Annotated in this window: 57 protein-coding genes and 1 pseudogene (2 of these 58 cut by a window edge); 16 read left to right on the forward strand and 42 right to left on the reverse strand. The window is 37.8% G+C overall.

The features are described from left to right. The 5 genes from R2R35_RS11650 to R2R35_RS11670 form a co-directional block, all read right to left on the reverse strand. Positions 1 to 687, reverse strand: the 5' portion of a protein-coding gene (locus R2R35_RS11650; RefSeq protein WP_317734695.1) for a sugar kinase. 348 nt of this gene lie to the left of the window's left edge; 687 of the gene's 1,035 nt are visible here — the first part of the coding sequence; its start codon is at positions 685 to 687; the stop codon falls past the left edge of the window. A 195-nt stretch (positions 688 to 882) separates the two neighbouring features. Beyond that, entirely contained in the window at positions 883 to 1,845 is a 963-nt protein-coding gene (locus R2R35_RS11655) for a bifunctional 4-hydroxy-2-oxoglutarate aldolase/2-dehydro-3-deoxy-phosphogluconate aldolase (protein ID WP_317734696.1), read from the reverse strand. Between the two features lie 282 nt (positions 1,846 to 2,127). Continuing rightward, a complete protein-coding gene (locus R2R35_RS11660; protein ID WP_317734697.1) occupies positions 2,128 to 2,862 on the reverse strand; it encodes a CvpA family protein in 735 nt (244 codons plus the stop codon). Further along, on the reverse strand, positions 2,859 to 4,034 hold the full coding sequence (locus tag R2R35_RS11665) for a DUF5711 family protein (RefSeq protein ID WP_317734698.1): 1,176 nt from the start codon (positions 4,032 to 4,034) through the stop codon (positions 2,859 to 2,861). The genes R2R35_RS11660 and R2R35_RS11665 overlap by 4 nt, the downstream gene beginning before the upstream one ends. A 624-nt stretch (positions 4,035 to 4,658) precedes the next feature. Continuing rightward, positions 4,659 to 6,014 (reverse strand): LysM peptidoglycan-binding domain-containing protein, encoded by a 1,356-nt coding sequence (locus R2R35_RS11670; protein WP_317734699.1) that lies wholly within the window; start codon positions 6,012 to 6,014, stop codon positions 4,659 to 4,661. Positions 6,015 to 6,465: 451 nt separating this feature from the next. On the opposite strand from R2R35_RS11670, the gene yyaC reads away from it, so the two are divergent. Further along, entirely contained in the window at positions 6,466 to 7,038 is a 573-nt protein-coding gene (gene yyaC, locus R2R35_RS11675; RefSeq protein WP_317734700.1) for a spore protease YyaC, read from the forward strand. 150 nt (positions 7,039 to 7,188) lie between these two features. Here yyaC and R2R35_RS11680 read toward each other — a convergent pair whose 3' ends face one another. The 3 genes from R2R35_RS11680 to R2R35_RS11690 form a co-directional block, all read right to left on the reverse strand. Next, on the reverse strand, positions 7,189 to 8,313 hold the full coding sequence (locus tag R2R35_RS11680) for a hypothetical protein (protein WP_317734701.1): 1,125 nt from the start codon (positions 8,311 to 8,313) through the stop codon (positions 7,189 to 7,191). Positions 8,314 to 8,511: 198 nt separating this feature from the next. Further along, a complete protein-coding gene (locus R2R35_RS11685) occupies positions 8,512 to 10,500 on the reverse strand; it encodes a methyl-accepting chemotaxis protein (RefSeq protein WP_317734702.1) in 1,989 nt (662 codons plus the stop codon). A 518-nt stretch (positions 10,501 to 11,018) separates the two neighbouring features. After that, on the reverse strand, positions 11,019 to 11,888 hold the full coding sequence (locus R2R35_RS11690) for an LD-carboxypeptidase (RefSeq protein ID WP_317734703.1): 870 nt from the start codon (positions 11,886 to 11,888) through the stop codon (positions 11,019 to 11,021). A 224-nt stretch (positions 11,889 to 12,112) separates the two neighbouring features. On the opposite strand from R2R35_RS11690, the gene R2R35_RS11695 reads away from it, so the two are divergent. Continuing rightward, complete coding sequence (locus R2R35_RS11695; protein ID WP_317734704.1) at positions 12,113 to 13,429, forward strand: YcxB family protein; 1,317 nt, start codon at positions 12,113 to 12,115, stop codon at positions 13,427 to 13,429. 83 nt (positions 13,430 to 13,512) lie between these two features. Here the strand turns inward: R2R35_RS11695 and R2R35_RS11700 are convergent, their stop codons facing one another. The 8 genes and pseudogenes from R2R35_RS11700 to R2R35_RS24710 all read right to left on the reverse strand — a co-directional run. After that, the gene (locus R2R35_RS11700) at positions 13,513 to 13,950 is read right to left on the reverse strand and encodes a hypothetical protein (RefSeq protein ID WP_317734705.1); all 438 of its coding nucleotides are present in this window, start codon (positions 13,948 to 13,950) and stop codon (positions 13,513 to 13,515) included. Between the two features lie 130 nt (positions 13,951 to 14,080). After that, complete coding sequence (locus R2R35_RS11705; protein WP_317734706.1) at positions 14,081 to 14,473, reverse strand: flagellar protein; 393 nt, start codon at positions 14,471 to 14,473, stop codon at positions 14,081 to 14,083. 383 nt (positions 14,474 to 14,856) lie between these two features. Then, positions 14,857 to 15,390 (reverse strand): hypothetical protein, encoded by a 534-nt coding sequence (locus tag R2R35_RS11710; RefSeq protein WP_317734707.1) that lies wholly within the window; start codon positions 15,388 to 15,390, stop codon positions 14,857 to 14,859. A gap of 322 nt (positions 15,391 to 15,712) precedes the next feature. Continuing rightward, positions 15,713 to 16,705 carry a DUF4179 domain-containing protein gene (locus R2R35_RS11715; protein WP_317734708.1) on the reverse strand — a complete coding sequence of 331 codons (993 nt, stop codon included), beginning with the start codon at positions 16,703 to 16,705 and terminating at the stop codon, positions 15,713 to 15,715. Between the two features lie 34 nt (positions 16,706 to 16,739). Next, the gene (locus tag R2R35_RS11720) at positions 16,740 to 17,207 is read right to left on the reverse strand and encodes an RNA polymerase sigma factor (RefSeq protein WP_317734709.1); all 468 of its coding nucleotides are present in this window, start codon (positions 17,205 to 17,207) and stop codon (positions 16,740 to 16,742) included. A 253-nt stretch (positions 17,208 to 17,460) separates the two neighbouring features. Continuing rightward, on the reverse strand, positions 17,461 to 18,057 hold the full coding sequence (recR, locus tag R2R35_RS11725; RefSeq protein WP_033164266.1) for a recombination mediator RecR: 597 nt from the start codon (positions 18,055 to 18,057) through the stop codon (positions 17,461 to 17,463). A 147-nt stretch (positions 18,058 to 18,204) separates the two neighbouring features. After that, positions 18,205 to 19,485: a B12-binding domain-containing radical SAM protein gene (locus R2R35_RS11730; protein ID WP_317734710.1), complete on the reverse strand. Its 1,281-nt coding sequence runs from the start codon at positions 19,483 to 19,485 to the stop codon at positions 18,205 to 18,207. Positions 19,486 to 19,996: 511 nt separating this feature from the next. Beyond that, positions 19,997 to 20,347 (reverse strand): annotated as a pseudogene (locus R2R35_RS24710) (IS30 family transposase); the annotation flags it as partial. Positions 20,348 to 20,569: 222 nt separating this feature from the next. On the opposite strand from R2R35_RS24710, the gene R2R35_RS11740 reads away from it, so the two are divergent. From R2R35_RS11740 to R2R35_RS11765, 7 genes are all read left to right on the forward strand, one after another. Then, positions 20,570 to 20,854, forward strand: a complete 285-nt coding sequence (locus tag R2R35_RS11740) for an autorepressor SdpR family transcription factor (RefSeq protein WP_317734711.1) — start codon at positions 20,570 to 20,572, stop codon at positions 20,852 to 20,854. Next, entirely contained in the window at positions 20,844 to 21,461 is a 618-nt protein-coding gene (locus R2R35_RS11745) for an SdpI family protein (protein ID WP_317734712.1), read from the forward strand. Before R2R35_RS11740 ends, R2R35_RS11745 begins: the two co-directional genes overlap by 11 nt. Then, entirely contained in the window at positions 21,458 to 21,754 is a 297-nt protein-coding gene (locus R2R35_RS11750; RefSeq protein WP_317734713.1) for a DUF1648 domain-containing protein, read from the forward strand. The genes R2R35_RS11745 and R2R35_RS11750 overlap by 4 nt, the downstream gene beginning before the upstream one ends. Positions 21,755 to 21,870: 116 nt before the next feature. Further along, entirely contained in the window at positions 21,871 to 22,581 is a 711-nt protein-coding gene (locus R2R35_RS11755) for an ABC transporter ATP-binding protein (protein ID WP_317734714.1), read from the forward strand. Next, a complete protein-coding gene (locus R2R35_RS11760; RefSeq protein WP_317734715.1) occupies positions 22,578 to 24,158 on the forward strand; it encodes a hypothetical protein in 1,581 nt (526 codons plus the stop codon). The genes R2R35_RS11755 and R2R35_RS11760 overlap by 4 nt, the downstream gene beginning before the upstream one ends. A gap of 102 nt (positions 24,159 to 24,260) precedes the next feature. Next, a complete protein-coding gene (locus tag R2R35_RS24715; RefSeq protein WP_442872291.1) occupies positions 24,261 to 24,320 on the forward strand; it encodes a hypothetical protein in 60 nt (19 codons plus the stop codon). 327 nt (positions 24,321 to 24,647) lie between these two features. Continuing rightward, positions 24,648 to 25,397 (forward strand): class I SAM-dependent methyltransferase, encoded by a 750-nt coding sequence (locus tag R2R35_RS11765; RefSeq protein ID WP_317734716.1) that lies wholly within the window; start codon positions 24,648 to 24,650, stop codon positions 25,395 to 25,397. A 143-nt stretch (positions 25,398 to 25,540) separates the two neighbouring features. Here R2R35_RS11765 and R2R35_RS11770 read toward each other — a convergent pair whose 3' ends face one another. The 6 genes from R2R35_RS11770 to R2R35_RS11795 all read right to left on the reverse strand — a co-directional run bounded on the left by R2R35_RS11770 (position 25,541) and on the right by R2R35_RS11795 (position 30,203). Further along, complete coding sequence (locus tag R2R35_RS11770; RefSeq protein ID WP_033164263.1) at positions 25,541 to 25,906, reverse strand: YbaB/EbfC family nucleoid-associated protein; 366 nt, start codon at positions 25,904 to 25,906, stop codon at positions 25,541 to 25,543. 22 nt (positions 25,907 to 25,928) lie between these two features. After that, entirely contained in the window at positions 25,929 to 27,506 is a 1,578-nt protein-coding gene (gene dnaX / locus R2R35_RS11775) for a DNA polymerase III subunit gamma/tau (RefSeq protein WP_317734717.1), read from the reverse strand. Between the two features lie 482 nt (positions 27,507 to 27,988). Next, entirely contained in the window at positions 27,989 to 28,522 is a 534-nt protein-coding gene (locus R2R35_RS11780; RefSeq protein ID WP_317730019.1) for a transcription repressor NadR, read from the reverse strand. A gap of 51 nt (positions 28,523 to 28,573) precedes the next feature. Beyond that, positions 28,574 to 29,320 carry a sensor histidine kinase gene (locus R2R35_RS11785; RefSeq protein WP_317730021.1) on the reverse strand — a complete coding sequence of 249 codons (747 nt, stop codon included), beginning with the start codon at positions 29,318 to 29,320 and terminating at the stop codon, positions 28,574 to 28,576. Continuing rightward, positions 29,268 to 29,480, reverse strand: coding sequence for a winged helix-turn-helix domain-containing protein (locus R2R35_RS11790; RefSeq protein ID WP_317730022.1), 213 nt, complete (start codon positions 29,478 to 29,480; stop codon positions 29,268 to 29,270). Before R2R35_RS11790 ends, R2R35_RS11785 begins: the two co-directional genes overlap by 53 nt. Before the next feature lie 510 nt (positions 29,481 to 29,990). Next, positions 29,991 to 30,203, reverse strand: a complete 213-nt coding sequence (locus tag R2R35_RS11795) for a hypothetical protein (RefSeq protein ID WP_317730023.1) — start codon at positions 30,201 to 30,203, stop codon at positions 29,991 to 29,993. 188 nt (positions 30,204 to 30,391) lie between these two features. Here R2R35_RS11795 and R2R35_RS11800 point away from each other — a divergent pair, with 188 nt between their 5' ends. Beyond that, entirely contained in the window at positions 30,392 to 30,661 is a 270-nt protein-coding gene (locus R2R35_RS11800) for a hypothetical protein (RefSeq protein WP_033164255.1), read from the forward strand. Between the two features lie 279 nt (positions 30,662 to 30,940). Next, positions 30,941 to 31,744 carry a M15 family metallopeptidase gene (locus tag R2R35_RS11805; protein WP_317730024.1) on the forward strand — a complete coding sequence of 268 codons (804 nt, stop codon included), beginning with the start codon at positions 30,941 to 30,943 and terminating at the stop codon, positions 31,742 to 31,744. A 94-nt stretch (positions 31,745 to 31,838) separates the two neighbouring features. Here the strand turns inward: R2R35_RS11805 and R2R35_RS11810 are convergent, their stop codons facing one another. The 3 genes from R2R35_RS11810 to R2R35_RS11820 form a co-directional block, all read right to left on the reverse strand. Beyond that, positions 31,839 to 33,188 (reverse strand): glucose-6-phosphate isomerase, encoded by a 1,350-nt coding sequence (locus R2R35_RS11810; protein ID WP_317730025.1) that lies wholly within the window; start codon positions 33,186 to 33,188, stop codon positions 31,839 to 31,841. A 283-nt stretch (positions 33,189 to 33,471) separates the two neighbouring features. Beyond that, a complete protein-coding gene (locus tag R2R35_RS11815; protein ID WP_317730026.1) occupies positions 33,472 to 34,977 on the reverse strand; it encodes a hypothetical protein in 1,506 nt (501 codons plus the stop codon). Positions 34,978 to 35,193: 216 nt separating this feature from the next. Continuing rightward, positions 35,194 to 35,892, reverse strand: coding sequence for a 5'-methylthioadenosine/adenosylhomocysteine nucleosidase (locus R2R35_RS11820; RefSeq protein WP_317730027.1), 699 nt, complete (start codon positions 35,890 to 35,892; stop codon positions 35,194 to 35,196). A 509-nt stretch (positions 35,893 to 36,401) separates the two neighbouring features. Between R2R35_RS11820 and R2R35_RS11825 the strand changes: the two genes are divergently transcribed. Then, complete coding sequence (locus tag R2R35_RS11825) at positions 36,402 to 36,641, forward strand: TIGR03905 family TSCPD domain-containing protein (RefSeq protein WP_033164250.1); 240 nt, start codon at positions 36,402 to 36,404, stop codon at positions 36,639 to 36,641. A gap of 2 nt (positions 36,642 to 36,643) precedes the next feature. Further along, on the forward strand, positions 36,644 to 37,708 hold the full coding sequence (locus R2R35_RS11830) for an undecaprenyldiphospho-muramoylpentapeptide beta-N-acetylglucosaminyltransferase (RefSeq protein ID WP_317730029.1): 1,065 nt from the start codon (positions 36,644 to 36,646) through the stop codon (positions 37,706 to 37,708). Between the two features lie 101 nt (positions 37,709 to 37,809). Here the strand turns inward: R2R35_RS11830 and R2R35_RS11835 are convergent, their stop codons facing one another. Then, positions 37,810 to 38,229: an HIT family protein gene (locus tag R2R35_RS11835; RefSeq protein ID WP_317730030.1), complete on the reverse strand. Its 420-nt coding sequence runs from the start codon at positions 38,227 to 38,229 to the stop codon at positions 37,810 to 37,812. Between the two features lie 163 nt (positions 38,230 to 38,392). Here R2R35_RS11835 and R2R35_RS11840 point away from each other — a divergent pair, with 163 nt between their 5' ends. Beyond that, complete coding sequence (locus tag R2R35_RS11840; protein WP_317730031.1) at positions 38,393 to 39,133, forward strand: sensor histidine kinase; 741 nt, start codon at positions 38,393 to 38,395, stop codon at positions 39,131 to 39,133. Positions 39,134 to 39,203: 70 nt separating this feature from the next. On the opposite strand, the gene R2R35_RS11845 is transcribed toward R2R35_RS11840, so the two are convergent. The 3 genes from R2R35_RS11845 to glpK all read right to left on the reverse strand — a co-directional run bounded on the left by R2R35_RS11845 (position 39,204) and on the right by glpK (position 42,990). Continuing rightward, on the reverse strand, positions 39,204 to 40,202 hold the full coding sequence (locus R2R35_RS11845; RefSeq protein WP_317730032.1) for an SCP2 sterol-binding domain-containing protein: 999 nt from the start codon (positions 40,200 to 40,202) through the stop codon (positions 39,204 to 39,206). 179 nt (positions 40,203 to 40,381) lie between these two features. Continuing rightward, the gene (locus R2R35_RS11850) at positions 40,382 to 41,458 is read right to left on the reverse strand and encodes a rhomboid family intramembrane serine protease (protein ID WP_317730033.1); all 1,077 of its coding nucleotides are present in this window, start codon (positions 41,456 to 41,458) and stop codon (positions 40,382 to 40,384) included. Positions 41,459 to 41,490: 32 nt separating this feature from the next. Then, positions 41,491 to 42,990, reverse strand: a complete 1,500-nt coding sequence (gene glpK, locus R2R35_RS11855) for a glycerol kinase GlpK (protein ID WP_317730034.1) — start codon at positions 42,988 to 42,990, stop codon at positions 41,491 to 41,493. A gap of 146 nt (positions 42,991 to 43,136) precedes the next feature. Here glpK and R2R35_RS11860 point away from each other — a divergent pair, with 146 nt between their 5' ends. Beyond that, on the forward strand, positions 43,137 to 43,286 hold the full coding sequence (locus tag R2R35_RS11860; RefSeq protein ID WP_317730035.1) for a hypothetical protein: 150 nt from the start codon (positions 43,137 to 43,139) through the stop codon (positions 43,284 to 43,286). 75 nt (positions 43,287 to 43,361) lie between these two features. Here the strand turns inward: R2R35_RS11860 and R2R35_RS11865 are convergent, their stop codons facing one another. From R2R35_RS11865 to R2R35_RS11920, 12 genes are all read right to left on the reverse strand, one after another. Beyond that, entirely contained in the window at positions 43,362 to 44,816 is a 1,455-nt protein-coding gene (locus R2R35_RS11865) for a DUF6382 domain-containing protein (RefSeq protein WP_317730036.1), read from the reverse strand. Between the two features lie 264 nt (positions 44,817 to 45,080). Then, complete coding sequence (locus R2R35_RS11870; protein ID WP_317730037.1) at positions 45,081 to 45,659, reverse strand: TadE/TadG family type IV pilus assembly protein; 579 nt, start codon at positions 45,657 to 45,659, stop codon at positions 45,081 to 45,083. Continuing rightward, on the reverse strand, positions 45,656 to 46,081 hold the full coding sequence (locus R2R35_RS11875; protein WP_317730038.1) for a hypothetical protein: 426 nt from the start codon (positions 46,079 to 46,081) through the stop codon (positions 45,656 to 45,658). Before R2R35_RS11875 ends, R2R35_RS11870 begins: the two co-directional genes overlap by 4 nt. Positions 46,082 to 46,156: 75 nt before the next feature. Next, the gene (locus R2R35_RS11880) at positions 46,157 to 47,095 is read right to left on the reverse strand and encodes a hypothetical protein (RefSeq protein WP_317730039.1); all 939 of its coding nucleotides are present in this window, start codon (positions 47,093 to 47,095) and stop codon (positions 46,157 to 46,159) included. 135 nt (positions 47,096 to 47,230) lie between these two features. Then, positions 47,231 to 49,654, reverse strand: coding sequence for a DUF5702 domain-containing protein (locus R2R35_RS11885; protein ID WP_317730040.1), 2,424 nt, complete (start codon positions 49,652 to 49,654; stop codon positions 47,231 to 47,233). A 1-nt stretch (position 49,655) separates the two neighbouring features. Further along, entirely contained in the window at positions 49,656 to 49,832 is a 177-nt protein-coding gene (locus R2R35_RS11890) for a Flp1 family type IVb pilin (RefSeq protein WP_317730041.1), read from the reverse strand. Between the two features lie 47 nt (positions 49,833 to 49,879). Beyond that, positions 49,880 to 51,448, reverse strand: a complete 1,569-nt coding sequence (locus R2R35_RS11895; RefSeq protein ID WP_317730042.1) for a type II secretion system F family protein — start codon at positions 51,446 to 51,448, stop codon at positions 49,880 to 49,882. A gap of 20 nt (positions 51,449 to 51,468) precedes the next feature. After that, entirely contained in the window at positions 51,469 to 52,212 is a 744-nt protein-coding gene (locus tag R2R35_RS11900; RefSeq protein ID WP_317730043.1) for a type II secretion system F family protein, read from the reverse strand. Continuing rightward, a complete protein-coding gene (locus R2R35_RS11905) occupies positions 52,205 to 53,449 on the reverse strand; it encodes a CpaF family protein (RefSeq protein ID WP_317734788.1) in 1,245 nt (414 codons plus the stop codon). The genes R2R35_RS11900 and R2R35_RS11905 overlap by 8 nt, the downstream gene beginning before the upstream one ends. Beyond that, entirely contained in the window at positions 53,428 to 54,366 is a 939-nt protein-coding gene (locus R2R35_RS11910; protein ID WP_317730044.1) for a hypothetical protein, read from the reverse strand. Before R2R35_RS11910 ends, R2R35_RS11905 begins: the two co-directional genes overlap by 22 nt. Positions 54,367 to 54,775: 409 nt before the next feature. Then, positions 54,776 to 55,342 (reverse strand): A24 family peptidase, encoded by a 567-nt coding sequence (locus R2R35_RS11915; protein WP_317734789.1) that lies wholly within the window; start codon positions 55,340 to 55,342, stop codon positions 54,776 to 54,778. Positions 55,343 to 55,591: 249 nt separating this feature from the next. After that, positions 55,592 to 55,870, reverse strand: coding sequence for a pro-sigmaK processing inhibitor BofA family protein (locus R2R35_RS11920; protein WP_051684913.1), 279 nt, complete (start codon positions 55,868 to 55,870; stop codon positions 55,592 to 55,594). A 123-nt stretch (positions 55,871 to 55,993) separates the two neighbouring features. On the opposite strand from R2R35_RS11920, the gene R2R35_RS11925 reads away from it, so the two are divergent. Continuing rightward, positions 55,994 to 56,215 carry a YaaL family protein gene (locus R2R35_RS11925; protein WP_033164236.1) on the forward strand — a complete coding sequence of 74 codons (222 nt, stop codon included), beginning with the start codon at positions 55,994 to 55,996 and terminating at the stop codon, positions 56,213 to 56,215. Positions 56,216 to 56,656: 441 nt separating this feature from the next. Here the strand turns inward: R2R35_RS11925 and R2R35_RS11930 are convergent, their stop codons facing one another. Beyond that, a protein-coding gene (locus tag R2R35_RS11930; RefSeq protein WP_317730045.1) for a glycoside hydrolase family 13 protein crosses the window boundary here: on the reverse strand, positions 56,657 to 57,671 show its 3' portion. It continues 605 nt past the right edge of the window; 1,015 of the gene's 1,620 nt are visible here — the last part of the coding sequence; its start codon lies off the right edge, out of view — the gene reads right to left on this strand; the stop codon is at positions 56,657 to 56,659.

Here is a 57,671-nt window from a genome sequence, read left to right on the forward strand (position 1 = left end):
TCGCTCTGCAAATTCCTTTAAGATATCTTTTAGTTCACCTGTCTTAAGAAAGGTTCTTCTTGCCGTTTCCTCTGAAATAAACAGGATATCGACAGAGGGAAGGATCTCCTCAATGGTCGCCTTTGCCTTTTCTTCATTCCAAAGATTGGCTCTAAAATTAACATCAAAGGATATTGCTGCTCCTGCTGCCTTAAACTTCTTTACTAATGCAATTGAAGTCTCTCTTGCCTGTCCGGATAAAGCAAGTGAAATCCCACTCGTATGAAATAATCTTGTCTTTGAAAATACTTCCTCCTTTATATCATCCAGCCTGATCGTATTTACCGATGCATTTTTTCTGTCATAAACAACAGTAGGTTTTCTTGGATATACGCCATACTCGTAATAATACAATCCAAGCCTTGCTTCTTCACTGTCATCGTAAATCAGCCAATCATCACTCACTCCACAAAAACGTATATTATTCTTAATAAAGGTCCCTAATTCTGTCTTGGGGATTTTAGAGATTATACCGGTTCGAAGTCCCATAAGCGATATACCGGATACTACATTTAGTTCCGCTCCACCTGCTCTTTTCTCAAATATACCTCCAGATATTAATCTTTCATTGATGGGAGAGGATAATCTTAATAAAATTTCTCCAAATGCCAGTGCATCAAACTCTTTCTTCTCCTGCAGCAACTTCATCTTAATCCTCCTATAGTAGTTATAACTCTGCTGAGATTATTATTTTTATTTGGCAGCTTTTCTAAATTCATAGAAACTCTTTTCATGGTTTTCTTAAATATTTCAAAGAAAGCTGCCAGAATTCTTCTTTCTCTGAGAATCACTGACAGCTTACTATTGATCAAGGATAGCGTTTATTAACTTAATCGTCTCTGTTTATTTCTGAAGAAGGTGTACTGCATAACCACCGATTTCTTCTTTTAGATAAACAGCCACTTTCTTATTATTTTTATCGAATTTTTCAGTCTCTGCATCAAAATGGAAGCCACGGCTCTCCAGATGATAAACTGCTCTTTCCAGATAGTTGGTTGCGATTGCAATATGTCCATGTTTTCCCAGGTATGGTGTCTTCATTACCTCTATTCCAAGGCCTGCAAAAATGGATGAATTGCCGGAATTTTTCGTAAAGCCAAACAGATTGTCAAAGGAGTCTGCTATTCCGTTTGCTTCTGTTTCATTGGTAGCGTTGATTCCGATATGTCTTAATTCAAAACCAAGCATCTTTGTGATTGCTTCTTTTGTCAGATCCCTGATTTTGTCAAACTCACCATTTTTAACAAAAGCATCATTTACCATCCAGCTTCCGCCGCAGGCAATGATTTTGGGGAAATCGAGATAGGATAGCAGATTCTTCTCAGTAATACCACCGGTAGGCATAAACTTCATGTTTACATAAGGTGCTGACATAGCCTTTATCATATTTAGTCCTCCTGCTGCTTCTGCAGGGAAGAACTTAACTACATCAAGGCCCAGTTCTATGGCCTGTTCTATGTCACTGGGATTTGCACAGCCGGGAGTAATGGGTATTCCTTTATCCACACAATATTTTACTACCTTGGGATTAAGCCCGGGACTTACTATGAATTTCGCACCGGCATTAACTGCTCTGTCAACCTGCTCGGTTGTAAGTACTGTTCCTGCTCCTACAAGCATCTCGGGAAACTCGGAGGCCATTATACGAATGGATTCCTCTGCAGCCTCTGTTCGGAAAGTAACCTCCGCACAAGGAAGTCCTCCATCAATCAATGCCTGCGCCAAAGGCTTGGCATCTTCTACAGAATCCAGCTTAACTACCGGTACAATACCAAGTTTCTGAATTTGTTTTAATACATCATGCATCTTTTACTCACCTATAAAGGGATAGGTAATATCCCAGCCACTATTTATGGCCGAAAGCCGCTTTCGTGGCGTCCTTTCCTTGTACTTTTTACTTTCAGCCTTTGCTTTATTTATACGTTTCTCTTCAAATTCAAGTATAACGCAAGGTTTTGTTAATTTCTCTAACGATACTGAACATTTTATTGATTTTCCCGTACTTCCTGATACATACTTGTGCCGGCTGAATATTTCCCTTTCGTGCAAACAAAAGCTATGACCTTTGAGGACCAAACTTTTCTGAGGTTATGACAATAATACCTGCCCTAAATTGGTAATAAACTTAAGCAGCATGTTATTATTATAAAGCACAGATAAAAAGGTACTGTCATTAATCATCTGAAATACCTTCTGTCCCCCTTCCGTGCCTGCAAATACTGTTAGAACGAGAAATAATACCCATACCACGACAATTCCCTGTAACAGACCAGCCAGCAGTCCGGCTGTTTTATTGAGGCCATTTATAAGCGGCAGCTTGCTCAGGATATCAAGTGCTATACAGATTACACTTAATGCGATGCTTACGATGATAAATACTACCAGAAAAGCTCCTGCATTTATTACCATTCTGCTGACAGACTGGCTGACATATTCTTTGAAATTATCAACTGCCATGGCTTTGTATACTTCTTTGTTATTATTCTCTACCAAGGATTCTCTCATGGCTTTCGGAAGAGGAAGTTTTCCGATAAAGCTTACCTGATCGGTTACTTTATCATCTTTGTTTTCTTTCTCTTCATAATCAATTATTTTCTGTATTTTTTTTGTGGTAAAGTCCATTAGCTTTTCATTTTTCTGTGCTTCTTTGCTGATAATAGGGCTTACCCATATAGTAAGCATGATCGCTATTATAGTTGAAAACAGAGTGAATACTGTACGTATAAAGCCCATTCTTCTTCCGTTTAAAACAAAGCCGATTAAAATTGCTGCTACTACTATCAATACCCAGTTTATGGGGTTCGCCGATGCTAATGCCATCATTTTAATTTCACCTCATCAATTGTTTCATCATTAATCATTATGTATCTGTTACGTCCCGGTGCTGGTAATATCTGTGCTATTTCTTTTTCAAAATGGCTAGTCATCCTTACTTTTCCGTTCAGCTGATAGATCAGCCAGTCACGGCTGGAATTCAAGACAATCTCTTCTCCCTTTAAGCTAATTGTACTGTAAGAGAAATCCGTGTTTTTACGAAATACGATATTACCGTCAAGATCATATACTACAATCCGGCTGCTGTCTATATTATCAGCATCCTCCAGTACTAGCCCTATATAGCTCTCATTATAAAATATAGTTTTTACCTTACTGTCCAATTCCTTTTTCACTTTAGCTTCCGGGGTTTCCTCCATTTTATATATTGTAAACATATTATCGCCGAAAGCACAGACCGTATTATTGTTTACGAATTCCACATCAGGAATCAATGTTGTACCATAAGCATCCGCTCCAACAATTTTATCAATATAACTATCTCCTACACCTCCAAAATTAAAAAAGGTAATTTTATTCGACAGTTCACCTTTTGAGAAAAATACATAGCTTGTTACTAGTTTGGTTCCGTCTTTTGAAATGCTTATATCAACAGGGAAACCGTCTTCTTTTTCCGTGGTCCTCCTGTTGACGATCTCTTTTCCGCCTTCTTTCGCATAATAGTTAATATGGTTTTCTCCTTTTCCACTTAACAGCACTGCCGTAACACCCTGAGAGGCTATTACACTTTTTATGATAGGATAATTCATTTCATTTGAAGACTCCAGACCCTTTGGCCCATAAATATTAAGCTGTTTACTGCCCCTGTCACTTACGGAGACATAACCGCCATTGACAGATACCTGAGGATCCTTCATTTGATAGGTGTCATTCCATAATTGGCTTCCACTGCTGTCAGCTGCCATAATTCCATCCCTGCTCACACGGAGATATCCACTGCCATAGGTGTAATATTTGGCGGAGCCTGTATCGCTTTTCTGTATAGACTTTATTACCTCATATTCTGTGTATCTTTTATTGCTGATTGTATAAAATGCACCGCCTAAAGCGATAACCGCTGCTATCAATGCCAGTATAATCAATGTTATTATTCTTTTTCTATGCTGGCGTTTTCTGATTTCATAAATTCTTAATTCCGGTTTTTCCAAAATTACTGCCATATATGTACCTTTCCCACTCACCGTTCTCTTTCGTCCGGATATTACAATTACTAGTGCTTGTACTATTATAACGTATTTTATTTTATAATTATACTACATTTTTGTAAGCTTAAGTAATCCATAAGACTTATAGCGCTGCTATTTTTAATAATTATAACATTCCTCCTTGGCGATAGCAATTTACAATCTTAAATTTTCCACTTTTTAACTTTTTATTTTGTTATTCTCTTTTTGTATTCTAACTTATTCTGTTTTCAAGTTCTCTTTTTATATATTCTTTTAATGTTTATATGTTCCTTTTTATAATGTACCCATAACAGAGGATATGTTATTTAGTAGAGACCTTCTTTCAGACATCCTTATGAAACAGTCCTTGGTTATGGATACTTAATTTATGTTCCTTCATGTTCTCTTTTTATGCCCTCATTCTATTTTCTCATTCTATGTTCCCTTTCTACGTTTCCTTTCATGTTCCTTTTTTATGTTCCCTTTCTACGTTCCCTTTCATGTTCCTTTTTTATGTTCTCTTTTTATGTTCTCTTTTTATTCTCATTTAATATTCCCTAATTATCTCTTTAAAATAATTCTGCCGCTTAAGAATACAATCCTAAGCGGCAATTGTTTTTAAGGCACTATAAGCTTTTGTCCGGCCATAATTTTGTTTTCATCCTCTATATCATTTAATTCCTTAATCTTATCCATATAAGCATAGGTATCATAAAGCTTGAAGCTGATGCTGGCAAGGGAGTCTCCGGCTTTTACCGTATAATATCTCACAGTAGCATTGGAAGAGGCAGGTTCGCTGTCCGTATCACTTTCAGCATCTTTTTTATCAGAATTATCAACAACTGACGTATCGCTATTCTTTCCGTTATTTTTCTCGGTATCTTTTTTTGTATCGCTTTTATCTGTGTTTTTATCTGTATTTTTATCTGTATCTTTATCTTCTCCTTGATTCTTTGTTGTATCAGTTTCTGAATTATCCGCAACTTCCGTTGGCTTCGTTTCCTCAGGCTCCGGTGTGACCTTACCTTCTACTGTATCTACTATAATGCCTTCATCGTCATTTTTAGCACTTTCATCTGTTGTTTTCGTTTCATCATTTTTACCGGCTGTTTGGATATCTGTATTCTTATCGTCGTTCTCTGAGTCATCTTTTGAGGCTGTATTGATATTTTGAGAGATAGTACTAAGGGCAGACTCCATTTTCTTCATCCTGTCATAATTGTCTAACATAGTAGCCGCTATGACAAGAACTATAATAGCCAGCAGAGAACTTGCAGCATAGAGCAGCCGTACAACACTGCGGTCTTCTTTTACTTCTTTCTTCTCCTGAATAATACTTCGGATTTTTTTGGTGGTTTGATCGCTGTAGACTGCCTCTTCCCTTATGGTCTGTTCTTCTTTGTTCTCTATCATGTAGTTCTGCATTTCTTCATTTTTCTCGTAATATATGTAATAACCGGGCTGCTTTATCAGCTGATTGCTTTCGCAGAAATAAAACGCCTCATCCCTCTCCATACTGTCCATTTTAAGCAACACTTTATCATTTCCTGAAAAATTATCCGTATGGACTTTCCGGATCTTGTCATTACTTTCTAAGTAAAAACCCGGACCAATAAGCGCCCAACCCATTATCTCCACATCGGTAAAATACTTTTTGATGTTTTCATAAACACTTGTCCACCCATCATCAGAAAGCGTAATTCCTGTGGAAAAATCCGTATTTCTCATTTCCACGGCTCCCTTAATGAACACATTCTTCGCTTCTTCTGTTTTAACACTGTAACCTAAAAATACTGCCGCTCTTAATTCCCCTGGATCTGTATCAGCCAGCTGCTTCAAGAAGGTCATTACGTAATCTTCCACATAAATCACCCGCCCATGATATAAGACATTTCCTACCTGCCTTATATTCTTAGGCATCTTTATTGTTACGGTATTACCGTTATTCTGTCCTTTTGCAGATGAATTTTCCATTATACACCCCACTATATATCCCAATTAGCCGGGATATTGCCACATTTAGATAAGGAGTGAAAGAATCTGCATGTGGCTTCCTTTCTTAATCTATTTTTCCCTTCACTCATTTCACTTGACTCCGGAAGGTTCCGGAAACTTCCATTAGAACCCATACCCTTTGTACAAGTCCTCTTTTTACCTCTTATGCTAGCATACGATGGGTGATATTTATGTCAAATCATACCCTGGATTTTGTAAATATTATCCTTTTTATTAGTTTTATTTCTCCGAAATTTTATCTCATTTCTGTTACTCCTCCTTAACTTTACATGTAAATACGGTATTTGCAGATACTTTGTTGAAATATGACCTGTTAATTATTACTAATTCATGACTAATTTAATTTTTTACGGTAATACTTTTGTTAAGTAAGAATAAGGTATAGTACGAGTATTAGTAGGAGGTTCCGATGAATAAAGAATTGGATATAGAGAGAAAATTATATTATTTCAATACAAAAGAACGATATTCCGTTTATGAATTCAGCAGCCGGCTGCAGAATTTATTGCAAAACAAACCTGTTAAAGGCCGCCCAATTGTTTTCCTATGCATAGGCTCTGACCGGGCCACAGGGGACTGTCTTGGTCCGATTGTTGGATATAAGTTGTCTAAAATGAAGCAATATGACATGATACTTTATGGTACTTTGGACCAACCGGTGCATGCAAAGAATCTAAGCGACACCATTAATCACATTCAGCTTCATCACCCGAACGCCTTTGTCATCGCAGTAGATGCTTCTCTCGGAAAATCCAGTCATATCGGCTATATTACCCTGGGTGAAGGTCCTCTCCTTCCTGGTGCCGGTGTCGATAAGAACCTTCCTCCCGTCGGAGATGTTTTCATAACAGGAATCGTAAATTTTTCAGGAATGCTTGATCATATGCTACTGCAGACTACCAGGTTGAATGTTGTTATGGTACTTGCAGATTATATCTGTGCCGGAGTTAATTATTGCTTGTATCAGCTATCAAAGGCTTAACAAAATGTCATACACAATCTATGACTTTTAATTATTCTATAAAAATAGAATACAAACACTCTATCACAGGGTAACAAAAAAGCACGAAACATATTTCGTGCTTTTTTGTTACCCTGTGATAGAGTCTTCCTGTGTCTGTTTCACTAATCCTTAGTAATTTTCCTCTTTTGCCTTAACCTCAACAATACCGGTTTTATATTCTGCAATAGCTTCCGAAACCGTTGCTATATTCTTATCATACATAAGACGTATCAATGCTTCCAGATTTTCTGCCGTCAGCAGCTCTTTGCCGATATATGCTTCATATCCGGAGGCAATTTCAAGTGAAAGATTCTTAATATTATCCTGTGTGGTCTTAATATCTCCATGAACCTTGGTATACTCTTTCTTTAGACGCAAAAGTTCTTCCTGGTTCTGTTGGGTTATCTCTTCTCTGATTACATTGCGGGTGGTATTCTCAAAGTTGCTCAAGGCCTCTTTTTTACCGGCATTGATATTGCTTAGTTCTTCTTCTAGCTCTTCCAATTCCCGGTCGAAATCTTCCAGCTCATAGATACTCTCATCTTTATCTTTTAATATACCGCTTCGTATATTATCAATCCCCCTGCGTGTCAGAGTCATCTGTTTTCTTTTCTTATGGATCTGAACGAAGGTATTTCTGTTTTTTGCTTTTATATTATTTTCTATAAGGAGAAAACCGCCCCCAAAGATCAATACAATAAAAGCATAGATAAGAAACAAAAATATCATTTTCTCCTGTGGCAACACCAAGGTGTAAAGCAAATAAGGAAGAGCTAGTAATAGAAAAGCAACAACAGTAGCAATAATCAAAAGATCCATTACCCTTGCAGGAAAAAAGATAGAATAAAACAGTTTGTTATTCAGTACCAGAGGAATTCTGTTACTCTTAAACAAATCTCTGATCTCAAGCTTCATTAAACGGTATTCTTCCCTGATTCCAGCTGTTTCATTGTCTATTCTTTCATTAACCTTCTCATTTTTTGACTTCATCTTACGATTTTTAATCTTCCTAATCTGCTGTCTGGTAAGGTCAAGCTGTTCGTCGTAGGTTTTCTCTATTTCTTCTTTTCTTTGTCTGAGTGCGGTTCCTATTTCATCAGCAATATCTTTTTCTTTCCCTTTAATACTCTTTTCAAGCCTGCTTTCCTGCTTTCCAAGTTCATCATATTGATTCTGGCAGGTATTCAGATCTGTTATTTTCTGCCTGACAGCCTCCAGCTCTTTTACGCCGCCGGATAATATATTGCCCTGCATCAATTTCCCTCCCTTATGACGATTCGTTTATTTTTGATTTTAACTGATTACTCTACAAAGGTCAATCCTTTTAGACAAAATACACCAGTACAAATATCACTGCAACACCTTAAAATGATAGAAAAACGGAACTTATCAAGTTACGTTGTAAATCAATAAAACAAGTGAAGCTGTTATTGTTTTTATCGATGTACAACTCTATATTTTAAATCTCTCAACAATAACCTCAAGTTGGATTGCCAGTTCATCCATGGTCTTACTGGAGGCTGCCAACTCCTCCAGGGAGGCTGTCTGTTCTTCCAGGGAAGCCGATATTTCCTGGGTAGAAGCCGAATCTTCCTCCGCAATTGCAGAAAGGTTCTCCATGGTTTCAATGATTCCGCCTTTTACCTTCTCCATTGCCTTTCCGCTCTTACTCAATTCTTCTACGGCATCACTTGCTTTCTTAATCGCTGCGGATATTCCTTCAAAGCTTTCCTGGCTATTGTTGGCACTTATGGTCTGCTCTTTCATGGCAGTATCCATTCTTTCTATTGCAGTTACCGCTCTGTCGGTATTTCTCTGCAATTCTGAAACAATAGCATCGATTTCTCCAGTGGATGTTGTGGATTGCTCTGCCAGTTTTCTGATTTCTTCTGCTACTACAGCAAAACCTTTGCCGGCTTCTCCTGCTCTTGCGGCTTCAATCGCTGCATTTAAGGACAAAAGATTGGTCTGTTCTGCTATTTGGGAGATTACTTCACTTGCCTGTCCGATAAGCTGTGCACTTTCATTTGTCTTTTCGGTCACTTCCTTTATTTCCGCTGCCTCTGCGTTATTCTCTTCGGTTTTTATACGCAGGATTTCCATGGCTGCTGCCCCTTCATTAAGGATTCCCAATACCTTACCCGTGGCTTTTTCTAATACCGTAAAGCTGTGCTGATTCTGCTCAATAGCCTCTCCAAGTTCCTGGGTTCTTATGCTTCCCTCCTGGGTATGCTCCGCATGGTTCATGGCTGCTCTTGCCAGTTCCCCGATAGTAGTTGCAATTTCTCCGGAGGATATTGCTGTATCTTCTGACATTTCACTCATTCGGCCTGCTGTAGTCGTCAGCCTGGCTGAAGCATTCTTAAGTTCTTCAATAATACCACGAAAGCTTTCTGTGATATTCTGCAAAGCATCAGCCAGTAATCCGATCTCATCTTTTCTCTTTCTTAATTTAGCATCTATATCAGTGGTTATATCAAGATTTGCTATTCTTTCTGCCTGTTTTACGGTTTTAACAATAGGTTTTGCAATGCTGTTTCCAAGACCTATCGTAACAAAGACACTTACTGCCAGTGCTGCAGCAAAGGACAGTCCGATGATTTTACTGAAATCCGCAATTCTTTCCATCACTTCACTCTCATCTGCCGTCACAATATAATACCAATTGGAGTTCGGAATTGGTGCATAGGCAGAATACAGCTTCTTACCATCAAAGGTATACTCATAAGTTCCCTGCTTTTGCTGTAAAATTGTTTTAAATAAGCCTGCAGCAGAAGCTGCACTTTTATCTTCCTTCTCTGCTTCAATGGGGTTATACATATTAACTACAAGGGATTTATCACGATGGGCTACCACTGTTCCCTGGCTGTTCATGATATAACCGTAGCCCCCTTTACCATACCCCATATCCTGGATCAGTTTACTCATCTTATTCGCATCACTTCTTGCAAGTACAAGTCCTGTTAAGGTTCCGTCTGAAAAAATAGGCGCTGCAATCATCAGTACCGGTTCATTGGTTACCTTACTGATCAGTACGTCGGATATTACAGTTTTTCCGGTTAGGGCTTCCTGTATATATCCTCTGTCTGAGAGATCTGCTTCCGTGTCATCGGAATATTTTACCTGACCTTTCATGTCTACTATGCCAAGGCCTATAAATTCTGTCTTATCTAAATAATCTATCATAGCTGACTTTTGTCTCGTATAATCCATGCTTTGTATTTCCATGTTATCCGCTATATTTTCAACAATCAGCTTTTCCGTTTCCATTCTGCTTTCTATCAGCTTTGCATTATCATCTACCAGAGCCGTAATTCCCTGCTCAACCTGCTCCCTTAAATTCTTTCTTGCCGTATAGATAGAAACTGCCTGTAAAATCCCCGTTGTCAAAATTAGTGTAAGAAGAAAGCTTACCAACATCTTTGTCTTAATACTTTTCATCCACTTATCCTCTCTCTTGAGATATTTTTACGTGCACAGGAGATTATTATTCTTCCTAAATTCTCCAAAATGCATCATTATTCAACATTTTACCATTGGTGAAATGTATTTGCAATGTCATAGTACCTAATAATCCAGATAAACTTTTGTTACTTTTTTGATTTATTCATAAAATGGCACCTATCATGCAGCGAACCAGACAGTCTCGTTTTTTTCTATAGGGAAGAGCCAAAAATCAATCTTTCTAAAAAGGGTTAAGAAAAGCACCCTTTTCCGTTGAAAAAGATGCTTTCTTTTCATAATCTTAAGAATTCTTTTATTACTGTAAGATTTTTTCATTGATTTTTAATAAACTCTACAAATTTACGACACATTTAAAGTTTATCATAAATATATAAATCAAGGGACCCCCTCTCCCTTGTTTACATAGATGATGCTTTTTCATAAAGCCGCAGTGTACTTCCCCCCTCGAATGTATACTGCGGCATCCCCCTTTTATAAGGATCTATTTTGTCTTACTACTTTATATTGGTATCACTGTTTTTATTCAGATAAATTCTTTTTCCTATAATCAGGCCTTTCGATAACTTTCCATGACCTATTTCCCCCGTTTTGGCAATGGGCAGGTTTAAGTCCCTGGTATAATATATAATCAAATCTTCCATGGAAGGCTTTAACTGCTCGCGCTCCATTTCCGTAAAAGTTCCCAGCAATATTCCCCTGATCTTATTGAATGCGCCTGTTTGCTTCAGATGGCTTATATAGGTTATCATTTTAGAGACTCCTCCGCTAAGACTTTCAAGAAAAAGTATCTTACCTGTAAAGTCCGGCATAAAAGGTGTCCCTGCTAGTTTCAGGAAACATCTTATATTGCCGCCTATTATCTCTCCCTCCATTGACTCTCCTCTAAGGAAGGAATACTGAAAGCAAAACAGCTCCCTGCCGTTACCATCCGCTAATAATTGTAACCGTTCCCGTTGAATACCTTCTTTATCATAGATCAGATTTTTCAACTGATACAGATAGGTCTCTCTGCCTGTTTTGGCATATATGGCATTTAGTACGGTGGTCAGATCGCTATAGCCAAAGAAGGGTTTATAATTCTCCTCTATTACCTTATAATCCAGGTGGTCCAATATTTCATTAGCCGTATCTCCACCTGAAATATCAAATATTGCCTCTGTTTTTTCGTCGGTAAATAGGTTCATGAGGGCTAACCCTCTCTCCTCTCCGGTACCAGCCGGTTTTGAGTTTGCACCGTATATAAATGGGCTAAACTTTGTCCTTATATGCATTTTAGCCAATTCTTCAATTAACAGCTGATTTCGTTCTCTGTCCTTTTCCGACTGTCCATCAGAACAGGCAGCTATCCCTATTATTCGTTCCATCTTAACCCCTTTCGTGATACCAGATTATAATTACAGTTATATTTTTCATTTTTATCAGATTTTCCTCTTTATTATTCTATCAAATCAGTAATCCTAACTGCAAATTTAATTTTATTCATTGAATTTTTATGCTTTTTTTATACTCTGGAGCTTAGAACCGTAGAAGTTTGTAATTATTTGTGGTAAGATTAATTTATTACTTTCAATACAAGGAGATAGGTTTCATGAAAAAAAAGTTAATAAGCTGTCTTCTCTTGGCAGTACTTTTCTCACTGGCTGTATTTCCTGCAAATAAAGCACAGGCCAAGGTTCAGGAGTTCTCTGATATGTATATGGAATTATCCATGCCGGATGATACCATCGTATTGACACAGGACACTCCCGATACGGACGAGCAGTGGGTTACAGCAGGTATATCTGATGTAAAGTCTGAAAAAGAGACAATGAAAAAAATGGGCGTGAAAGTCCTGTTATTTGATCCGGAAACAAAAGCTCTGGTAAGGCTATTGCAGAAGCAATCCACCCAGACAAGCAATATTTTCAATCTAAGCCTTCTTTCTGACGAGAAGAAAACAGAGTTCTTTAACGGGTTGGTGGACTCAGAGGATGAGAACACAAAGGCAGCCATCGAAGAGATATCCCATCCAGACGCAGTCTTCTTCCGTTATAACATTGAGATTACCAAAGACGGAAATACCATGACTGAGCTGATCTATGGCACTATTGTAAACGGATATACCATATCCTATGATATCTTTCAGAATACCAAAACAGTCCCCATAGACGAAACCTTTGTGAAGGAACTCGTTGCCGGAACTCATTTTACTGAATTCCTGGACAAGGCAGAAGTGGACAAGGAAATGAAAAATTCCCTTATAAGGCTTCTAGTGGAATTTGCTTTATTAATTGCCGTAATTATAGTATGGATAACATTACGCAAGAAACGTAATCAAAAGCAAAAGCTCAAAAAAGATGACAAAGCAGATGCCTTAACCAGATTCTATACTGCCAAGAAAAAGAAAGACGAAGAGAATATCAGGGATGAGATCAGGTATGTAAACCGTACCAAATACTCAGAAGAAGTTATGAAAGACTTCTGCTACTACAACCGCTTCTTAAAACGAATCAGAATGTGGATTTTAACCGCTTTATTATTCCTTCTGGTATTGTACGTCCTTTATACCTCTTCCATTGGAATACTGGGTGTGATTATTGCCGCAGTCCTTATGTTTGTATTTGTTTATTATCAGGGCATCAGTGTGGAGAAGCTTGTAGTCAGGATGATGAAAGGTTTTGACAAGAGTAAGGGAATGGAAGCAATCTTTACCTTTTATGATGATTATTTCACCTTATCCGGTATTCAGTATATATCCACCTATCCATATCTACAGGTGACGGAAGTAAAACAGCATAAAGATTTTATCTATATTTATACCGGCCCTGATAAAGCCTTCTACTTGAGAAAAGATGGCTTTGAAGGAGAATATGAAGCTTTCCTCACTTTCCTGGAAAACGGCATTAAGATCGCTAAGAGTCAGTAGATTTCCCTACTATCGTAACAGAGCCATAAAAATAAGCCCCCTGAATTCCTGCAGTTAGACCAGCCGGAAAACAGAGGGCTTTTTTAGAAACTCTTATTATTCTGATAAGTAATATAGCTGTGTGCTGCACCGAATATACTGCCGGTAAGCAAAACAATCCAGTTGCCTTGTAAGGCTCCTGCAAAAAGAAAAAGCATACAGGGTATTATTGCAAGAAACATGGCAGGTAACAGTTTACTGTTTTTTAAATATACACCCCAGAACAGCCAGTACATAAGAACCAATATAACTGTGCCTATCAGCCAGAAAGCAAATTTTTCACTAGAAGAGAATCCCAGCTTATTAATTCCTGCAGGTACTACCATAAAAAACATGGTCCCATATCGTCCTATCTGCTCTATCAAAAGTATTATTTTAGGAATGCTCTCATTCTGTTGTGTTTTTATTCTACCGGCAAATAGGATATTCGGTATAAGAATTAATGCCAGCATACATAGGTTAAACCAATTTATCCAGTTCATAGGTAGTATCCTTCTCTCATAGTTTTTCCACGTTATTCATTTACAGAGTTCCAAGTACTATTGTAAAAGGTACCTGCCGGATTGGGTCGTCCACTTTAGGAAGTCAATTACTGAGGTGAATAGGTGTGTTTTACCTAGCTATACGTCTGGGTTTGCAAATGTTGCATAACCTTCCGCTTTTTATTTTAGCACCACATTTTTCGCAGGTAAACCAAGCATGTACGGAATCATCAGAGAACTCCAGTCTTTCTTCCCTCACCCAGTCCAGTAATTTTGTAGGTATAACATCATTCGCCTCCGCTATCTGTACTATAGTAGCTTTCGGATGGGCAATAATATAATCCTTGACCTGCTCATACTTCTCTTCCTCTTCTTTTACCATGGGACGCAGGATGGAAGAGGATTCTTTTTTCTCTGGATCTTCTTTTTCTTTCTCAATAGCTTTTGAGCAGTTTGGGCAGATCTCCGGGCCATAAATATAATTAAATAATTTCTTACAGTTTTTACACACTTTTACTTCCATATTGATTTCTCCTATAAAATACAAGGAACGGTATCAGATATCTGATCCTGTTCCTTAAACCAGTCTATATTTTCAAATTTTTCCAAAGAAATACGGCTTTCCTATAATTATTGCTGCTATCCGTTTAATAAGAAACTCCATGATCCTCTTTATGGGTTCATTATAGCATAGATAATTATATTTTAATATAAGAGATGGCGTATTTTATTTTTCGCTGCTAATTCTTGCTGCCCTATACCTTTTTCTTTCCGCAGTTCTGCTATTATAAGCTTAACCGTTGCCATAAAAACCCTCCTGATTAACTTTATAAACTAACAATAGCATTAATAGGCCTCCACACCATAACGCAGTAAGGGAATAATTTCGCCTTTTTGTTGAGTGCCTTATAAAAGTGTAGCTTTAATGCTTTTTTTATGACTGTTAAGGAAATCTCTTATATCGTTATTACTTCTTAATAGGATCACTTTGCCTTTGTATGCAGACAATCTAAGCTTTAATCCGTCTCTTCCTATTTCATATTCCTTAGACCATTTAAACATACTCTTAAGCATTTGAACACTTGGTGCATAACTGCATTTCTCAATTCCTATCCTTTGCTTTATCCATCGTTTCATAATTCTATAATTTCTTACGCGAGGGGGCAGCTCTATCAGAACAATAGAATCTGCTGCTTGAAAGGCCTTCTCAAAGCACGTCCTGCCCGTATCCTCTATTAACCAATCCCTTTGATGTATAATTGTATTAAATAACCTGTCTCTTTCATCGACTTGTCTTTTTCGATTCCCCCAAGCATTGGATTGATCAGGAATATGAACTACTTCATCAAGAGAGGTGTATGGAATTCCCGTTAATCCTGATAACTCTCTTGCAAGCGTAGTTTTCCCACTTGCCACTGCACCAACAATATACATTTTCATATGCTTCCCAACCCTTCTTTATACGGTTTAAATATGCTCATATAAAAATAGCTTCTATTCTTTCCCTTACCTAAGATAGCTTTAGCGGAAAAGATGAAGATGCTTTAATTATACTAACACAACATTATATTACTTGCTATTATTCATAACAAAAACTTTATATAGATTACAATTTGCCGACCACGTACATTAAAATGGCTCAAAACTCAGTGTTAGGGCAGGATTCATAGAATCTTCTCCACCATTTGACATTGCGCCACGAAAACAACAACTTAAAAAAAGACTATAACAGAAGTTATTTCTCTGTTATAGTCAGCTCGTTTTATTTAATAATTAGTTCGTTTTTCTTTTCACCAAATAAAATTGATTGAATCTGTTCTATATCAATAGCATCTGAAAACTTCCCTATTGCTATATAATCGCCACTTTCATCAGCAAATCCTTCACTCATTAAGCCAGCTATTTGTGGTATTATAGTACCAGCTTCATACTTTATACCTGATATTATGAGAGGATAGGTAATATCGAGTTCATTAAGATCTATATTATTCAATCTTTGCAGCTCCCTGACATCCTGACCACTGCAGATAAGTGTATAGGATAATGGAGATATTTTTAGGCTGCGAACTAAAACATTACACCCATCTATTGAGACATTTTTATTCAAATTTATTGTAATAGAATCTTTTACCTTCAAATTAATATTAAAATTCCACTGTCCTCTGGCAAGATCTACTACCGCTCCTCCTTTATCTGTTGTTTCCTGTAATGCATTGAAATTACAGTTTAATATCGCATCACTAAAATTGTATGACGTATCTTTCTGTATCCATATTTCATATTCTCTACTATTACTTACTTTTGGCTCTGTAAATTTATCAACAAATCCGGAACTAATACTTGTATAAAAGTCAGAGCTGTCATTTACCTTCATATCATAACTCAGTAAATTATTTTCTGACAATTCTATATTATCCGTCGTTATATTAAATAATAGATAAATCATATTTTCATCCTGTATTGTCTGTTTTAGGGTTACTGTAATAGAATTATCCATAACAGACTGTATATCCTGCCTTGAATAACCTTCTTCTGAAAGATTGTGCTGCATCTTCTCATCCGCATTGAAATGATCAACTGCCCTGTCATTCCATTTGATTGCTGCAAATACTGTTACGGAACTCAGTAGAAATATTGCAAGTGCGAAAACCGGTATTAATCTTCTACTTGTTAATCTATGATAGCTTCCATCCTCCGGTAATGATTGAATCACTTCACATATTTTCTGATGAAAATGTTCTGTTTCTTTTGGCATGGCATTTTTCCAATCGATATCATCACTCATATTATTACTCCTCTTCTTCCAATAATTTTTTAATTTGATTTCGCCCTTTAGAAAGTCTGCTTTTAACAGTTCCTGACGGTATTCTTAATATCTTTGCAGTTTCGTTTATAGAGTAGCCTTCAATATAACAAAGAATAATAGGTAACCTATGTTTGATATCCAGCCTCTTAATTATGTTGTAAAGCTCCTGATGCTTTATTTGTTCTGTCGATTTGTCCGACATATAGTCTTCATAAGATACCTCCTGTCTTCGTGATCGTAAAAGCTGATAACATTCATTGATCAAAATTCGAGTCAACCATGTCTTAAAATAATTCACTTCTCTAAGTGAATTTCTTTTTACAAAGGCTTTTAAAATTGCACTTTGTACAACATCTTCACAATCCGCTTCGTTCATCAGAATTCCTTTTGAAACATGATACAAACTTGATTCTATTTCAAGAATCCTTGTTGAAAACTCTTCTTTTTCCATATGTGATACCTTTCAGATAATTTGCAGCTGCTTTTTGTACTGTACAATGATTAGATGAATTACAACCGCATGTGGTTCATTCAATTTGAGGTTTTTTATATTTATGTATACTTCTAAATAAAAGCAATATAAAATGGACTCACCATTTGTTAACTAAAAACCGTCGGTGAGTCCATTTTATGAATAAGTTGTTTATTGTTTGATAAATAAAGAAAATTTATTTTCTAAAATGTTCTATGTTTTCCTATTCCTTCTACAACTCCACTCTTCCTTCTAATGCTCTAAGCAGAGTTACTTCATCAATATACTCTAAATCTCCCCCCACCGGTACACCGCTTGCAATACGGCTTACCTTAATTCCCGAGGGTTTGATCAGTTTACTGATATACATTGCTGTTGTCTCACCTTCCAGGCTGGAATTGGTGGCTATGATAACTTCTTTGATTTCTCCTTCAAGCCTTACGATCAATTCCTTCAGTTTAATCTCATCTGGTCCGATACCAAGCATGGGTGAGATGGCCCCATGAAGCACATGATAAACCCCTTCATATCGTCCGGTTTTTTCATAAGCTGCTAAGTCTCGGGGGTTCTCAACCACCATTATCGTGTGATGATCCCTTTTATCACTGGCACAAATGGGGCAGAACTCATTATCCGTTAAGGTATAACATTCTTTGCAATACCTTACATTCGCTTTTGCTGAGGTAATTGCCTGTGACAGATTGTTTACCTGATCCTGGGGCATATTGATTATATAAAAAGCAAGTCTTTGGGCAGTTTTGGCACCAATACCCGGAAGTCTTGATAATTCCTCAATCAGCTTGCTGATTTGACTGCTGTAATAGTTCATAAATCCTCTTTCTCTTAACTTTAAGCTTGATTTGTTTTGGTCTTGCGACAGTCTCTTTTCTAATCATACTTTATTACATTTCGGTTTTCAAGTTTAACTTCTGTTGCGGACTAAGAACTTGTATTACCAGCTAAGAAAATCCATGCACTATTTGCGTATGGATATGCGGTAACCCAGGTTTATAAATATATTATAGATCAAGTGAGTCTTTGAGACTTTCATACGTTTAATAAAAGAGGGCAGGGAGTAAAAATCACGGCGAAATTCCATATAGCCTTTATATAGTTGGTCGGCAGTCATATGTTTTGGCTTATATGCTACTTTGGTTTTTCCGTTATACCAGCTCCAGTCTTCCGTTAGCAGTCTGCCCTCTCTTTGCAGGTCGTCATAAACCGGTGTACCTGGTAAGGGAGTCAGAATACTAACCGTTGCTCCATCTACCCCTAATTTTTCACATGCCTTTAAGGTGTTCTCAAATATATTCACATCATCGCTGTCAAAGCCAAAGATGATTCCAGCCTGAATCATTATGCCGTATTCATGTAGCTTATGAATGGTCTTTTCATAATCCTCTATTCGATTTATTTTCTTCCCTGCTTCCTCCAGTGATTTCGTACTAAAGGACTCAAGTCCAACAAAAAAGTAAAGACAACCTGCGGCTCTTGCCGCAGCCAGCAGTTCTTCGTTTCCGCAATCGGCCATAGTTACCTGTGCAGCCCATTTTTTACGCAAAGGTGCTAGTTGCCTCATAAGTTCCAGTGCATATTTTGAATCGGCAAAAAAGTTATCATCCCAGAACACAAAATGCCGGGATTTTATAGCCTTAATTTCATCTATTACTTCCTTAATCGGACGAGTTCGAAAACAATCGTGATAAATCTGTTTTAAGTTGCAATAACGGCAGTGATAGGGGCATCCTCTTGTGGCAAAAACCGCTCCTTTCATAAGGGCTGTTCTCTTATGCAGCAAATCCCATCTTGGTTTAGGCATATTTACAAGAATCGGTGCAGCTTCTGATTTATATTGCTGCTTATGCTCTCCCTTATAAAAATCTTCTAAAAATCTGGGCCATATCTCTTCCCCTTCCCCTATAAGCACCGTATCGCAGTGCTTAGTGGCTTCCTCCGGCAGTAAAGTCGCATGTGGTCCGCCAAATACCACGGCTGAACCTTTTTTACGAAATGCCTTGCTTATTTCATAGCAGTGGGGTGCATTAGCCGTATTCACGGTTATTGCTACCAGCTCAAAATGTCTTTTATAGGGTATTTTTTGATTATATTCATCTATCAAGGTGATTTCGTAATATTCTTCGTTAATAAAGGAAGCCAGGTACGGCATTGTTATCTGTGAGAAATTATTTAACTGCCTCTTTCGAAAACGATGAATTTCCTCGTTTTCTGGTTGTATCAACAGAATCTTTTTTTTCATGATATACCTCTAACGTTTTAATATTTTTTTCTACTTGAGAATTAGCGGTGTATTAACCAGGAGATGTATTTATCATTGATTTATTATCTTGAGGTACCTCGAATGGCTTCGATGTGCCTCGACATAAGACTTCAATGTAATAGCATACACATTATACATCAATATATATTTATTGTAAATCAATATATAAATATTGTTGTTCTCACTATACTAAAGCTAGGTACTAAAGCAGGTAGGTTAATAGTAAAGCTAGATGCCACTTTGTAAAATGAGATGCAATGTTTGTAAACAACAACTGAATATTTGTAAACGAAACGCCACTTTTGTATTCTAAATGCAGGTTTTGTACTCATGAAGCCACTTTTGTAACCCAAATGCAGTTTAATTTTTATCATTTATTGAAGTATTATAATAAAAATAAGCATGCCAAAGGGAGGTCGACTCCCTCTCGATTTTTTGTAATCGGAGAATCCACCCCTATATTCCTTAGACAGATGAACGGTTGGCAGTATTATTTTTTGAGAAGAGCTGGTTTTAACATGATGTCACTGGCAGTAACCGGTGAACATCCAAGTTTATGTAAAACATCTTCTCCGTGATAAAAGCTGAAGGTTTCGTATGGACTACGATTATAGAGCTTTTTTCTTTTGTAAGAATTGATGTGATTCATCATTAAACTGATGTTATCCTGTGTCAGATTGTTAAAACTTGTACCTTTAGGGAGAACCCTTCGTATCATTTCATGATTTACTTCAATAGCTCCTTTTTGATATGGGCTGCCTGCATCACAGTAAAAAACTCATGTTCTTAGACCAGTAAATCTTACAGAACCGTATTCGATAACTTTCGGATTGGAAAACTCAATCGTTACCTACGGAGTAGATTGGCAGATAAAAGAGGGCGACCTGACAAATAATGTGAACTATACTACATTAGGATAGTAACTGGAAAATTGTAAAATAAATTTTTAGGTGGTAGCGTTTTTTACGCTACCATTTTGAAATATATTGACATCTATTAAAGACAGACATATAATAAAAAAAGATCATTTAGAAAAAATTCAAAATGAAAATGTGGTGACAGAATGAGCCTACCAAACGTATTTAAAGCATTAAGCGACCCTATTCGCAGAGATATATTGATGATGTTGAAAAAAAAGGGAGAAATGTCGGCTGGCGATATTGCTTCAGAATTTGAGTTATCCAATGCTACTATTTCATATCATTTATCCCTATTAAAAAAAGCTGATTTACTATTTGAAAACAGACAGCAAAAATACATCTATTATAAAATTAATGTGTCTGTATTTGAAGATATTGTTCTCTGGTGTATGCAGTTCAACGAAGGAGTTGGTAAGAATGATGAATAAAGATAAAAAAACTACTTTCATAACTACTCTCATATGTTTTTGTTCACTAATTGTTTCTATGATATTTTCTGTTTTTTATCCAGAAAATAAAAATACTCAACTTAATTCTCATTCCGATGCTCTTTTGCTTATAGGAGTTTTAATAAACATATTTCTAAATATTGTACTAAACTTTAAAGTATGTAAAAATATGGGGGCAAAGTTTTTAGTTAAGCTAGGAAAATGGATTATGCCTTTCACTTCGCTTTTTTTAGTTGTTGTATCAATTTATTCCACAGTTTATCCGAACTCTTCATTTTCTAATAGTGCGACAATCGTTTTTGTGGGACTTCTTTTTATAGTTAGTGGAAATTATTTTCCAAAAAACCATGTGAACCAATATATTGGTCTGAAATTTCCGTGGTTATTGAATGATGAAGAGAGCTGGGATAAAACACATAAATTAGCTAGTTATACATGGATTTTAGCTGGAATTTTATTTATTCTTCAACTATTTATCAGCTCTATTAAAACTGTATCCATTCCATTAGTCATTATATTAGTTGGTGTTTTGCCACTTATATATTCTCTAATGTTAGTATATAAAAATAGGAGGTACAAAAAATGAAAAAGCATATTATTGTCGGAAGTTTGATTTGTGTTGCAACCGTATTGATTTTTCTAGTATTTTGGGGAAAGCTCCCTACTGATGTTCCTATCCATTTTGACTCTTCTGGAAATGCAAACTCTACATTGCCAAAAGCTGTTGTTGTATTTGGAATACCTGCGATATGTGCAATATTAAATGTCTTTTCTGGTTTTTCTTTAATGAAAAAAAAGGACGAAAGAACATTCATGTATTACTTAGTTCCTGCAATATCAGTTGTTGTAGCTGCCGTGGTATTGGTTTTGGCATTATAAATATTTTTAAAGAGAGTCTTAATGTAATGATTATATAAGGAATGGAATTTATTTTTTGCTTCTCATTTAGAAATTTTTCTAAATGAGAAGTGATTGAAAGGAGAAAGATTAGTAAAATGCTTGAAATTAAAAATCTAACTAAAATATATCCAAATGGAAAAAAAGCAGTATCAGATTTAAGCTTAACGATTGATAATGGAGATTTATATGGTTTTATTGGGAAAAATGGTGCTGGAAAAACTACTACATTAAAAGCTTGCCTTACCATTCACGATTATGATAGTGGGGATATTCTTTTAGATGGTGTTTCTATAAAGTCTGCCCCGACAGAATGTAAAAGAAAGATGGCATATGTTCCAGACTCCCCAATACTTGACCCTTATTTGATGGGGTTGCAATACTTAAATTTCATTTGTGATATTTATGAGGTATCGGAAGAAAATAGAAAGCAAAAAATTCCTGCTTTATCAAAGCGTTTTGGAATGAATGAAAAACTAAATGATTTAATTTCTTCTTATTCTCACGGAATGAAACAAAAGCTTAGTCTAATTGGAGCATTTATTCATGAACCCAAATTACTTATATTAGACGAGCCTTTTATGGCTTTAGACCCCGATGCAATTATACAACTAAAATTACTCATGAAAGATCTATGTGCTTCTGGTAGTTCTGTATTGTTTTCAAGCCATATCCTAGACGTTATAGAAAAAACCTGTAGTAAAATAGCGATTATAAGAGATGGGACACTAATCAAAAGTGGAGAGATAAAACAAATCTTAGGCAACAGCGATTTAGAAAATGTATTTATGGAGTTGAATGAAAAATGAAAACCTTTTGTTTGTTGACGAAAAGACAATTTTTAGAGATGTTTAAGTTTAATAAATTATTTCACGGTAATTCAAAACAAAAGAGAGCTTTTTTCTTTGTTTTTTCTGCTATTTTTTTAGCAGTTATTTTAATTTCTATATACTGGTTTAGAATGATTTTCAAAATTAGTACGATCTTTCAATCTTATCATGAAATATCTGATTACTTGCTAAAACCTTTGAGTGTATTAAGTATGTTTATAGTTTTTTTATCAGCAGTTAAAAAAGGTAGTGGGATTATATACTTGGATAAAAGTATTGACCTTTTGTTCTCATATCCTATTAAGACAAGTACTTTAGTTTTGTCAAAACTTATGCTGGTATATTTTTGGGGCATTGCTATCTCTTTTGTATTGTTGATTATTCCATTAGTTCGTTATGAATTGTTGTTACAACGAAACGGAATATTTTATATATTTGATTTCTTACAGATACTGATTATACCAATTGTACCGATAGTGTTAGGTATAATTTTAGGATACATCATATATAAGCTGTTAGGAAATATTTATCAATCGCGTACTTACTTGAAAAGTTTTTTATATTTGATTTCCATTACCTTGTTTATGGCGTTTATGTTCTTTTTCTTTAAACGCATAAATTTTGATGATTTGTATAAACATTTCATTAAAAAAACTGCCTTTTCCAATATTACAGGAAACGAATTACTTTTTGCGTATAATTGGAGAACACTTTTATTTTTTATCCTTGTAATTGCCATAGGAATAGGACTAACCTTTTATATTATACAAACTTATAAAAGAAAATGTATGAAAATACAAATGTATATTACTCAAAAGAAAGATTTCAAAGTTCGGTATAAAAGAAAAGCAAAAATACAGTCCCTATTATTTAGAGAGATACTGAGGTATTTTTCAACATCTGTCTATATGTTAAATACCATGCTAGGAATTATCTCTCTTATTCTGTTTACGATATACTCTTATTTTAAAACAGATAGTGTGAGTATGTATATGAAGCTAATTGGAACTACTTTTGAAATCGAAAACACTTCTGTTTTATGTGCCTTTGTGATGGGAGTGTTGATAATTTTATCTAATGCCACTTATGCCAGTATTTCTATTGAAGGCAAAAATAGAGAATTATTAAAGTCCTTTCCAATAGCAATTAGAGAACTCTTATTGGCAAAATATTTGTTTCATCTTTTACTTACTGTTACAACGACATGTGTATGTGCCGTTTTTCTTGGCACAATTTTCGAGATGAATACATTAGAGTGGTGTCTGTTGTTTATTTTACCTACTGTATTTTCATCATTTGTGGGAGCTTTGGGTTTATTTATAAATTTACTTTTCCCAAATTATGAATGGGAAAATGTAACATATATTGTGAAACAAAGCGTATCTGCAATTACTACTATTCTGTTTAGTATTTTAATTGTTAGTGGAGCATTATGGATAGCGATACACTTTTTTAACAAAAGCATATTGTTATTTTCATATATCTTAGTTTTAATTTTTATCTTGCTTACGCTACTGATAGGAATTCTATTGAAAAAAATAAGTAAAATTTTTTAATTATGAATGAAAATTAACTTAAACAAGTTTTAAAGCACTATTTTGCATAACTAGAAGAAAAATTTACTATTTATTGAAAATAAATGCTTATGTGATGGAGATATAGCGAACCATTTCATTTTGACAGATGCTACTATTTCTCATCATTTCAAAGTACTATAAAATAGTAATCTGATAAATTTCAAACCCAAAAGGTAAAGCTGCATAAAGTTGATGTTTCCCAGAGAATGTCATTAAAAAGCCTTTTTAGAGTTTTAGTAAACTTAATGTTGGTGAAAACCATTTATTTGATTTTTCTGTTATTTTATTTTATGATAGAAAATATTGAATACATTAGCGATTGACATAATGCCACAGGTGAAACCGAATCAATTAAATATCAAATACAATGGAGGTTAGGTTGAAAAATAAATTTTTCAACCGCAAGTTTGTGCTTGCGCACCACAAACTTGGTATGCGCAAAGAGCATGCGCAGGAATAGAGGTTAATATGAAATGGGATTCCAGATTATATGATAACAAACATAATTTTGTAGCAGAATATGGAAAAAGTCTTTTAGATTATGTCCCAGCCGATAAGTCACAAAATATATTGGATTTAGGTTGTGGGACCGGCTTGCTCACAGCAGAGCTTGCCAGAAAAAGTGGCTGTGTTTTAGGAATTGATGGATCTCCTGATATGATTGAGAAGGCAAGAAAACAGTATCCCGAACTAACATTTGAAGTTATGGATGCACTGGAATTACCCTTTGATCATAAATGGGATATTATTTTTTCAAATGCCGTATTTCACTGGATAGCAGACCAGGAGCTATTATTACAGAAAATACATAATTCCTTAAAGCCCTCCGGAAAACTCATTTGTGAGTTTGGAGCATTTGGCAATATTAAAACGATTGAACAGGGGTTTAGCACAGTTTTAGAGCATCTAGGTCATCCCTATCATTCCAAGTTTACGTTTCCGACAGATGAACACTTTGGTTCATTCTTAATAAAAAACGGGTTTATTATTGAAGAACTCTATGCTTATGATCGCCCAACACCTTTAAACGATGGTGATAAGGGATTATACAATTGGGCGAAGCAGTTTTTTGAAACAGATTTAAAAGAATTTAAGGATACGGATCAAGATTTCATATTAAGAAAACTTTTGGAGGAAGTTCGTGATAACCTATGGGATGGCACTTCCTGGGTCGCCGATTATAAGAGATTAAAGGTTATTGCCCGCTCTGCCTTGTAAAAATAATAATAAAAGAGATACCACACGTGTTTGAATGGATTAACCTTCCATAAGTTAGATTATTGGTCTAAGTTATGAAAAGCACATTCAAACTTGGGTATCTCTTTTTACATACAAGATATATTAACAAAAGTTCCTTTCAATTAGAAAGGGAATCCGCCTAAGCCGCCACCAAGGCCGCCAAGTCCGCCTGTAATCTGACCCATAACTGCCTGTGATTCTTCTTCCATTTTACGAAGAGCTTCATTTGCTGCAGCCATTATAAGATCCTGAAGCATTTCAATATCATCGGGATCTACTACTTCTTTTGATAGAACTACTCCGGTTATCTCCTTCTTACCGGATACTTTAACGGTAACTGCTCCGCCACCTGCAGATGCTTCCCACTCTTTTTCTTCTATTTCCTTAGTCTTTTCCTCCATCTGCTTTTGCATTCTCTGAGCCTGTTTCATTAAGTTATTCATATTGCCGGGCATTGAGCCTCCCGGGAATCCTCCGCGTTTTGCCATGATCTAAATCTCCTTTTCTTTCTTAATCTTCATATTCTATATCAATATTTTTTATGATCTTGCGTAAATCAAAAGCTTCTTCTGCACTTTCCTGATTTGCCGTCAGAAGCTTAGTCTTTATCTCTACATCCTTTGGAACGTATCTTGCTATAGCTCCTTTAAGTTCTTCTATGTGCTGCTCTTTCAAAAGAGCCTCCATATGCCAGCCATCGGTAAAGGCCAGAAGAAGAGAATTATTCACTCCAAGGCTTGGTCTGGCATTCATAAGAGAAACCTTTGTAATACCGGTAGTTGCAGCAATAATATTACTCCAGTTCTTTGCTACCTGTTTCAAATCCTCGGGTAGCGCCTTAGGTAGCTCCTGAACAGAGGGTAATTCCTGAGAGGTATCTTCTTTCATAACATTTGCAGTGGGTGTTCCACCTTCTCTGACAGTTACTGTAACACCATTTTCAAGCTTTGCTTCCAGCTGCCTGATACGGTCTAATATATCTTCATAGCTTTTTTCCATCTGTGGTCTGCATAGCTTAATCAGTGCAACCTCTACCATTACCCGCTTCTGAGAAGCGTATCGAATCTGACCCGAAAGCTCAGAAAAAATTCGGATATAACGGATAAGGGTATCCATCTCCCATTCTCTTGCCTGCTCCTCTAAGAGTGCCAGGTTCTCTGTAGATACTTCTACTGCTTCGCTAGCATCCTCTGAGGTCTTTACCAGAAGCAGGTTTCGCAAATACCAGGTAAAATCTACTGTGAACTGGGTTAGCTCCCTGCCTGTGACAATGAGTTCCTCCAGTATCCCCATACAGACGCCTACATTATTCTGAGAAATAGCCTTTAACATCCTTGCAAACACTTCAATATCAACAGCTCCCAAAACCTCCAGTACTTTGTCATAGGTAAGAGTCTGTCCGAAATAGAAAGCAATACACTGGTCCAAGAGACTTAAAGCATCTCTTAAGGAACCATCTCCCATTCGGGCAACATATCTAATGGCCTTATCCTCTGCTTCAACCCCCTCTGCCTTCATCAGCTCTTCCAATCTGGCAGCAATGGTATCTATGGTAATTCGTTTAAAATCATATCTCTGACATCTGGAAAGAATCGTTATGGGAATCTTATGAGCTTCTGTGGTAGCCAGAATAAAGATTACATAAGAAGGCGGTTCCTCCAGTGTCTTTAACAATGCATTAAAGGCTCCTGTGGATAGCATATGGACCTCATCGATGATATAGACCTTATACTTACCTTCCGTGGGAGAGTATCTAACCTCCTCAACGATTTCTCGTATATTATCCACACCATTATTAGAGGCTGCATCAATCTCAATAACATTCATTGATGTATTATTCTGAATCGATTTGCATACCGCACATTCATTACAGGGGCTGCCATCAACCGGGTGCTCGCAGTTAACTGCCTTACCCAGAATCTTCGCAATGGTAGTCTTGCCTGTACCTCTGGTTCCGCAAAATAAATAGGCATGCCCTACTCGCCCTGATTTTATCTGATTTTTCAGTGTTGTAACAATATGATCCTGCCCTTTAACATCCGTAAAATCCAAAGGCCGGAATTTTCTGTACAGCGCTGTATATGACATGCTCTCACTTCCTCTTTGCTAAAATTAATAACTGTTTATTTAACTGTTTATTATATCAGACATATATAAACCTGAGAAAACCAGACATCTCCCATAGTAATTCATATAGCCTCACTGATATTTATTTTACCAACGTATAGAATACTTGTCAAAGTATTCTTATACTTGTCGTAGTATTCTTGTACCTGTCAAAGTCATCTTACTCTTGCAACGTCTTCTTACTCTGCAAAGTCTTCTTACTCTGCAAAGGCTTCTTACTCTGCAAAGGCTTCTTACTCTGCAACGTCTTCTTACTCTGCAAAGGCTTCTTACTCTGCAACGTCTTCTTACTCTGCAACGTCTTCTTACTCTGCAAAGGCTTCTTACTCTGCAACGTCTTCTTACTCTTGCAAATCCTTCTTACTCTTGCAAAGCCTTCTTACTCTTCTTTTTTATGAGTTTTCGTTTGCCTCCACAATCTTCACCTCAGGCAACAGCCTACTTTAATTCCCTCCTGCAGCCGAACTACTGACAAGATAACCCTTTCCTTTCAGTGCCTTCTCAATCCGGTCAAGTATCTCTTCCGAATCCGCTTCCACCGTATGAAGATGTATCCCATCGGTCAAATCCTTCAGGGGCACCGTTTTCTTGGCTCTCACTTTCTCCATGAAATCCCCTACATCCATACGATTCTTTATAATCAGGTCCACTGCAATCTCACCGTAAAGCTCATGCATAACGATTACATCCAGCACTTTACCTCCGTTATCCACAATGGTATTCAGTTCATCTTCAATTTCATCCGTGGTGTGTTTGGTAGCAAAGCATCGGTTAACCTTCTGTTCCTCCTGCTGGTAGATAAGGTATCCCTTTGTTGTGGATATGATATTCTTGTTAACTGCTCTTAGCAGCGCAATATCTTGTACGATAACCTGACGGCTAACGCCCAGTTTCTTTGACAGCTCAGTACCGGATACGGGTTCCTTGGCATCCTCCAGTATTTTTGTCAGCGCATTTCTTCTATCCTGCCCCTCCATTATAAACACCTCACTTTAATAACCTTTCATAGTTTCCATTATTATCTTTTTCTATTGTATTATACTATAATAACAAAAGCAACGGAAAACACTCTTCCTGCCAGAAGTATCTTTGTCTGCCGTGTACAAAGGCAGTTTTATCTGAATTTCAATCCATCCTTTCCCTGTATCGGCATGTACGGTTCCTCCCATCTGTGTCACCAGGAGCTTTACAATAGACAAACCCAGCCCCGTTGACCTTTCTCTTGCTTTATCTCCGGTATAAAATCTCTCAAAGAGTTTATCAGCTTCCAGCACTAAGTCTTTATCAACTGGGTTTCTAAAAGCTGCAACTGCGTAATTCCTTTCTTCATAACAGCTTACACTTATATACTCCACGGCATACTGAAGACAATTGCGAATCAGATTTTGCAGGACTCTTTTCATACTCTCCTTATCTCCCCAGACAATGACCGGTTTTTCCTCCACTAACTGAATCTCTAACTGTCTCTCTTCAAAGGCAGGCACCATCTCGGCCAGATATTCGGTAATCAGATTGGTCAGATTAACTCTTTCCTGTGTAAGCTGTGAATCAGACGTAACGTATTCAAAAAAGCGGGTTATCAGTTGTTCCAACTCACCCGCGTATTTTCTCGCAACCATTATTTTTCTTTGCTGTTCTTTCTTTAGCTGGGTATTCTGAAGCATTTGCAGATAACCGTTTATAGCTGTAAGGGGGGTTCTCAGGTCATGGGAGATATTTTGGCTATTGTTTATTTGCTTTTCGTAAACGATACCCCAGTCCCCATACCGTTTCAATATACTCTGTTCCGGTATTTCTGCTTTTTATCTTAGTTCGGAGGTTACTGATATGGGTTTTTATCGTATTATCATCACCTATGTATTCCTCCTCCCAAATGGATTCATACAAGCTGGCTTTCGTAAATATCTTATCCTGATATTTTAGGAAAAGTTCCATAATCAGATACTCCTTGGCCGTAAGTTCCAGTTCAGTATCATTTATATAGAAACGTTTTGCATTACTGTCTATTCTAAGTTTTCTGATACAACTTATCAATAAATAAATGAAATGCTCTGATTTTTACCATTATATCACTATCTTGTAATTAATTATATTCTTTCTTCTTTCATTTGAAATCAAAAGGATTTCGAGGTAAACCCACAGTTATCCTATAACCTTGCGTTAGTCTGAAAACAATTATACCCCAAAATTATTCCTGCAGCTTTTATAAGCCGTGTATCAGGTGTCTGCTTCACTTATCATTCTTTATCCTATATTTTTGTTCTCTAATTCAGAAACGGTGTATACCCTGACTTTTATCTCTGTAAAAAGTCTGCCGACAAGAAAAAATATAAAACAAAAGCAACAGAACACTGTTTATAAACATGTTTTCCGTTGCTTTTATCTTTCTGAGTTATGAGATTTAATCTGTACTTACATACACCTTGCTTTATCTGCTAATACTAATTAAAATTCCTTCACACCTGTATCTCCCATTTCCAGAGGTCTATCCGTTTGAATGGGTTCCTTGTAGGGCGGATATTCTTCTCTTTCAGGTCGATTTTCAACCCTGTCACCACCCGGCGTTGGAATAAAGGACGGGAATACATAAGGCATTTCCTTCTTATCCTCGTCATCGATTGGCTCTTTGGGTCCTTTAATTAAATTATACTCGCTCATTCTCCTTCTCCTTTGAATATATCCTGTGTTTCTAATGCTAGGATGACCTAATTAGAAGGTTTTTATGTAATTTTTCATCACTCAGTTGCTGTTACCGATAAACATTCCCTGCTAATTTGCTTGAATATAACTGTCATGGCAAGTATAATTAAACGTAATTTAACTGTTTTATCAGGAAGGAGTATATCATGTTTCGCTTATGGGCTAAAATATTTAAAGACAACAGAATGCTGTCAGACGTGGTTATAATAAATGAGGACCCTGCTTTAAACCGTACCAAAAAGGTTTTTGCCGCAGTGGATGAAATATGTTTGAAATTCGATTTGTCCAAGCCCTTATGGCTGGATAATACCATCGCTGACTTTAAGAAACACGATAAGGCAAGATTTTACCAGGATAACTTTATCGATCATATTGATTTTGATTTCCTGGAAATTCATGTGATAGAAGAAGATTAACTTTACCTGTTGGATTATAAGATTTACTAAGAGGTACTTACCTGAATATTCATGGATATATATTTCTGGGGTACCCGTTACATAATAAGAATGGAGTACTGGAAGTCATTATTCTATGAAGTATTCAACTTTTTTATGGCAACATCCGGTTATATCCAGTCTTTGAACTGAATAAATTGATAACAATTATTCTTGAAAGGATGCCTCAATTTACTGCATGCAACCTGCATTATATGTGGCAGTACCACAGTCTGACCTGAGGTATGCATTGGGTTTAAAATGAAGAAAAAGAAAACAATCGAAATATTTCGTTCCGGAAATAAGCTGTTTTTAAGCTGTTCGCTGCTTATAATACTACTTATTATGTCTATGGACATCCATTCCTCTTCCGCCGCCTCGGAAAGCTCAGAAGCCGCTGCTGAGGGCCTGCTGACCAAAAGCTCTCTAAATGCCTTACCGGCAGGAACAGTAATTAATACTTCACAGGTGAAAGGTGGTATTAATACCGGCTTTTACTCAAGTCAGATCAATAAGGCAGTAAAGAAACGTATTACCGGGAATTCCTATAAAGAAGATAAAGAGATTCCCTTGTCAGATCTGAGATATATCAGGGTTTTGTATTATGGCTTTGATAAGAAGACACATATTGGAGAGCTTATTGTAAATAAGTCTGTTTCAAAGGATATACTGGTAATTTTTAAGGAGCTTTACAAAGCCAATTATCCCATTGAAAAAATGGTATTAATTGATGAATATGATGCAGAGGATGAAGCTTCCATGGAAGATAACAATACCTCTGCCTTTAATTACCGTACCATTGCCGGCTCAAAGACGCTTTCCAAACATGCTATGGGTCTTGCAGTGGATATTAATCCGCTATACAATCCCTGTGTTGAGAAAATAAACGGCAAGACTGTAGTAGCACCAGCCTCTGGAAAGAAATATACAGACAGAAGCCTTACCAATAAATATTATATCAAGAAAAATGATATCTGCTACAAAGCCTTTACCAAAAGGGGCTTTACCTGGGGTGGTTCCTGGAATTCCTTAAAGGATTATCAGCATTTTCAGAAAAGTAAATAAATTAAAGGCTCTGGATTAAAGTTGTCAGATGGTATTTGATGAATCTCTCCACAACTTTTACACAGAGCCTTTTTTGCTTATATTATACTATGACTTACAATCTCTTTAATAATTCTTCACGCTGTTTTTCAAAGCCGGGTTTTCCAAGAAGTGCGAACATGTTCGCCTTATAGCTTTCAACGCCGGGTTGATCAAAAGGATTTACTCCTAAGAGATATCCGCTGATTCCGCAAGCAAACTCGAAGAAGTAGAACAGCTCTCCAAGGGATTTCTCGCTCTGGTCAGGAAGATTTACGATCAGATTGGGTACATCTCCATCCGTATGTGCTAAAAGTGTTCCTTTCATAGCACTTTTGTTGATAAAATCTACGCTCTTGCCGGCAAGGTAGTTAAGTCCGTCCAAGTCTACCTCTTCTTCCTCCAGGTAAATTTCACGGGTTGGTGTCTCCAGGTTAATAACAGTCTCAAACATTGTTCTCTGCCCGTCCTGGATAAACTGACCCATTGAATGAAGATCTGTTGTTAAGTCTACGGAAGCCGGGAAGATACCCTTCTGGTCTTTTCCTTCGCTCTCACCAAATAACTGTTTCCACCATTCGGATACAAAGTGAAGGGCAGGCTCGTAGTTTGCAAGAATTTCAATGCTCTTGCCTTTTCTTAATAAAATATTTCTGACAGCAGCATACAATAAGGCATCATTAGAAGCAAAAGCCTCCTTTAAGCATCTCTCTCTCATGGCTGCCGCACCTTCCATAAGACCTGTAATGTCAGCACCGCTTACTGCTATAGGCAATAAACCAACCGCTGTAAGTACAGAGAAACGACCACCCACATCATCGGGCACTACAAAGCTTTCATAACCTTCTTCCGTTGCCAGATTCTTAAGAGCACCCTTTGCTTTATCTGTTGTGGCATAGATACGTTTCGCAGCTTCTGCTTTTCCGTATTTCTCAATCAGCAGCTTCTTAAATACGCGGAAAGCAATGGCAGGCTCTGTGGTTGTACCGGACTTGCTGATGATATTAATAGAGAAGTCTCTGTTACCGATTACATCAATGAGACTGCTGATGTAGGTACTGCTGATATTGTTTCCTACATAATAAATTTCAGGTGTTTTTCTTACTTCTTTGGAAACAGAATTATAAAAGCTGTGTCTTAAGAATTCAATTGCTGCACGTGCTCCCAAGTAGGAACCGCCGATACCGATAACTAAAAGTACTTCTGTATCTCCCTGAATCTTCTCTGCCGCTTTTTTGATGCGTGCAAACTCTTCTTTGTCATAGTTTACGGGCAAGTCAATCCAGCCTAAGAAATCATTTCCGGCTCCGGTCTTGTTTAACAGTAATTCTTTGGCACCTTCTACTGATTTTTCAATCATTTCTATTTCCGTATCAGCAAGAAAGCTTTTTGCTGCCGAATAATCGAATGTAACTTTTGCGCTCATGTTCTACACTCCTTTGTCTTGTTAATCTTACTATTAACCATTTCATTCGTTTTTATTTTATCAGAGTGAAGCAGGTTATTCAATACAGTTTTTAATACCAACGAGACAAAAAAAGCAGAGCATTACTGCCCTGCTTGTGCTATTTTTATAGAAATATATTCTGAAATATGTTAATTCGTATAAACTTGTGCTTATTGCCTATAACTTCTTCTATTTAAGATACGCCTCCAGCATCCATACATACTCTTCGTATTTTGCCAGTATGGCCAACCAGCTGCTCCTCTTAAGCAAACAGATCCTTTAGAATTTCAGCTATAATCTTTTCTTCTTCTTCCGAAGTCGGCTTTACAGCCGTAACATCACGTTTATAGCTTTTGCCGGTTTCCAGAGCTGCCGCGGTCTTATCATCAATAAAGGCTTCTTTCTTACCTTTCTCAAAGCCTGTCTGAGCAGCGTTAATTTCTGCCTTTCTAGGCTGTGCTTCTTTGATGTTTGCTGCTTTTACCCCTCTCGTGCTAATATCTGTTACGGTTGCTTCTTTTACTGCTGCTTTATCAACAGACACCATTTTCTTTTCGGATACTTCCTTTGCATCTGCCGTTGTATTTGTGATAACCTTTGCTGCGTTTTCCTCCTGGAGCATTTTCACTGTGTCAGGCTCATTTGCTTCCATCGCTGCTTCTTGCGCTATAACCTCAGTTACAGCAGCTTTGCTCTCTATGGTACTTGCCTTTGCAGTATCCTCTTTTTCAGAATTTGTCTGATTCCCCTCAAAACCTCTTCTGCCTTGTACTTCACGTAGAAGTGTTTCCTTTTTCGTCTGGGCCACTGTCTGGTTCTTCGGTCTCTTCCTTGTCTGCTTTTCAAGTTTCAACGCCTTCTTTATTTCTATCTGATGAAGCTTATCCTCTTTCAATCGCTGCTTTTCTTCCAGGGCCTGTGTTTTGAGCAGTTCTTTTGCAGCAAGTCTTTCCGCCTTTAATTTTTCTGCATTCTGTTTCTTTTCTAACCGGAGGCTTATCTTATTTGATTTAAGGTTATTTTTCTGCTTCAGCTTGTCCGCCTTTATAAGCTCTTTATTTCTTTTTCTATTCTCGATTTCCTGCTTCTTCCTGGCTTTTGCACCAAGCTTCTCCAATCGTTTGGCTTCTCTGCTTTTGCTTTTTTTCTTCTGCTTGTTAACAAAAGCCTTTGGCTCACTGGCAGTCGCCAGATAGGAATCCGGTTGATATACCTTTTTATACTGCTCCATCAGCTCCGGCTGATTCTCTTCCTGTACCAGTCTGGCTTTTAGAGAATTCTCCAGGTAATCCTTCATGTTCAGCCTGATCATTTCCTTTTTTCCACCAGGATTAATCAAACCTTCCAAAAATATCAACAAACCGCAGGATAGAATACCCACAGAGAATGTGCTTAATATTTGATTTTTTCCACATTCGTAAATTAGCCCTAAAATAGTGCTGATAGCGCCTGTTAACAAGGTTAGAACCAGAACTTGTCCACATAAGGTTTCCCAGGTTGATAAAAAAATTCCACAGAATTTATAGTGAAAAAAGTGTTTATCCACAAAGATATCCACATTATTCACACCCAGCTTTAATTTGTAGTACGCTTCGAATTTCTTTTTCATATTCTGAGCCAGCTTACACTTTGAGGTACCCATAGATTCAGAAGCCCTCAAAAGCTTTGAATACAGTATCTGCACCACCAGCTTCATCAGCATTCCCAGTCCTGCCAATGCCAGCAGTATGTAAATAAATACATGGTTATCAAATAAAGTCCGAATCACAAAATTCCCCGCCTTTCCATTTATTAACAGTTATTATAACGAATAATTACTGCTTTGAAAAGGCGGGGACTCTTACTTTTCATTGACAGGGAAAGCCCTGCTTTGGTAAAAAGCATAAAATTTCCCGAAAAATTTTACCGTTTCCCTTGGTATTTTATTCCCTATAGAAATAATATGTCGTCCTTTGTATATCAAAAAATCGGACAAGCTATTGTTCTACAGTTCCTTTAAGAATGCTTTTACTAATTTAACCGTATGTTCAATGGCCTTTTCTTCAAAAGCACCGTAATCCATATGCGCACTGTCATCAGCCTTGTCGGATATAGCCCTGATAATCAGAAAAGGAGTATTATTTAAATAAGCTGCCTGTGCAATGGCTCCCCCTTCCATTTCTGTACATAAGCCCTGGAACTGCTCCGATAACCAGTCTTTTTTCTCTCTTCCACTGATGAACTGATCTCCGCTAACCACTCTTCCTTTAAATACACCAATATCAGGATTTACTTCCTTACATACCTTCACCGCCAGTGAGGTGATGCTTTCATCTGCTTTGAATACAGAGGTCTCCATCCTTGGTATCACACCGTAACCATAACCAAAACCTGTGGCATCCATATCATGCTGAAGGGCATCTTCTGATATAACCAGATCGCCAATATTGATCTCGGCCTTTAAAGAACCTGCAACTCCGGTGTTTATCACAAGATCGATACAGTAATCGTCTATCAGTATTTGCGTACATACTGCCGCATTAACTTTACCGATACCGGAACGTACCACCACACAAGCCTTTCCCTCCAGCGTCCCTTCGAGGAATTCCATACCGGCTTTTTTTACAATTTTAACATCTGCCATACAGTCTTTCAGCTGATTTACTTCCTCTTCCATTGCTCCGATAATGCCTATTTTATTCATTTTCGCTCCCCTCTGTGTCTTTTGCACACAACTGTTTTTTGTAGTTCTCAGGCCATTCATAATTTCATAATTAGAAATATTATATACGACATTGTACTTTCCTGCAAGTGCAGGGCAGTAAGAACACGCTGACAAGGTCGGAATGAACACGCTACTAGGATGTATGAACAACAACTGTAAGGTCCAGAATGAACACGCAACTAAGACGTATGAACAACAACTGCAAGGTCAGAATGAACATGCTACTAGGACGTAGGAACAACAACTGCAAGGTCAGAATGAACATGCTACTAGGACGTAGGAACAACAACTGCAAGGTCAGAATGAACATGCTACTAGGACGTATGAACAACAACTGCAAGGTCAGAATAAACATGTTGCAAGGTCAAAAGGAACACTTGCTTTCGGTAGCGTAATTATACCTTGCACTGCTCACAAAAGATGCTATAATAAATAAGTACCTTATAAAATGAATGTATGAAATATTATTAGAAAGGACTAAATTACATATGATATATAAAACCAATGGCGTATGCAGCAGCGAAATTGAATTCGAAATAGAAGACGATATTATCAAACAGGTTAGCTTTAAAGGAGGCTGTGCAGGAAATGCCTCCGGTCTGTCCAAACTGCTTGCCGGTATGAAAGTTGAGGATGTTATTGAACGATTGGAAGGTACCACCTGCGGACGTAAGGCTACTTCATGTCCCGATCAGCTTTCCAAAGCATTAAAAGAATGGAGGAAATGAGAATGAAACGAATTGTCTTAACCGGCGGCGGTACGGCAGGGCATGTAACTCCCAATATTGCTCTGATGCCTGCCCTAAAGGAAGCAGGTTACGATATTCATTATATCGGCTCTCACAAAGGTATCGAACGCTCCCTGATAGAAGAACTAAAGATTCCCTATTATGCTATTTCCTCCGGTAAGTTAAGACGTTATTTCGATCCCAAGAATTTCAGTGATCCTTTTAAGGTAATGAAAGGATTTTTTGAAGCAGTCAGCCTTATGAAGAGGTTAAAGCCTGATGTGGTTTTTTCGAAAGGCGGTTTTGTTTCAGTCCCTGTGGTATTTGCGGCGAAAAGGCGGGGTATTCCGGTGATTATCCATGAATCCGACATCACTCCCGGCTTAGCCAATAAACTCAGCATATCCTCTGCCAGTAAGATATGTGCCAATTTTCCGGAGACGGTGAAATACCTCCCGGAGGGAAAAGCTGTACTTACTGGAACCCCAATCCGTCAGGAACTCTTTGCCGGTAATAAGCTTTTAGGTGTTGATTTCTGTGGTTTTACCTCAGATAAGCCGATCCTTTTGGTAGTGGGGGGAAGTACCGGATCAGCCGCAGTAAATGAAGCAGTCCGCAAGGCTCTTCCTGAACTTTTAAAGAACTTTCAGGTAATTCATCTATGTGGTAAGGATAAGGTTGATTATAGTTTTAAAGGTACGAAGGGATATGTTCAGTATGAATATATCAAGAAGGAATTGAGTGACCTATTGGCTGCAGCGGATGTTGTAATTTCAAGAGCAGGTGCCAATGCAATCTGTGAACTCCTGGCCCTTCGAAAACCCAACCTTTTAATTCCCTTATCTGCTGCTTCCAGCAGAGGTGACCAGATATTAAATGCTGAATCTTTTAAGAGGCAAGGTTTCAGCTATGTAATAAAAGAAGAAGAGGTATCTACCGAAGCTCTGTTAAAAGGTATCCAGGAAGTTTACGAAAAACGATCTGACTATGTAAAAGCAATGAGTTCCAGTAAATTAAACAATTCCATTGATGCAATCGTTAAATTGATCAAGGAACTGACAAAATAAAAGGCCGTCGACGGCCTTTTATTTTTTTTCTTATTTTCTTTCAATAACTCTGTTTTTATAAATTTCCATATTTTGTATATTCTTATCCTTTTATCTGTTTTTCAGACATGTAATTTATGGGTAATGCTGTCAGCCAGTTTCTGCATTTCTCCTTCTTCATAGCTCTTGGTATCCCAGTGGATGTTAACGGTATCATTTTCATATCTGGGGATGATATGCATATGGAAATGGAACACTGTCTGTCCTGCTGCCCTGCCATTGTTCTGCAGGATATTAACACCGTCACAGCCAAGCTCTTCTTTTAAAACACCTGCTATCTTCTTGGCAACCACAAAGACATGGGAAGCTTCTTCTTCGGTTAATTCAAATATATCACTGCAGTGATTTTTAGGAATTATAACCGTATGTCCTTTTGCTGAGGGTGCTATATCCAGTATAGCCTTTACGAAATCATCCTCATATATAGTGGCTGAAGGGATTTCGTGCCCAATAATACTACAAAATACACAATTATTAATCATATTTCTCTCTCCTTTTCTTTTCTACCTACAACTGTAGACTTTATTTGGTAAATAGTGATTATTTTATAGCATTTTTCAATGTATTAACTGTCGTTTTCTGTAAATTAGATTTTATTGTAAAAAATAACATATTCTGATAAGATAATCTCAGGAGGTGGACAATATGTTATTTTCCAACGAAGAGCAACATAAATTAAAGGATTTAATGCGTTCCAATGATGATTTTGCTTACTTTATGACAAAAAGCCTTGACGGATGTAAAAACCTCTCCTCACAGATATGCCATGAATTACGTAACCCGCTGACCCTGATAAAGAGTACCTCCCAGCTGATTGAAAGCAGTAACCCGGAAGTACACAATATCAAATACTGGGAACAGCTTAAAGAGGATATTCATGAATTAGAACTGCTGCTTGAGGAATTTAGTACATATAATCACAGCGAGTCTGTGAACAGGCAAAGCCAGAATATCCTGCTGTTGTTAAAATCCATATTAGAAGGTTTTCAACCTGCAGCCAGCCAGAAAGACGTGGATTTATCACTAATCATTGATGACAAAGATATCCCCTGCTATACCTTGTATTCTTTCGACCGCATCAAGATTAAGCAGGTAGTTACAAATATTTTGAAAAATGCTTTAGAGGCTACGGATAAAGGCGATCACATCCAGATTGTCTGTAGTACAGAAGACTCATCCAACCTTCTGATTACAATTAAAAATGACGGTAGCCCAATACCCGGGGATATCCTTCCCACTATCTTTACTCCTTTTGTAACATATAAAGCAAATGGTTCCGGATTAGGCCTGGCAATCTCATCCAATATTATCATGGCTCATGGCGGAACTCTTTCAGCAACTTCTACGGAAGAAGAAACATCTTTTTACATCAGACTCCCATTGTAAAGAATTATTACCTACCAAAACTTTTGCTTTACTTCAAAGGATTACCTGCCCCGGTAATCCTTTGAAGCATTTAAAGGGATTTTTTGAACGGAAATGCCTGATCAAAGTGTCTTATCAGACTGAAATTACCTTTTGCCGTCAACTCACCTGACATGAAGGCCATCTGCATGGTAATATGCCCTGTTACTATCTTTTTCATTATAGCAGAGGGAAGCTTGATTTCTACATCAGCCTCATTCCCCTTGCCGTGAAAGCAGTTCAGCCTTCCCTGTTTAATTTCTACCGTTATTGTTGTTTCCATATCTGTAAATCCAATTTCATAAACTGCCTCTTCCTCTTTGATAACATGATAGTTATCAATTAGCTTGGGCAGAAATTCCTGTCCTTCTTCGTCTTTGTTATTTAACATGCCCTTAAATATCTGAGTTAACTCCTCAATATCTTCCTTTTGCTTCTTTACATAAGTGTCATCGGAAACATACATGGACAGCTGTTCACTCTCCTGCGGTGTTAGATCATTTAGAGTCCCTTTTATGAACCGATGCCTGATATAAGAATCGCTTGCAGGAAAGTTCTTCGCCTTCTGGTTAACGGACTTGTATAATTTCTCAGCATATTTTTCGATTAACAGACCGTACTCCTTATTGGTTTCGAAGTCTACGTGATCTTCCACATAGGCTCTTATACCGTCAAGAACCGTTCCTCCAAGAACTTCCCAGGCTTTCACCAGGTAACCTTCCGCATCCCTTTCTCCCCCGGCCGTTGCCGTAACCACAGGTAGCATATAGAGCTTACTAAGCTGCTCCTTGTCTCCATAGAGCCAGCAGGCATCCAGAAACTGCTGCATAAATCCACCAATTCCAAGCCACTCCACGTTAACCGCCAGAATGATTCCATCTGCTTCTTTTAAGGTTTTGGGAAGCATGGTGATTCCATTCTTTTCTTCATAGAGATTATAACGGGTAACCTTTACCCTGAGTTCCTCCAGGACTTCCGTTAATTTATGAATCACATATAGGGAAGGATCTTCAATCAATCCTCTTCCCCCATAATAAATATTTATATTCATCTTATCCTCCATTCTGTCGCTTACCGCTCCAAAAAATTATATTGCTTTCGCTTTTATCGTACTTTCAAACCTAACCCTAAGCTCTTATTCAGGCTATGTCTTAAAACTAATACCGAGCGTTCAAAACATTGATGAGTTAGTACTTCTCACTTCCTGAAACTCCATTTATAGATTTTCGCTTAAACATTATGGTGCGTTTTTTCTGGTTTTGGTTTTCTATATAATAGCACAGCCAATAATACACCGCTTATCAGCCCCCCGATATGGGCTGAATTATCTACTCCCTGACTGGTCATTCCGCCATAAAGGCTGAGTATGGCAAAGAATATAATCTGTCTGGAACTAATATTTTCTAACCGTCCTTTGTTTACCGCAACAATATAGGCCATGGCTCCGACTACACCAAAAATAGCTCCTGAAGCACCAACGGATACAATCAGGTTATATTTGAATAAATTATATAGGATAGAAGTTCCCCCTGCAAGGATTCCGGAAAGGGTATAAATAAGGATATACTTCCATTTTCCTACTGCCCGCTCCAGATTGTCCCCTATAAATAGCAGCAAAATCATATTGTTTCCCAAATGACTGATTCCTGAATGCAAGAACATATAGGTTATCAGACGGTAATATTCCCGGTTATCAATAACCTCCATCCAGGATAGTGCACCCTCTTTAAAAAGCCGGTTCCCTGTCCTGGTCGGCAGTATAAATTCAATCATAAGAAAAACAAACACATTTAATATGACGATAATCGTATTGCATGGTGAAAGAAATTTAGAGATATGATTACTGCCATCATTCTTTCTATTGTATACCTCCTGCTCTGGGTTTCTGTGAGCAGAGGAATCTGGTTCATAGGCAGAAAAAAGAAGCTCTTCTAAATCCTTCTTAATCCCAAGAAAGTCATTCCGCTGATTTTCATATATCACCAAGCGGTTGTTTCTTGTGTCCACGATCCAGGCTTGTTCTTCCCTCTGGCAGATATCCGCTGCCCCGGCTACATTACCTGTTATGATAAGTGTTTGGAAATGTACCTGCTTTCCTGTGTTCTGCAACAGGTTCTGTGTAACTTGTCTCTTGATATTATTATACTGCAAAGCTGTGAACTCATTGCCATTGGGACACTCAAGCAGCATGGCTGTATACAGTCCATCTTCTTTATCAAGATAAAGAACTCGTATGTCTCTGGCATTCACCCCAATGGTCTTGAAGCTCCTATTACCAAGGAGACCTGTGATATCATCAATAAGCATTATTTAACCTCATTTCTGCCTAATCCTAACAATTATTCTATTTCCTTTTCCCATTCAAAAGAACGTTTCACTGCTTTGTTCCAGCCCTGAAGCTTTTTCTCTCTTATCGTTTCCTCCATGTCAGGGTTAAATATTTCCGGTACTCTTCCATTGCTTTTGATTTCTTCTCTGTCTTTCCAGAAACCTGCTGCCAGACCTGCTAGATAAGCCGCTCCCAAAGCAGTAGTTTCTACACAGGAGGGTCTAATAACTTCTATACCCAGAATGTCAGCCTGGAACTTCATAAGAAAGTTATTAGAGGAGGCACCTCCGTCAGCTTTTAACCGTTTTATTTCCACACCGGCATCCTGTTCCATGGCTTTTAATACTGCATAATTCTGATAAGCAATGGATTCCAGTGTTGCACGGATCAAATGGTTCTTATTAAATCCTCTGGTCATACCTACAATGGTTCCTCTGGCATATTGATCCCAGTAAGGGGCTCCAAGTCCGGAAAAGGCCGGAACTACATATACACCGTTGGTATCCTTGACAGATAGAGCCGCTTCTTCCGTTTCCGCTGCATCTCTAATTATCTGAAGTTCATCTCTTAGCCATTGTATAGCCGCACCTGCAACAAATACACTGCCTTCCAGAGCGTATTGGACTTTTCCTTTCTCTGAGGCTGCAATGGTCGTGAGGAGTCCGTTATTAGAGGTAATTGGCGTATCGCCTGTATTCATTAATAAAAAGCAGCCTGTTCCATAGGTATTTTTTACTTCACCCTTTTCATAACAGCCCTGCCCGAAAAGTGCTGCCTGCTGATCTCCTGCAACACCGCCTATGGTTATTTTTCCGCCTAACAGGCCTTTCTCTGTAAGTCCAAAGATATGGCTGGAGGGTTTGACCTCGGGCAATATGGACTTTGGTATATCCAGCGCATTTAATATCTCATCATCCCACTTTAATTTCTTGATATCAAAAAGCATGGTCCGGGAGGCATTGGTATAATCTGTAGCAAACACCTTGCCGCCTGTCAGTTTCCAGATGAGCCAGGTATCCACCGTTCCAAAGAGGAGGTTTCCCTTCTCTGCTTCTTCCTTTACACCTTCTACATTGTCAAAGATCCATTTGATTTTAGTGGCAGAAAAATAGGCATCCGGAATAAGCCCGGTGTGTTCTTTTATCACCCGGTCAAGTCCGCTTGCCTTAATGGTCTGTATCATATCTGAAGTTCTTCTGCATTGCCATACAATGGCATTGTATACAGGCTCTCCCGTAAGTTTATTCCATAGGATTGTTGTCTCTCTCTGGTTGGTAATTCCAATAGATGCTATATCTTCTGCACTTATTCCAAGCTTTGCCATAGCTTCTGCTGCTACACTGATCTGAGAAGACCATATCTCCTTTGGATCCTGCTCCACCCAGCCTGCTACCGGGTATATCTGTTTGAATTCCTTTTGCGCTTTGCTTACAGCCTGTCCTTGTCTGTTAAAAAGAATACACCTTGAGCTGGTGGTTCCCTGATCAAGGGCCATAATATAGTTCTTCATACAACCTCCAAAAAAGGCTTGGCCTTAGGCTTTTTTATCCGCCTGCACCGACCTATAATGGTAGATTATACTATTAATTACTGACTTATACAAGCTTTCTGCATTTTGTTTTGGCTAAAAGCCTTATTGCTGAAAATGAGGCATATATGGAAGAGCTTAACAAGAAATATGTCTGGAAGTCCTTGACTGCGGTTAAGGAAGGGCATGTATATTCCATTGACTTATTCGCATTATCTGGTGGAGCCCTGGCCGCAAAATATGGAGTTCAGCTAGTATCTGATGCTTTGTCTGAGTAATATTCAACCTATTTTTCAGCCTTATTACAACTATACTTAGGTTATTTCATCCTTACTCCTTCGGCTATTTAACCCTTACTCTTTCATCTTAAAGAGATAGATCTCTCTGGAAAAAGCGAGTTCATCTGAATTCTCAACCGGTACAGACTGATTTTTCTCAAGCTTCTGTCCATTGACGTAAGTTCCGTTAGTCGATCCCAGATCAGTAAGAAATACCGTATTATCTCGTTTCGTTATTACAGCATGGAGCCTGCTGACACTTCCTTCTGTAAGTATTAACTGATTACGATTCTTATCTTTCCCCACATAATAAGGAAAAGCCTCAATGGGTATTTCAGCAGGGTTGCAGCTATTTTTTTCAACCAGGTAATGACAAGGCAGAGATGACTGTGTAAATAGAATTTCTGTCTTGTCTTCTGTCTCGGATAAAATAGTGGTGGTGATATTGTTCTCTTCTTTCAGTATCTGGGATACTTCAATAGTCTGATTATGCTCTCCTCCATCTGCTGTTTGAAGGACTCTTAAAGGCTTCTCTTTTATATCTTCAGGCTTCTCTTTTATATCTTCGTATACCAATTTTGTAATTAATCTGGTACTTTTCTTTTTGGGGTCGAGCACCTTGGTCAGGGCATATCCTGAGAGGCATATTACAACAGCCAGCCCTGCCGTTACTTTTATAATATCCGGATGTCCTAACTCGTCGGATAAGACACCAGTTCTAAACAGAACAAATAGAAAACTCATGGCACCTGCTACAATGGCCCCAGCCATTATAAAGGTTGATGTCTCATAATAACTTACTTCCACCTGCTTCTCATACTCCCCATTATGATTGATCTGATATGCATTTTCCTCTGTGGCAGATTGTTTCAGGATATCTATACCAGATAGCAAATTATCCTTTGTAAGGATGTTATCCTCAGCAGCGTTTTCCTTCTGCTGCTGAGGGGGGGGTATTTTTTTTACTTTGATTTCTTTTGGTGCAGCTTCTTTTAATATATCCCGAAGGCGATATAGGGTTGTATTATCCTCACGGCTCTCCTTATAGAGCGCGTAGATTAGAAGAACCACGGATTCTTCTTTATAATCTGCTTTGTTCATAATATACTCAAACAATATAGACAGCTGGCAGATAATGTTATCCCGGAATCCGGGATAATAGCAGAGCTTAAGGCTGTCTGTATTTTCTTTCACAAAAAGGCAGTCCGGATATAGTATGAAATCATCCTGCTCCAGGAAATATTCCCTGCCGTTTTCAATTGCATTGAATATTCTCTCCAGCAGTTCCTTTACATCCTTAAAATGAAATACTCTGTTTTTATAGGTTTCTTCCAGAGTTTTAAAATTTGTAATGTCATAATAGTAAAGCTCCATATTGTTGATGCTCTTTATGTCAATATTTATTAAGCCGGGGACGCTATACTGAGACAGCATTTTATTCTTATAATTTTGTACTCTATCATCTCCTTTTAACACCATATAACTGCTTTTGAGATCTCTTATAAATTCTTTTTTCAGCTTGCTTTCCATATTAACCCCCCATCTACCATCTGTCTTGGCAAACATACAAACCAGGATGTTGAAATCTTTTATTTTTTAAGTAGTACTGGCTTCCTATGCTACGGAATCAGCATCAGATGAGACATTTGCCCAAATCAGGAATGAATTTTATTTTTAAATAATTCATACATCCCCTGATGTATACCCAAGTTTGCTTGGAATACTGCCCAAATAGATGGTATGTCCTTTATGTCACACCACTTATATGGATACAATTTTTTTGGATAAAGTTCGTTAATCCACTACGAAATTAACTGCTTTCTTAAGGGCGTTTAAAATGGTGTTCGCGCCGGGTAAATTTTCTCCTGTATCCATCATTATACGAAATGCTCTGACAAATTCCGGCTGATTATCAAAGCTTTTATAATCTTCGTATCTATAAGCTGTTCCGCTCTTTTTAAAAAACTTTCCTATACCAGGCATTGGTAACCGAAAATTAAGATGCATATTAACCCTGATCCCCTTACTGGTAATCTCAATCTTCATATCCTCTATGGAAGTAATTAATGCTTTATCTTCTATGTATTTCTTAAGAATTCCTTCCAGGCCTGCTTCTTCCCATGTGTAGTCCCTGGCGCCTATAGCGATTCCCCTGCTCAGATATTTTTCGTAATCAACACTGCCTGTTAACGGCTCCATGTCCTTTCTTGCTACAGCTTCACCTTCTATTGTTATAAGGTGAACCGCACCTACAGCATTCCTCCAGTCATGAAGCAGCATAGCCGTATAGAGAAGTGCTGTTATGATAAATAGAATCAAGGGCAGCAGGATAGCCGCTTCCAGGGTATAATTTCCTTCCAGCTTTTTTTTCATGCTAAAAATATTACCCCCAGATAGGAAAGAAACAGAAAAGGTACAAAGGGGATGGTATCTTTTCGTTCTGCTCTTCTAAAGATCAGTAAAAACAATGACACCAACCCAGTAAGGCTTAATCCTAACAGCATAAGGTTTAAATTTTTTATAAAACCCAAGCATATCCCGGTAATACAGATAATCAATCCATCTCCGTCACCAATCTGACCTTTAAGCAGTCTACCAGCTGCAAGCAGTAACAACCCAAGAAGCAAACCACTCAATCGGTCAATAACAGGTACCCCACCAACTATTAGAAAAGTTACAGATAGCAGCAAACCTCCTGAAACTATGAGAAAAACGGATATCTTCTTCTCTTTTATATCCTGAAAGCTGCACAGGAGCAGCCATATTCCCAGTAATACCTCTGCTGGAATTTTCATACTTATTCCTCCCTATCGTTCAAACTCTTTCTCGCTTTTCTTCCTTATCATCTACTTAACCAAGCAACTTTTCTTCTATTTCTTGCCGCCGCAGCGTTTGCATAAACTTCTCCCGCCTGCTTCAGACACAGGTATTTTTAAAATGGTTCTTTTTAGACCACTGCAGCTTATACTGCTATGATATCTGTCACCGGTATCTGTGATATACACCATTCCCCTTGTATCCACCTTTTCACCACACAGCTCACAGGCATCATATTTACCACCATATAGATTGGATTCTACTCTCGCCATAGAAAATGAAATCTGCTTTATGGATCTTGTTAAGTGAGAACAGCTTTCACTTACATGATAGACATTTCCGGTTTCTGTAATGTAGACATAAGTCTGTTCTTCCTCTTCTTCTTCACTGTTCTCTACCTTATCAGGTCGATATCCATTCCAGCCCCTTAAAGTAACCCTCTGCATCATGTAGAAATCACCCACAGGAAGCAGTATAATGGGTGGCCTGATGTAATAGTTCAGAACAATATCTACCTGATCATCTTTTCCCATGAACTCTGACAGATAAAAGGACAATCCTTCCATACCGCCTTTAATTACTGAACCATCAATATATTCTTTATCAATATAATCTCCTAATTTATACCGTAAAAAAGCATTGTTAATGTTTTTAGTTAGGAGCAATTCTTTTAACAGGGTTTCACTTGGTACTTTTTCAGCTTTCTCATTAGATTCAGCTTCCTCTGCTCTTTCGTTTAGCTCAGTGCTTTCGTCATTTCTTTCGTCATTTCTTTCATCATTTCCACTATAATCTGTGATGTACTGGTATACATATCCGTATTTTGAAAGCTCCAATCCTTCTTTCGTAATTGCCTGCTGCAGCATTTCATGCAGGATAAATATCTGGAACAGATACAAAAAAGTCACTATGGCAAAAATAAAAACAGGAAGTATAAGGCCGCATTCCACTGTCAGCGAGCCTTTTGTTGTTAAACCCTTTCTGGTTTTCAATTACCCTTCCTTTCTTAAAAGGGACAAGGATATCCGCCTTGTTAAATTATTGGATGATGCTTCCCGGAGAGAGATTGCTTTTAAAATATAGTTTAGACGGATATCCCTGTCCCTTTTAGATGTTGCATAATGAAATTAGTAGGTATACTCCTGCTTATATTTATATGTATATATTCCGTTGTCATCAGTTGCCTTTGTTAAAATTGGCAAGTTTATCAGCTTGTTTTTCATTTGAAACTCCCCCTCTGCGCTAAAGCCTGTGAGGCAGTTCTTTATGGAGAAGCCGTTATTATATTCTGCTCTTAGATTCTCCTGAATAAGGTCCATACTATGATATGTCTTATCCTCTCTATTCTTCATCAGTAGGAAGATTTTAAGGTAACTGGTGTAATCTCCATTTCCCGGTCCTCCATCTTCTTTATAACTAGATGCCTTTTCTTTGATCTTAGCTTTGGTAAGTCCAAAAATCTCTGTAAGGCTTAGCGAAAAATCTCTCTTCTGCTTTAGATACGGGACATTTTTACCTGAAAATACTGCTGCTGTATCAATAAGCCCTTCCCCAAATCCCCAGGTTACAATTACTACATACTTTACTGCTTCAATTAAAGCCGGCATTCCTGTAAATCCTACAAAGGCAGCTGCCAATGCGCCCGCCTCCTCTATGCTTTTCCTATCCATTAACAACGTTATGGTATTAGTCAGACTTCGGACTGCCACAATTCTGTTTACCATTCCAGCTAAGTTATCGGAATCTTTTTCATTGCCTGCTATGATATACTCCTTTTCATAAGCAAGCACTTTTTCTCCTGATGCCGGTCCTTTTATATAATCTCCGAAATGCTCCTCTATATATTGAAGAAATAAAATATCGTTTAGAAGGGTAAGTCCATTATTCTCTGTAATATCTTCACCTTCCAGGGATGAAAATACAGGTTCATAGAAATCTTCACTGTTATCAAGAGCTATCCCCCTCGTCTGGTCCTCATACTCTCTTTTTTCTTCTTTTTCTTTTGGCATATTCATAATCGTTGAAGGGAGTCCCGTGACATCCAGTTGGTTTTGTGAGATCTTGTCGGTATCATCAATAATAAGTTCTATTAACCCGCTTTTTAAGATACCGTTTATGCCTGAAAAGAAAGAACTGCTTTCTTCCGGCTTGCTGCAATCCGAGTATTGGAAACGAAGACAATTAAAATCCAGGCTTTTTATACTAATTTCATAATTCTTTAGTTCCTTCTTGTAGGTTTGCCAGGAGGCACTGTCAGATGATAAGGATAGACTTGTTTCATTTAAGAGATTCACTAAGATACTTTTATTCTTTTTCAGGCAATGAAGCATTTCTTCATAGTCATATTGATGCACTCCTTCAGTCCCCGGACTAACCGTATCAAGCTCACCGGTCAGCCCACCAGATTGTTCATTGTCAGATTTCTCCTTAAAATTTTCTAATGCCTGCTGATATTTTTCAATTTCATTCTTTGCATTGTTGTTTCGAACCGTAATTTCCTCCAACAAGTTAATTGCCTTATTCGTGGCACTTATTTCTTTGCTGGCAATTTCTTTTAGCTCGAGCCCTCTTTGGTTCAGGCTTTCTATCTTTCTTTTTTGTTCTTCGTTGCAATTCCTGATTGCATCCTCTTTACTTCTGACAGTAGCTTTATAGGCAGCATTCTCTTTGGGTGTGTAATTTGTTGTATCAGCTGAGAGAAGCTCTGATAGTTCCGTGGTAAGTGCCTCCTCCCTGGCTTTAAGAGTATAGAGGGTTTCCATTTCCGATTGTCCTGTATCAACAGAGGACAGTGGATTTGTATATTGGGATTTTACGGAGTTAAACAGCCAGTCATTGTCTATACCAAGGCTGTTCCTGTCCACGGTCTTAATCCAGAGCTTTTTTACGAAGTTATCCTGTATCTTAGCCATACCATTTTCAGTTTTAATACTTTTTTTCTTCATGGCAAAACCGTCTATTGCTTCCATTAGCTCCAGTACCTTACTTTCAAGCCCTGCTGCTGCCTCCTGCGCTTTTTGCTTTTTATTTAATATCTCTCCGGTCTCTTTGGTATCCTTTATAGTCTTTAGCTCTGACAACAGATTGCTTACAACATCTTCCGGCACCTTATATTTCATATAGTCAGAAACCTGTTTTCTAAACAGCTCCCCTTTAAAATCCAGCATAGTTACTGTGCCGGTTATATTGACTTCTGCTGTCCTTAACCCATATGGTTCGTAAGAATCCGGTATAAGATATTCATAATCCTCCAGATTTTTTCTTGTGTTAAAGGTATATTCCATATAATCCATCAGCTTGTTTTCCAGGATTACATAATCAGCCTCCTTCTCACCATAACCTGCATCCAGTCCAAATACATGATACTCCTCAAACAGAGGTGCATAATATTCCGCAAACAGAGAATTAGCGGCAACCTCAAATGACCTCTTTGCCATCACACCGCCGCCTTTTATTCTGGCTGATTCAAGAAGGATTAACAGGAATGCCATTACACTTAACAGTATCAGGCTTAAGAATACGGTAATCACACCACTTTCCTTTTTCCTCATGCTAATCCTCATAGAACGGAGTTGCATCCTCTTTTATTCTACTAATTGCTCCATTTACAATGTCCATTATGGTTTCCCTGAAAATAATTGCAATACCAATTAATACCACCAGTATTAATATAATTTCCACAACCCCTATACCGTCTTCTTCTCTTATAAAGTCCTTTATAAGTTTCATGTTATCTCCTTTTTCAAATACTAATAATGAAAATATTCCCAAATTCTCTAGAACTGAAAGGAACTCATTGCCGGTAGAAGGATAATTATAATAACCATCACCAGCATTCCCATCATTGGTATTAAGAGCTTCGTTCCAGCTTCTTCTCCCGCTTTTTTAGCTCTTTCTTTTCTTTCTTCAAAGGCCTTTAAAGCTTCCTCCTCCAATTTGCTGATAAAATCAGGAGAGCCTTTTGATATATTCTGAGAAAGAAGAGCAGCAAAGCGAAGATAGGGTATAAGTTTCACCCTTCTTCCAAACTCTTCATAAGCTTTGCTCTCCGATATTCCCATTTGAAGTTCCTTTGCCGTGAGTGCCAGTTCTTCATAGGCATATTTTTTAGTCCCACCTTTTCTCTTATAATCTGCTGCAAGCTTCTTCCAGGCATTTGACACTGACATACCCGCATTTACTAACATCATAAACTTGTTAATCAGCTCTGGATAATCTATTAAAAGTTCCTTTTTTCTCTTCTCAGCTTTTGAGGAAACTTCCATGTTGGTAAGAGGTATACTAAGAAAGGCTGCAGCCACCCCCAGAAGAAACAGTTTTATGCCTTCTGAATTTTTCTTTTCCAACCAGGCAATTTTATAGTTCTTAAGCTCTTCCGGTAAAGTAAGTTCCGGCTCTATATTGTTCTCATCCGCTATCTTAAGCTCCTGTTCCAGTTCCTGTAATGCAAGTTCTTCTTCTGTGAAAATCCTGGGACAGATCACATATGCTCTGGAGTAGCTGGCACTTCTATCCTCCAATGTTAATACAGCAGTCACCTGAATAAGCGTCTCCTTCTTAAGCTCCTCATTATGAACCGTACCGTCATTTTCAAGAAGTTTTGTATCACTGCTGGTCCAGCTGACTTTTATATGAGAGTCTGGTATCTTCTCTTTCAATACCAGGGAACTGTATATCAGGTCTGCTGAAGTGTTGTTCCCCAATGTAACCTCATCCAGATACGTTATCGCTTTATTAAATTCTTCTTCTGCTTCTTTGGCTGAATAACTTTGTTTTGAAACCTGAACGTCTATCTCCTTTTGAAATATCCTCCCGCTGATATCTTTTAAAACCGCAATAAGGCTGATATTAACATCCTCTTCTTTGGCCGCCGGTCTGCCAATATATTTTCCTCCCATCAGATAATTACTGTCCGCCTCCTTGAGAGTACTGAAAAATGCTAAGGCATCAAATACCAGGAATAGAAATAATGCAAGAGACCATTTTTTTAAATGATATATTTTAAGAGTAGATACCAGATCATTACCGATATAGATTCCTTTAAGATTTTCTTCTACTGTATCTTCGTAAGTAACTCCTTTCAATTTTTTATTTCCCAGTACACTCTCCCTACTTCCTGGCATCCTCTTTTTTTTATCTTCTTTTTTATTTATATCACCTGTTGATCCTCTGCTTTTTTCTAAAATATGTTCTGTTTTTGCAAATATAAATAAGATAAAGGGATATAAAAATAGTAAGGGATGTTCCTTTGCCGGCAGTTTTTTGATAAAAGCTTTCTCGTATCTTATGGTAACAGCTGTCATTAGCACAAAGAATACAAAAATAACACCGAATAATACCGCCACTACACTCACCTCCCGCTTACTTATACTTTAATATCTATTAATTTATCGGTTAACAGTGTGACCCCATAATAGCAGATTAACATTGCTGTCATAACAACAACTCCCATGCTATTACCATAGAGGGGATCTAGAAAATGAGGGGAGGAGAGCTTAAGATATGCGATAATTCCGCAGGGCATTATATTCATAATACGTGATTCCAGACGCTTACCGGTTATTATGATCTGGATTTCCCTCTCCACCTCTATCTTATCCCGAATTACTTTCTCCGTAGTTCGTATAACCCGGATTAAATCACCACCTGTGCGTTTAGCTGTTTGGAAGACCTCTGAAAAGTTTTTAATATCCTCCACACCGCTACGCTCCCCCAAATCATTCAGTATATCCTCCAGATTCTGATTCACTTTTATTTTTTTTACAATAGTACTGAATTCGTTTATTATAAGGGACTCTTCCCCATATATCTGCTTCAGGTCTAAAATGGCCTGGTAAAAAGCATTCTCCACGGAATAACCGGTATTTAACGCTGCGCTCAACCCTGACAGCCCCTCACCAAATTCCCTGTTTAATTGCCATTTGCGCTTTTTTATATAGTTTAATTTTTCTCTTTTTAAATATACTGGAAGAAAGAAGAGTAACAGCAATACCCCCAGAAAACTGTTATAGAATAAAACTCCAAAGATAAAACAGAAGGCGGTGCCTTTAAGAATCAGTAGAATAATTTCCTGCTTACTAAAATGATAGATATCATAATTTTCAATCAAATCCTGCCTCCCGTTTCATAAGACCGGCAGCTATCAGTTTATCCCTATGCTCCAGCAAATCTCCCGTCGCTTTCAGGGCACCTAACACTTTTCCTTTCCCATCCTCTCCGGTCTCCTTAAAAGAATATAGCCTGTTTAGCTGTATTTCCCCTTCCTCTATATTTCGTACTTCTGTAATCTCCAGGACTTTTCTTGATTTATCCCTAAGCCTTCCAAGGTGTATTAGTATATCTATGGCAGAAGCCACCTGTTGTCTTACTGCCGTAAGCGGAATATTTGCTCCCATAAGTACCAGGGTTTCCAGCCGTTTGAGCATATCTCCGGTAGAATTCGCATGCCCTGTGGATAAAGAACCATCATGTCCGCTGTTCATAGCCTGCAGCAAATCCAGAGCAGCTCCGTCTCTGACTTCTCCAAGAATAATTCTGTTTGGTCTCATACGTAAGCTTGCTTTTATCAATTGCCTGATGCTGACCTCATTTTTACCTTCTACATTTGCATTTCTTACCTCAAGACTCACAAGATTTGGGATGTTCTTTATCTGAAGTTCTGCGGAATCCTCTATTGTGATAACCCGCTCATCGGAAGGTATATAATTAGACAGTACATTTAAAAAAGTTGTCTTACCAGAGCCTGTACCTCCGCTTATGAAAATGTTGTAGCCCGCCTGTACCAGATTCTTTAAGAAATCAGCGGCTTCTCTGGTTATAGATCCAATCTGTATCAGTTGTTCCATGGTAATGGGTTTGTGGGGGAATTTCCGGATAGTTATTACCGGTCCCATAAGAGATACCGGCGGAAGGACGATATTAACCCTGGAACCGTCCATCAGACGGGTATCCACTATTGGGTTTGCCTCGTTAACGATGCGGTTTGTCTTGGCAACAATCTGCTGAATTATATCTTCCAGCCTTTTCTCTGAGTCGAAATGTTTCTCAATGGGGTAAACCTTCCCTGCCTTTTCTATGAAAATATTATTATAACCGTTTATCATAATCTCGGTTATCTCATTATCCTCAATTAACTCCTGCAGAATATCCAGCCTTCTGATAGAGTTAAAGATATCCTTCCTCAGATTCTTTTTCTCCCTAAGGCTTAAGAAGTTCTCCTTACCCTTTTGAAGAAGCAGCTCATCAATCGTATCCAGTATTTCTTCATCTTCAATATCCTTTGTTAGATCTATTCGGCTTCTGACTTCTTCTATGATCGTTTGTTTTAACAATTCTCTATCTCCAATCCCAGGAAGCTATATTCCTTTCCTATTCTAACCACAGATATCTGAGTAAGAACGTCCTCATAACCTGCCCACTTAAGCTGGGAAAGAAAACTGTTTAATTGACCTTCTCCATATTCGCCTTCTTCAGCTGATACATATATCTTTGTACTGGCCTTAAGAAGCTTTATGATAGCCGGTGAAAATATGACTGTTTCGAATAGAACGGTATCATATTCTGACTGATAGATTAACTGGAGCCAGTTCTCCATATCCTCTGGGGTAATTTCATAAAGATCTGTTCCAAAGGCCGCTCCTTTCATAAAATGTAGTTCACCTTTTTTCTGTATCAGGTTAATAAGTTTCTTATTCATACTCTGAGTGTTCTGTTTAAGATAATAGATGAATTCTGAAAGTCCGCTTTCATTCTCTCTGATTTCCAGCCCCTTCACTCCATTAAACGGCTCCAGCATAAAAAATAAAGTATTCTTTAACCTAGCCTTCTCTTTCCACAAATCCAGGCTGAAGCCCCTGCTAAAGTGTGCGTTGTTAAGAGAAAATACCGTAATAAGCTCCTTTTTACCTTCCCGTTTTCTTAATTCACCTGATTCTTCCGGTAAAAGCTCCTTCAATCCATTTAGTATCCTTTCTCCAGGCTGATATTTGTATATAGCGGTACAGCAGCCTGGGGGTATTATGGAATCCGGTGCTTGTGTCAGTATTACCAAACAACTGTAATTGTTAATACTTAAGTCAATTTCCTCTGCCTCTTCTCCCCATAATAGAATATCTGCTGCTTCATTTTTAAGGTATTCCTTTAATGCATCCTCCTCGGTAAATAATCTTATCTGGAAGATACCCCGCGCCTTGCTCTTTATGTACTCGGACAGATGTGATGCATACTCTCCATCCTTATCGTAGATAGCCAATGTCTTAAACAATTCTCCTCCTTTTTAATAACTGCATATTGAAACATAAGGTGTTACAAAAGACTTGTATAATGAACTGCCACCAGACAATTCTTTCTTGAAATAATCTTTAACCTCTGGTTTTGTAAGTCTGATTACAAGTCTGTCTTTTCTTAGCCTGTTTTTTTATTCTTGTTATTATATGTCTGCTTGTAATTAGTCTGTTTATATAAGTCTGCTTATAATACGGTTGCTTATAATACCATTGCTTATAATGAGTCTGCTTGAGTATGTCGGTTTGAGTATGTCTGCTTGAGTAAATTGAATCGAGTATGTCGGTTTGAGTATGTCAGTTTGAGAATGTTTCCTAATTATAAACTACCTTCTTAATATCTTTACTCTTACAAGATTGAGTCATCGAAGACTGCACTTATATATTTTTTTATAACAGGAACGTTTTCAGGGAAAACTCCGGATACAGCTTCTTAATTCCTAAGCTTACAACAAATCCAATTAATATATACACTGAAAAATGTACTCCGGCATTACTCTTATCCTCCTTATTGTAATAACGATACCAGTCTTCTTCTTTCTCCTTAAATCTGCTGCTCCAATATATACGTTGTATATATCTTACCAGTAACTTAAATTTGTTGTGGGATTGTTTCTTTGATATAATATGAAAAACAGAAATTATGGCGGCTGCCAGAAATGAAAATAAAATTGATTGAATACAGAACGTAATTCCATAGAAACCGCTAACAACCGAATAGAGTTTAATATCTCCGGCTCCCAGAGCTCTTATCATAAACAATGGAAAAAGTATTGTCACAGGGAAAAGTACTCCTGGAATCCATTTTAAGATGCTTGTCCACCCCTGCTCAAGGGATAAAAAGACCAGGCTTACTGCTAAACCTGCTGCTATCAGGCGGTTTGGTATCTTGTAAGACTTAAGATCTTCTTTTACAGCTAAAAGAAGAAAGAAGATGCAAAGAAATCCATAATCGATAGGTTCACCTCTTTGCTATGTAAGATGTTCCCATATTACACCAGTATGTATTATTTTGTCAATAAAGAATATCATAAATTCTCAAATTCATTATATTATCTAAGATTTCTAAATTTTTTTGTTGGTTTTTACTTCTAGCCAGTTGAGGATAAGATAGATTAACAGCCACAGGTACCAGCCCAGGGTTACATAAAAGAAAGCCTTCGGTGGTTATCTGGTATAGAATAAAAGCACGAAATAGCAGAACCCTTATGTAAAATAAAAATAAGCAGCTACTCCATATACCATTAGAAACCCTGGCAATCCAAGTACTCCTACAACCAGGGCATTCAGGCTGTTGGTACCGACACCTAAAGAAATATGACTGCTGGCGAGTATTGTATTAAGTAAATATATCCCTAATAAGCCCACGCATATTCGCAGTATAAAGTTTACTATAAGATCAAAGCGCTGTTTTAAAAATCCTACAATCAGCAGAAACACACATACCAGTAATATTGCTCCAAGAAAATACCACTTCGTTTCCATGCAATCCCTTTCCCCCAATTAACATTTTTTTCTATATAATGTAGTATATTCTGGTAATTAGCAGACTATACTATAAATAACCTATTTCTTGTATAAGCCTTCGTCAGGCGGAATGGAGCATGTATGAAACTGTTTGCAAAAAGAAAAAGGCAAAACAATGAAGCCTTGCTGTATGAAATCCAAAAAACAAAGCTTGCTCTGGAATCAGCTTATTCCAATTTTGAGAACGTGGTGGATCCCGATTTAATCGACTGCTATATTTATGAAGTAAATGCTGTTCAAAAAAGGTATAAATTTCTTCTAAAACAAGCAAAGCTGCTGGAGGATGACTGCTCCGCAATTTAAGAACCTAAGAGAAAATCTAAGAGAGAGCTTACACAACAGCGCAGCTTTGAGGCTCGCTGTTTTTTTGTATCTTACTTCTATATATTCCACAGCCTTCGGGCTATTTCAGTTAATTCTCTGACATGCTTCCACGCCTCTTTTTGCAGAATACTCTTACGCTCTGTACTTCATAGCAACCAAGCTCTGAGTAAACTTGCGGCGGAGATTTATTTGATTTTGCTGTCAGATTGATTCCTCACAGAATAACTGCAGCTTTCATATGTTGAATTAAGGAAATCGACACTAGAAAAATTCCAGGACTTCCGTACTCCCATAGAAATGTACTGCAGGCTTTCCAGTAAAACTTAATGCTTCCTTACTTCTGCCTTCCTTTCGCACACTTTTCATATTGTGGAATAGTATGAAATCCCGGAAAAACTATATCTATCTTTAGCCTGTTCCCTATGGCACCCTATACATAAGAGCTTCATAGGGTCGTAATTTATTGCTGACAGTGTCCTCATAATTAGTTATTAAAAGTTCACCGGCGTACTCATACTCTTTGGGCAGCTGATAGTCTGTTTCTTCACCATAAAAATTGCATAAAACTACTATTATATCCTCATTCAGAGTTCTTGCATATGCAAAGATATTCGTATCCTCCGGCAACAGCAGCCGGAAATCTCCATATACAATCACTTCGTTCTCTTTTCTCAGTCTGATCAGTTTCTTGTAATGGTTATAAATTGAATTTGGGTCATTTACCTGAGCTGAGGCGTTCACCAGTCTGTAATCAGGATTTACGGCAATCCATGGTGTTCCTGTTGTAAATCCGCCGTTTTCTTCCTCCGTCCATTGCATCGGTGTTCTGGCATTATCCCTTCCTTTTGCATAAACAGACTCCATAATTTCTTCATGAGAATACCCTTTTGCTATACGGTCTTTATACATATTCAGGGTCTCAATATCTTTATAATCCTGAATATCCTTCAATCTGATATTCGTCATACCCAGCTCTTCCCCTTGATAGATATAAGGAGTTCCGGAAAGACCATGCAGTAAGGTTGCAAGCATTTTCGCACTCTCAACTCTGCCTTCCTTATCATTTCCCCATCTGGAAACAATTCTTGGCAGGTCGTGATTGTTCCAGAACAAACTGTTCCAGCCATCTTTGTCAAAGCAGGTCTGCCACTTATGAAATACCCGTTTTAGGTCTGCTAAATGAAGAGGTTTCAGATCCCACTTATCCATACCGGGCTGCTGATCAAGTCCAATATGCTCAAATTGAAATACCATACTCAATTCCTTATTCTCAGGATTCGAATACATCTTGGCGATCTCAGGTGTGGCCCCCCAGCATTCTCCCACTGTTAACAGGTCTTTCTTCCCAAAGGTATTCTCATTCATCTCACGTATATATTCATGGAGCTTAGGCCCATTACCGGTGATTTTCTCATCAGGAAGCTTCCCGATAAGG

The organism is Anaerocolumna sp. AGMB13020, assembly GCF_033100115.1.
Lineage (GTDB): Bacteria > Bacillota > Clostridia > Lachnospirales > Lachnospiraceae > Anaerocolumna.

Coding starts and splice junctions, on each gene's coding strand:
- R2R35_RS11860 (WP_317730035.1), top strand. CDS start 43,137: ATGGAAGAGCTTAACAAGAAATATGTCTGGAAGTCCTTGACTGCGGTT.
- R2R35_RS11700 (WP_317734705.1), bottom strand. CDS start 13,950: ATGAACTGGATAAATTGGTTTAACCTATGTATGCTGGCATTAATTCTT.
- recR (WP_033164266.1), bottom strand. CDS start 18,057: ATGAACTATTACAGCAGTCAAATCAGCAAGCTGATTGAGGAATTATCA.
- R2R35_RS11920 (WP_051684913.1), bottom strand. CDS start 55,870: ATGGAAACGAAGTGGTATTTTCTTGGAGCAATATTACTGGTATGTGTG.
- R2R35_RS11925 (WP_033164236.1), top strand. CDS start 55,994: ATGAAACTGTTTGCAAAAAGAAAAAGGCAAAACAATGAAGCCTTGCTG.
- R2R35_RS11830 (WP_317730029.1), top strand. CDS start 36,644: ATGAAACGAATTGTCTTAACCGGCGGCGGTACGGCAGGGCATGTAACT.
- R2R35_RS11750 (WP_317734713.1), top strand. CDS start 21,458: ATGAAAAAGCATATTATTGTCGGAAGTTTGATTTGTGTTGCAACCGTA.
- R2R35_RS11730 (WP_317734710.1), bottom strand. CDS start 19,485: ATGAAAAAAAAGATTCTGTTGATACAACCAGAAAACGAGGAAATTCAT.
- R2R35_RS11835 (WP_317730030.1), bottom strand. CDS start 38,229: ATGATTAATAATTGTGTATTTTGTAGTATTATTGGGCACGAAATCCCT.
- R2R35_RS11765 (WP_317734716.1), top strand. CDS start 24,648: ATGAAATGGGATTCCAGATTATATGATAACAAACATAATTTTGTAGCA.
- yyaC (WP_317734700.1), top strand. CDS start 6,466: ATGAATAAAGAATTGGATATAGAGAGAAAATTATATTATTTCAATACA.
- R2R35_RS11890 (WP_317730041.1), bottom strand. CDS start 49,832: ATGAAACTTATAAAGGACTTTATAAGAGAAGAAGACGGTATAGGGGTT.
- R2R35_RS11820 (WP_317730027.1), bottom strand. CDS start 35,892: ATGAATAAAATAGGCATTATCGGAGCAATGGAAGAGGAAGTAAATCAG.
- R2R35_RS11660 (WP_317734697.1), bottom strand. CDS start 2,862: ATGATGGCATTAGCATCGGCGAACCCCATAAACTGGGTATTGATAGTA.
- R2R35_RS11695 (WP_317734704.1), top strand. CDS start 12,113: ATGAAAAAAAAGTTAATAAGCTGTCTTCTCTTGGCAGTACTTTTCTCA.
- R2R35_RS11825 (WP_033164250.1), top strand. CDS start 36,402: ATGATATATAAAACCAATGGCGTATGCAGCAGCGAAATTGAATTCGAA.
- R2R35_RS11655 (WP_317734696.1), bottom strand. CDS start 1,845: ATGCATGATGTATTAAAACAAATTCAGAAACTTGGTATTGTACCGGTA.
- R2R35_RS11670 (WP_317734699.1), bottom strand. CDS start 6,014: ATGGAAAATTCATCTGCAAAAGGACAGAATAACGGTAATACCGTAACA.
- R2R35_RS11770 (WP_033164263.1), bottom strand. CDS start 25,906: ATGGCAAAACGCGGAGGATTCCCGGGAGGCTCAATGCCCGGCAATATG.
- R2R35_RS11720 (WP_317734709.1), bottom strand. CDS start 17,207: ATGGAAAAAGAAGAGTTTTCAACAAGGATTCTTGAAATAGAATCAAGT.
- R2R35_RS11850 (WP_317730033.1), bottom strand. CDS start 41,458: ATGCTTATTGATGATATCACAGGTCTCCTTGGTAATAGGAGCTTCAAG.
- R2R35_RS11790 (WP_317730022.1), bottom strand. CDS start 29,480: ATGGAACTTTTCCTAAAATATCAGGATAAGATATTTACGAAAGCCAGC.
- R2R35_RS11710 (WP_317734707.1), bottom strand. CDS start 15,390: ATGAAAATGTATATTGTTGGTGCAGTGGCAAGTGGGAAAACTACGCTT.
- R2R35_RS11755 (WP_317734714.1), top strand. CDS start 21,871: ATGCTTGAAATTAAAAATCTAACTAAAATATATCCAAATGGAAAAAAA.
- R2R35_RS11875 (WP_317730038.1), bottom strand. CDS start 46,081: ATGAAAATTCCAGCAGAGGTATTACTGGGAATATGGCTGCTCCTGTGC.
- R2R35_RS11845 (WP_317730032.1), bottom strand. CDS start 40,202: ATGAATATAAATATTTATTATGGGGGAAGAGGATTGATTGAAGATCCT.
- R2R35_RS11805 (WP_317730024.1), top strand. CDS start 30,941: ATGAAGAAAAAGAAAACAATCGAAATATTTCGTTCCGGAAATAAGCTG.
- R2R35_RS11745 (WP_317734712.1), top strand. CDS start 20,844: ATGATGAATAAAGATAAAAAAACTACTTTCATAACTACTCTCATATGT.
- R2R35_RS11870 (WP_317730037.1), bottom strand. CDS start 45,659: ATGAAAAAAAAGCTGGAAGGAAATTATACCCTGGAAGCGGCTATCCTG.
- R2R35_RS11795 (WP_317730023.1), bottom strand. CDS start 30,203: ATGAGCGAGTATAATTTAATTAAAGGACCCAAAGAGCCAATCGATGAC.
- R2R35_RS11760 (WP_317734715.1), top strand. CDS start 22,578: ATGAAAACCTTTTGTTTGTTGACGAAAAGACAATTTTTAGAGATGTTT.
- dnaX (WP_317734717.1), bottom strand. CDS start 27,506: ATGTCATATACAGCGCTGTACAGAAAATTCCGGCCTTTGGATTTTACG.
- R2R35_RS11690 (WP_317734703.1), bottom strand. CDS start 11,888: ATGGAACGAATAATAGGGATAGCTGCCTGTTCTGATGGACAGTCGGAA.
- R2R35_RS11810 (WP_317730025.1), bottom strand. CDS start 33,188: ATGAGCGCAAAAGTTACATTCGATTATTCGGCAGCAAAAAGCTTTCTT.
- glpK (WP_317730034.1), bottom strand. CDS start 42,990: ATGAAGAACTATATTATGGCCCTTGATCAGGGAACCACCAGCTCAAGG.
- R2R35_RS11740 (WP_317734711.1), top strand. CDS start 20,570: ATGAGCCTACCAAACGTATTTAAAGCATTAAGCGACCCTATTCGCAGA.
- R2R35_RS11715 (WP_317734708.1), bottom strand. CDS start 16,705: ATGCCAAAAGAAACAGAACATTTTCATCAGAAAATATGTGAAGTGATT.
- R2R35_RS11800 (WP_033164255.1), top strand. CDS start 30,392: ATGTTTCGCTTATGGGCTAAAATATTTAAAGACAACAGAATGCTGTCA.
- R2R35_RS11705 (WP_317734706.1), bottom strand. CDS start 14,473: ATGGAAGTAAAAGTGTGTAAAAACTGTAAGAAATTATTTAATTATATT.
- R2R35_RS11685 (WP_317734702.1), bottom strand. CDS start 10,500: ATGAAAAGTATTAAGACAAAGATGTTGGTAAGCTTTCTTCTTACACTA.
- R2R35_RS11865 (WP_317730036.1), bottom strand. CDS start 44,816: ATGGAAAGCAAGCTGAAAAAAGAATTTATAAGAGATCTCAAAAGCAGT.
- R2R35_RS11840 (WP_317730031.1), top strand. CDS start 38,393: ATGTTATTTTCCAACGAAGAGCAACATAAATTAAAGGATTTAATGCGT.
- R2R35_RS11780 (WP_317730019.1), bottom strand. CDS start 28,522: ATGGAGGGGCAGGATAGAAGAAATGCGCTGACAAAAATACTGGAGGAT.
- R2R35_RS11680 (WP_317734701.1), bottom strand. CDS start 8,313: ATGCAGGGCAATATATTATCCGGCGGCGTAAAAGAGCTGGAGGCTGTC.
- R2R35_RS11885 (WP_317730040.1), bottom strand. CDS start 49,654: ATGAGGAAAAAGGAAAGTGGTGTGATTACCGTATTCTTAAGCCTGATA.
- R2R35_RS11665 (WP_317734698.1), bottom strand. CDS start 4,034: ATGGCAGTAATTTTGGAAAAACCGGAATTAAGAATTTATGAAATCAGA.